This is a genomic window from Streptomyces sp. NPDC048254 (assembly GCF_043201895.1).
Lineage (GTDB): Bacteria > Actinomycetota > Actinomycetes > Streptomycetales > Streptomycetaceae > Streptomyces.
The window spans coordinates 20678-67216 of record NZ_JBICZJ010000036.1 but is presented as its reverse complement, the minus strand read 5'-3'; the positions used below and the strand labels follow the sequence as shown (position 1 = coordinate 67216).

At 69.1% G+C, this 46539-nt stretch carries 42 protein-coding genes and 3 pseudogenes; 32 read left to right on the top strand and 13 right to left on the bottom strand.

The window, feature by feature from the left end:
- Nucleotides 1-88 precede the first annotated feature (88 nt).
- The 13 genes and pseudogenes from ACGFZQ_RS50805 to ACGFZQ_RS50745 form a co-directional block, all read left to right on the top strand.
- Nucleotides 89-1090: pseudogene (locus tag ACGFZQ_RS50805) on the top strand (cytochrome P450); the annotation flags it as partial.
- Between the two features lie 25 nt (nt 1091-1115).
- The gene (locus ACGFZQ_RS50800; RefSeq protein ID WP_393846294.1) at nt 1116-1598 is read left to right on the top strand and encodes a LuxR C-terminal-related transcriptional regulator; all 483 of its coding nucleotides are present in this window, start codon (nt 1116-1118) and stop codon (nt 1596-1598) included.
- 83 nt (nt 1599-1681) lie between these two features.
- A complete protein-coding gene (locus ACGFZQ_RS50795; protein WP_393846298.1) occupies nt 1682-2245 on the top strand; it encodes a hypothetical protein in 564 nt (187 codons plus the stop codon).
- Nucleotides 2242-2817: a DUF6624 domain-containing protein gene (locus tag ACGFZQ_RS50790; protein WP_393846293.1), complete on the top strand. Its 576-nt coding sequence runs from the start codon at nt 2242-2244 to the stop codon at nt 2815-2817. Before ACGFZQ_RS50795 ends, ACGFZQ_RS50790 begins: the two co-directional genes overlap by 4 nt.
- A gap of 155 nt (nt 2818-2972) precedes the next feature.
- Nucleotides 2973-3161, top strand: coding sequence for an FxLD family lanthipeptide (locus ACGFZQ_RS50785; protein ID WP_393846292.1), 189 nt, complete (start codon nt 2973-2975; stop codon nt 3159-3161).
- Between the two features lie 81 nt (nt 3162-3242).
- The gene (locus ACGFZQ_RS50780) at nt 3243-5282 is read left to right on the top strand and encodes a lantibiotic dehydratase family protein (RefSeq protein WP_393846291.1); all 2040 of its coding nucleotides are present in this window, start codon (nt 3243-3245) and stop codon (nt 5280-5282) included.
- Nucleotides 5279-5704 (top strand): hypothetical protein, encoded by a 426-nt coding sequence (locus ACGFZQ_RS50775; RefSeq protein ID WP_393846290.1) that lies wholly within the window; start codon nt 5279-5281, stop codon nt 5702-5704. Before ACGFZQ_RS50780 ends, ACGFZQ_RS50775 begins: the two co-directional genes overlap by 4 nt.
- The gene (locus ACGFZQ_RS50770; protein WP_393846297.1) at nt 5592-6347 is read left to right on the top strand and encodes a lanthionine synthetase LanC family protein; all 756 of its coding nucleotides are present in this window, start codon (nt 5592-5594) and stop codon (nt 6345-6347) included. Before ACGFZQ_RS50775 ends, ACGFZQ_RS50770 begins: the two co-directional genes overlap by 113 nt.
- A gap of 39 nt (nt 6348-6386) precedes the next feature.
- On the top strand, nt 6387-8432 hold the full coding sequence (gene fxlM / locus ACGFZQ_RS50765) for a methyltransferase, FxLD system (RefSeq protein WP_393846289.1): 2046 nt from the start codon (nt 6387-6389) through the stop codon (nt 8430-8432).
- A 4-nt stretch (nt 8433-8436) separates the two neighbouring features.
- On the top strand, nt 8437-9582 hold the full coding sequence (locus tag ACGFZQ_RS50760; RefSeq protein ID WP_393846288.1) for a hypothetical protein: 1146 nt from the start codon (nt 8437-8439) through the stop codon (nt 9580-9582).
- 55 nt (nt 9583-9637) lie between these two features.
- Nucleotides 9638-10024, top strand: a complete 387-nt coding sequence (locus ACGFZQ_RS50755; protein ID WP_393846287.1) for an alcohol dehydrogenase catalytic domain-containing protein — start codon at nt 9638-9640, stop codon at nt 10022-10024.
- Nucleotides 10025-10454: 430 nt separating this feature from the next.
- Nucleotides 10455-11636, top strand: a complete 1182-nt coding sequence (locus tag ACGFZQ_RS50750; RefSeq protein WP_393846286.1) for an NUDIX domain-containing protein — start codon at nt 10455-10457, stop codon at nt 11634-11636.
- Between the two features lie 101 nt (nt 11637-11737).
- Nucleotides 11738-12529: a GntR family transcriptional regulator gene (locus ACGFZQ_RS50745; protein WP_393846285.1), complete on the top strand. Its 792-nt coding sequence runs from the start codon at nt 11738-11740 to the stop codon at nt 12527-12529.
- A gap of 184 nt (nt 12530-12713) precedes the next feature.
- Here the strand turns inward: ACGFZQ_RS50745 and ACGFZQ_RS50740 are convergent, their stop codons facing one another.
- From ACGFZQ_RS50740 to ACGFZQ_RS50720, 5 genes are all read right to left on the bottom strand, one after another.
- Nucleotides 12714-15239: a hypothetical protein gene (locus ACGFZQ_RS50740; protein ID WP_393846284.1), complete on the bottom strand. Its 2526-nt coding sequence runs from the start codon at nt 15237-15239 to the stop codon at nt 12714-12716.
- A 9-nt stretch (nt 15240-15248) separates the two neighbouring features.
- On the bottom strand, nt 15249-15587 hold the full coding sequence (locus ACGFZQ_RS50735; RefSeq protein WP_393846283.1) for a helix-turn-helix domain-containing protein: 339 nt from the start codon (nt 15585-15587) through the stop codon (nt 15249-15251).
- 9 nt (nt 15588-15596) lie between these two features.
- Complete coding sequence (locus ACGFZQ_RS50730) at nt 15597-16247, bottom strand: tyrosine-type recombinase/integrase (RefSeq protein ID WP_393846282.1); 651 nt, start codon at nt 16245-16247, stop codon at nt 15597-15599.
- 168 nt (nt 16248-16415) lie between these two features.
- Nucleotides 16416-17909 (bottom strand): group II intron reverse transcriptase/maturase, encoded by a 1494-nt coding sequence (gene ltrA / locus ACGFZQ_RS50725; protein WP_393846281.1) that lies wholly within the window; start codon nt 17907-17909, stop codon nt 16416-16418.
- Between the two features lie 501 nt (nt 17910-18410).
- The gene (locus tag ACGFZQ_RS50720) at nt 18411-18893 is read right to left on the bottom strand and encodes a hypothetical protein (protein WP_393846280.1); all 483 of its coding nucleotides are present in this window, start codon (nt 18891-18893) and stop codon (nt 18411-18413) included.
- A gap of 934 nt (nt 18894-19827) precedes the next feature.
- Here ACGFZQ_RS50720 and ACGFZQ_RS50715 point away from each other — a divergent pair.
- The 6 genes and pseudogenes from ACGFZQ_RS50715 (at nt 19828) to ACGFZQ_RS50690 (ending at nt 25129) form a co-directional block, all read left to right on the top strand.
- Complete coding sequence (locus tag ACGFZQ_RS50715; RefSeq protein WP_393846279.1) at nt 19828-20718, top strand: phosphotransferase; 891 nt, start codon at nt 19828-19830, stop codon at nt 20716-20718.
- Nucleotides 20715-20840 carry a hypothetical protein gene (locus ACGFZQ_RS50710; protein ID WP_384577179.1) on the top strand — a complete coding sequence of 42 codons (126 nt, stop codon included), beginning with the start codon at nt 20715-20717 and terminating at the stop codon, nt 20838-20840. Before ACGFZQ_RS50715 ends, ACGFZQ_RS50710 begins: the two co-directional genes overlap by 4 nt.
- Nucleotides 20837-22817, top strand: a pseudogene (locus tag ACGFZQ_RS50705) (ATP-binding cassette domain-containing protein). Before ACGFZQ_RS50710 ends, ACGFZQ_RS50705 begins: the two are co-directional and overlap by 4 nt.
- Before the next feature lie 81 nt (nt 22818-22898).
- The gene (locus ACGFZQ_RS50700) at nt 22899-23111 is read left to right on the top strand and encodes an NUDIX domain-containing protein (protein ID WP_393846278.1); all 213 of its coding nucleotides are present in this window, start codon (nt 22899-22901) and stop codon (nt 23109-23111) included.
- A 14-nt stretch (nt 23112-23125) separates the two neighbouring features.
- Nucleotides 23126-23815 carry an NUDIX domain-containing protein gene (locus tag ACGFZQ_RS50695; protein WP_393846277.1) on the top strand — a complete coding sequence of 230 codons (690 nt, stop codon included), beginning with the start codon at nt 23126-23128 and terminating at the stop codon, nt 23813-23815.
- A gap of 36 nt (nt 23816-23851) precedes the next feature.
- Entirely contained in the window at nt 23852-25129 is a 1278-nt protein-coding gene (locus tag ACGFZQ_RS50690) for a protein-L-isoaspartate O-methyltransferase (RefSeq protein ID WP_393846276.1), read from the top strand.
- A gap of 332 nt (nt 25130-25461) precedes the next feature.
- Here ACGFZQ_RS50690 and ACGFZQ_RS50685 read toward each other — a convergent pair whose 3' ends face one another.
- Both ACGFZQ_RS50685 and ACGFZQ_RS50680 read right to left on the bottom strand, forming a co-directional pair.
- Entirely contained in the window at nt 25462-25920 is a 459-nt protein-coding gene (locus ACGFZQ_RS50685; RefSeq protein ID WP_393846275.1) for a DUF6228 family protein, read from the bottom strand.
- A 656-nt stretch (nt 25921-26576) separates the two neighbouring features.
- A complete protein-coding gene (locus ACGFZQ_RS50680) occupies nt 26577-27401 on the bottom strand; it encodes a helix-turn-helix transcriptional regulator (protein WP_393846274.1) in 825 nt (274 codons plus the stop codon).
- A gap of 1476 nt (nt 27402-28877) precedes the next feature.
- Here ACGFZQ_RS50680 and ACGFZQ_RS50675 point away from each other — a divergent pair.
- The 6 genes from ACGFZQ_RS50675 (at nt 28878) to ACGFZQ_RS50650 (ending at nt 33339) form a co-directional block, all read left to right on the top strand.
- Nucleotides 28878-29771 carry a helix-turn-helix domain-containing protein gene (locus ACGFZQ_RS50675; protein WP_393846273.1) on the top strand — a complete coding sequence of 298 codons (894 nt, stop codon included), beginning with the start codon at nt 28878-28880 and terminating at the stop codon, nt 29769-29771.
- A gap of 2 nt (nt 29772-29773) precedes the next feature.
- Nucleotides 29774-30463: a hypothetical protein gene (locus tag ACGFZQ_RS50670; protein ID WP_393846272.1), complete on the top strand. Its 690-nt coding sequence runs from the start codon at nt 29774-29776 to the stop codon at nt 30461-30463.
- Between the two features lie 128 nt (nt 30464-30591).
- Complete coding sequence (locus ACGFZQ_RS50665; protein WP_393846271.1) at nt 30592-31233, top strand: WhiB family transcriptional regulator; 642 nt, start codon at nt 30592-30594, stop codon at nt 31231-31233.
- Nucleotides 31230-32828, top strand: a complete 1599-nt coding sequence (locus ACGFZQ_RS50660) for a hypothetical protein (protein WP_393846270.1) — start codon at nt 31230-31232, stop codon at nt 32826-32828. The genes ACGFZQ_RS50665 and ACGFZQ_RS50660 overlap by 4 nt, the downstream gene beginning before the upstream one ends.
- Nucleotides 32825-33016: a hypothetical protein gene (locus ACGFZQ_RS50655; RefSeq protein WP_393846269.1), complete on the top strand. Its 192-nt coding sequence runs from the start codon at nt 32825-32827 to the stop codon at nt 33014-33016. Before ACGFZQ_RS50660 ends, ACGFZQ_RS50655 begins: the two co-directional genes overlap by 4 nt.
- Nucleotides 33017-33102: 86 nt before the next feature.
- Nucleotides 33103-33339, top strand: a complete 237-nt coding sequence (locus tag ACGFZQ_RS50650; RefSeq protein WP_393846268.1) for a hypothetical protein — start codon at nt 33103-33105, stop codon at nt 33337-33339.
- Between the two features lie 137 nt (nt 33340-33476).
- On the opposite strand, the gene ltrA (ACGFZQ_RS50645) is transcribed toward ACGFZQ_RS50650, so the two are convergent.
- Nucleotides 33477-35279 (bottom strand): group II intron reverse transcriptase/maturase, encoded by a 1803-nt coding sequence (gene ltrA, locus ACGFZQ_RS50645; RefSeq protein ID WP_393846267.1) that lies wholly within the window; start codon nt 35277-35279, stop codon nt 33477-33479.
- 726 nt (nt 35280-36005) lie between these two features.
- Between ltrA (ACGFZQ_RS50645) and ACGFZQ_RS50640 the strand changes: the two genes are divergently transcribed.
- The 5 genes from ACGFZQ_RS50640 (at nt 36006) to ACGFZQ_RS50620 (ending at nt 41281) form a co-directional block, all read left to right on the top strand.
- Entirely contained in the window at nt 36006-36491 is a 486-nt protein-coding gene (locus ACGFZQ_RS50640; protein ID WP_393846266.1) for a plasmid mobilization protein, read from the top strand.
- Nucleotides 36488-38218 (top strand): relaxase/mobilization nuclease domain-containing protein, encoded by a 1731-nt coding sequence (locus ACGFZQ_RS50635; RefSeq protein WP_393846265.1) that lies wholly within the window; start codon nt 36488-36490, stop codon nt 38216-38218. Before ACGFZQ_RS50640 ends, ACGFZQ_RS50635 begins: the two co-directional genes overlap by 4 nt.
- A 402-nt stretch (nt 38219-38620) precedes the next feature.
- A complete protein-coding gene (locus tag ACGFZQ_RS50630) occupies nt 38621-39109 on the top strand; it encodes a hypothetical protein (protein WP_393846264.1) in 489 nt (162 codons plus the stop codon).
- A 78-nt stretch (nt 39110-39187) separates the two neighbouring features.
- Nucleotides 39188-39883 (top strand): hypothetical protein, encoded by a 696-nt coding sequence (locus ACGFZQ_RS50625; protein WP_393846263.1) that lies wholly within the window; start codon nt 39188-39190, stop codon nt 39881-39883.
- A 498-nt stretch (nt 39884-40381) separates the two neighbouring features.
- Complete coding sequence (locus ACGFZQ_RS50620) at nt 40382-41281, top strand: hypothetical protein (protein ID WP_393846262.1); 900 nt, start codon at nt 40382-40384, stop codon at nt 41279-41281.
- Between the two features lie 149 nt (nt 41282-41430).
- Here the strand turns inward: ACGFZQ_RS50620 and ACGFZQ_RS50615 are convergent, their stop codons facing one another.
- From ACGFZQ_RS50615 to ACGFZQ_RS50605, 3 genes are all read right to left on the bottom strand, one after another.
- Nucleotides 41431-42252: a DUF317 domain-containing protein gene (locus tag ACGFZQ_RS50615; protein WP_393846261.1), complete on the bottom strand. Its 822-nt coding sequence runs from the start codon at nt 42250-42252 to the stop codon at nt 41431-41433.
- Nucleotides 42253-42267: 15 nt separating this feature from the next.
- Entirely contained in the window at nt 42268-42558 is a 291-nt protein-coding gene (locus tag ACGFZQ_RS50610; RefSeq protein ID WP_393846260.1) for a hypothetical protein, read from the bottom strand.
- A 103-nt stretch (nt 42559-42661) separates the two neighbouring features.
- A complete protein-coding gene (locus ACGFZQ_RS50605) occupies nt 42662-43015 on the bottom strand; it encodes a DUF317 domain-containing protein (RefSeq protein WP_393846259.1) in 354 nt (117 codons plus the stop codon).
- 588 nt (nt 43016-43603) lie between these two features.
- Between ACGFZQ_RS50605 and ACGFZQ_RS50600 the strand changes: the two genes are divergently transcribed.
- The gene (locus ACGFZQ_RS50600; RefSeq protein ID WP_393846258.1) at nt 43604-43900 is read left to right on the top strand and encodes a hypothetical protein; all 297 of its coding nucleotides are present in this window, start codon (nt 43604-43606) and stop codon (nt 43898-43900) included.
- Nucleotides 43901-43937: 37 nt separating this feature from the next.
- Here ACGFZQ_RS50600 and ACGFZQ_RS50595 read toward each other — a convergent pair whose 3' ends face one another.
- Complete coding sequence (locus ACGFZQ_RS50595; protein ID WP_393846257.1) at nt 43938-44315, bottom strand: hypothetical protein; 378 nt, start codon at nt 44313-44315, stop codon at nt 43938-43940.
- Between the two features lie 341 nt (nt 44316-44656).
- Between ACGFZQ_RS50595 and ACGFZQ_RS50590 the strand changes: the two genes are divergently transcribed.
- Complete coding sequence (locus tag ACGFZQ_RS50590) at nt 44657-45469, top strand: class I SAM-dependent methyltransferase (protein ID WP_393846256.1); 813 nt, start codon at nt 44657-44659, stop codon at nt 45467-45469.
- Between the two features lie 366 nt (nt 45470-45835).
- Here the strand turns inward: ACGFZQ_RS50590 and phoU are convergent.
- Nucleotides 45836-46420, bottom strand: a pseudogene (gene phoU, locus ACGFZQ_RS50585) (phosphate signaling complex protein PhoU); the annotation flags it as partial.
- Between the last annotated feature and the right edge of the window lie 119 nt (nt 46421-46539).

Below are 46539 nucleotides of genomic sequence, written 5' to 3'. Positions count from 1 at the left end.
TGCACCTCTTCGTCGGCAGGCACGCTTACCGATCTTGTCGGCGCAAAGCTGCCCAAAGTGCCGCACTCGTAGGCATTTTCAATGACGCCTAACACTGTGGGTCGCGGTGGAGAACATGTTCACCGCCTACGGCGCGAACCACAGCCGCCTGCGCCGCATGGTCGCCCCCGCCCTCTCCGCCCGCCGCACCGCCGCCCTCCAGACGAGCATCGAGACCCTGGTCACCGGCCTGCTCGACGGCCTCGACGCGCTCCCGGCCGGGGACAGCGTCGATCTGCGCGAGCACCTCGCCTACCCGCTGCCGATCGCCGTCATCGGACAGCTCATGGGCGTCCCCACCGACCAGCGCGCCGAGTTCCGCACGGTGGTCGACAACGTGTTCGCCACCCACCTCACCGCCAAGGGACAGGCGGCCAACGCCGCCGCCCTCTACCGCCTGCTGGACGCCCTCATCGCCACCAGGCGGACCACGCCCGGCGAGGACATGACCTCGCTGCTGATCGCCACCCGCGACGAGGAAGGCGACGGTTCCACCCTCAGCGACGCCGAACTGCGCGACACGCTCCTGCTGATGATCAGCGCCGGGTACGAGACCACCGTCAACGTCATCGACCAGGCCCTCGCCACCCTGCTGTCCGACCCGCGCCAGCTCGCCCACGTCCGGGACGGACGGTGCACCTGGCAGGACGTCGTCGAGGAGACCTTGCGGCACGAGCCCGCGGTCAAGCACCTGCCCCTGCGCTACGCCCTCACCGACATCCCGCTCCCCGACGGGCGGACCATCCAATCCGGCGACGCCGTCCTCGCCTCCTACGCCGCCGCCAACCGGCACCCCCGCCTGCACCAGGACGCCGACCAGTTCGACGCCACCCGGATCAGCAAGGAGCACCTCGCCTTCGGGCACGGCGTCCACTTCTGCCTCGGTGCCCCGCTGGCCCGCCTTGAAGTCGCCACCGTCCTGCGCCTGTTCTTCGAGCGCTTCCCCGACGCCCAGCTCGCCACCCGGCGCGAGGACCTACAGCGTCTGCCGAGCCTCATCAGCAACGGACACACCAGCGTCCCCGTCCTGCTGCGCCCCACGACCGACTGACCGGCCCTCAACGAGGAACCCTGCCATGACCGCCCTCGCCCCAACACAGCCCCTCACCCCGTCCGAACGGCGCATCGCCCAGCACGTGATCAAGGGCTTGGACGCCCGCGAGATCGCAGCCGCCACCCAGCTCAAGCCGAACACCGTCCATTCCACGCTGCGCGCCGTGCGCTGGAAGCTGGCCTGTCCCGAACGCTGCTCCCTCGCCGTCGTCGCCCACCGCCTCCTCGGCTCCGGGCAGATCACCGCCCCCACACCGCCGCGGCCCGCTCCGGATCTCAGCCCCGAGCAGATCAGCCTGCTCAAGGCCGCCGCCGAGCACACCCTGCCCCGCGACATCGCCCTCGCCGCCGACCTCGCCCCGGCCGACCTGCGCGCCGCCCTCGACCAACTCCTCGCTGCCACAAGGGCACAGGACACCACCGCACTGGTGGTGCTGGCGCACAGCTGGGAGTTGCTGCCGGCCGAGCAAGCCGCCCACGCGACGCGAAGCGGGGCAAGCCAGTGACCCGGCCCACAACCCCCACAGCCAGCGAGGATCGCTCCGCCCCCGTCCCGTTCACGCCGACACCGCCGACCGCCATCTACGAGATGCGCATGCTGCGCACCGCAGCCGAGCGCGAGGAAGCCGCCGCCCTCGTCCAGGACCGCCAGCGCTGGCTCAGCCTGCACGGCCTGCCCGTACCCGCCCGCGCCGACATCCCGGCACTCTTCCGCAACGCGCAGACCGTGTCCGCCGGGCTGTTCGAGGACGGGAGGCTGCTGGCCTGCATGATCCCCGAGCGCGACCCCGACCTCGGATGGGGCCAGAGTCCGTGCCTCTTCCTCCAAAGCGTCCACACCCTGCCCGGCCAGTCCGACGACATAACCCGCCTGATCACCCTGTGGGCGTCCGACTTCGCCGCCCGAGTCGACCTCCACGTCGTACGGGCCGAGACCCTGGCCCGCCACGCCCTCGAAGCCGAGCCCCTCGCTGCCCTTCTGCGTCGGCTCACGGACACCGGCTGGGACGTGTGCGGATCCGGCCCCGGACGCGACGGCGATCGAGTCGCCCGCCTCGAACTCCCCGCCGAGCACCGCCCCGGGCTCCGCGCACTGATCAGCTGCCAGGTCCACGCGCCTCAGCCGGCCCCGGATGATCGGAGCAACGCGTGACAACCGACGAACCGCAGCGGCCCGACCTCGCCCGCGAGCTGATCGCCCGCGCCACGGAATCGGCCGCGCACCGGGCCAAGCGCGTGCGCGACCAGCTCGACGCCGTCCAACTCGGACAGGGCCGGCACACCGACCACGCCAACACCAAGGTGCTGCGCCGCATCCTGGCCGACCACGACTGGCCCGGGCACCGCCTCGTCGGCCCCGACGCGGCCCGTGCCGCGTGGAGCATCGCCCTGCACAGCGACGACGAACCCGACTTCCAGCGCGCCGCCACCACCCTGCTGGGACGTGCGGTCCAGGCCGGCGACGCGCTGGTCCACCACTGGGCGCACCTTCACGACCGCGCGCTCATCACCAGCGGGCGCGACCAGGAGTACGGCACCCAGCTCCTGCTGCGCGCCGACGGCATCGAACTGTGCCCGCTGCGCGCGCCGGAGTCAGTCGACACACGCAGGGCCACCGTGGGTCTGCCGCCGATCGCTGTCGCTCTGAAGGCGGTGCGCCGCCGGTACACGCCTGACGGCTCTGCCGATGAAACCCCGACCGTCGTCCTCGCGGGGTCCGCGTAAAGAAGCGCAGCCCGCAGCAGCCTGACGGCACGACACCCCCTTCCGGACGCGCGACCCTCAGGCGCCTTCGCCGCCCATCGCCGTCCGGCAGCAGACCCCGGGGCCCGACCGGGCCTCGGCATCCCGCACCATCCCATCACTCCTAGGAGGCATGCATGACCGCCATCCAGGCCGAGAGGCCGACCGCCCCCGTGCAGTCGGACCTGGCAACCACCGACGAGACCGACCCGTTCGGGCTCGACATCGCCTTCATCGAGGGCACGCCGGCGACCGAGACGGTCCTGATGTGCAGCACGGGTGACAACTGCGGCAGCTCCTGCCCGAGCGCCTGCACCACCTCGTAAGCCGGATCACCCGGCAATGCGGGCCGGGCGGGGCTCTCCCTGTCCGGCCCGCCCGCCACGCAGAAGATGAGGAGAGCCCTGATGACACGGCACCGGCCCAGCCTGTACGAAGCGGCGGGGCAGGCCATGCTGCGCGCCGCGGTCCACACGACCGAACCCGCCATGCCGCCCTGGCCGGCGAACACGGCGCCCGTGGATGAGTGGCGCGCGTGGCTGAGCACGGTGTGGTCCGACACCGACTTCCACCACACCGTGTCGCAGGCGAGCCTTCACCTTGCGCACCAGGTACAGGCCATCATCGACGGCCGCACACCGAAGGTGCGCCGAATGCGGCGGGCGGCGCTGTCCACCGCCCGCTACGCGATCCGCTACGCCCGCCGCTCCACCCCTTATGGCCTGTTCGTCGGCGTCGCCCCGCTCGGCTTCGCCCAGACCACGACCGTTCGCATCGGCGACGAGCACCAGGCCGTGACCCGCCCCGAGCCGGTCAGGCTCGATGAGGTGCTCAGCGCCTGGGAGAGCGACGCTGCGCGCATGGCCGACGCCGAGGTCTGCGTCAACACCCTGATCTATCAGCGCGACCAGCACATCCACGTGCCCTCCGAGGGCGACGCCGAGTTCCGTCTCGCTCTGAGCCCCGCACTGCGTCTCGTACTCGGCCTGGCCCGATCCCCGATCGGGTACCGCCAGTTGTCGGACAAGCTGGCCGCGGAGTTCCCCGCCGTGAGCGGCACCGCGCGCGACCGGCTGCTCGATGAACTGCTGCGGGTGCGGTTGTTGCGCTCCTCGCTGCGCGCGCCCGCCACCGTCGCCGACCCCACCGACGTCTTGCCGCCCGCGGCGCGCGCTCAGGCAGCCGGCCTGCGGACCGCGTGCGACCTGCGGCTGGACGCCGACGTGCGGCTGCCCGAGCAGGTGCTGACCGAAGTGGAGACCGCCGCGACCGTCCTGGCCCGCCTGGTCACCCATCCGACCGGGACACCGACCTGGCGGCGGTGGATCGAGCAGTTCTCCGAGCGCTACGGCGAGAACACCGCGGTGCCGGTGGACGTGGCCACCGATCCCGACCGGGGCGTGGGCTTCCCTGCAGGGTTCGTCACGGCGAGCGAACCGCCCCGGCCGATGTCCCGGCGTGACCGCCTGCTGCTGGAGCTGGCCGGAACCGCCGCCGCCGAAGGCAGCCGCACCGTCGCGGTGGCCGGGGCGATGATCGAGGAACTGGAAGCAGCAGCCGGCGACAAGCCCCACGGCCTGGCGCCTCACCTCGAACTGGCAGCACAGGTCCACGCCACCTCTGTTCCGGCCCTGGACCGGGGCGACTTCCGGCTGCGCGTGCTCACTGTCTCCCGCTCGGCCGGATCGATGACCGGTCGGTTCTGGCACCTGTTCCCCGGCGCCGAGGAGGCGTACGCGAGCCTGCCCACCGTCGATCCGGAGGCGGAACTCGCGCAGCTCTCCTTCCACGCCGGACGTGTGCCGGCCGACCTGCTCACCCGCGCGCCCCAGGCCCTGCCCCGGATCGTCAGCGTCGGCGAATTCCGCCGCCCCGAACCGCACGTCCTCTTCCCCCGCGACCTGTCGGTCGCCGTCGCCGACGGCCGCCCCCAGCTGGTGGAGTCCGCGACGGGCAAGCCGCTGGAGCTGCTGGCCCCCACCGCCATCAACTTCCTGTGGAACAACTACACCCCGCCGATCGCCCGCTTCCTCGGCGAGATCAGCCGGGCCGCGTCCCCGCAGGTGACCTGGTTCGACTGGGGCGCTGCCTGGACCCTGCCCTTCACCCCGGCCCTCACCTACCGGCGCACCATCCTCACCACCGCCCGGTGGAAGATCCGCAGCCGCACGCTGCCCGCGCGCACCGCCCCACTCCAGCAGTGGGCGGACCAACTCCACGCCTGGCGTGCCCGGTTCCGGGTGCCGGAGCGAGTCCTGCTCGCCGAGGACGACCAGCAGCTGCCCCTCGACCTCACCCGGGACGTCGACCTGGACCTCCTGCGCGCGCACCTGGACGCCAGCCCTTTCGGCATCGCCACCCTGCACGACGCGCCCCCGCCGGACGCCGACGGGTGGATCGGCGGCCGGGCCCACAGCATCGTCGTCCCCCTGGCCAGGCGCTCATGACCACGACGACCGTGCCCCGTACGCAGGACCTGTCCGAGGGCGCCCTGGGGATGGCCCTGCTCGACATCGAGCGCCGGGACCTGTCCACCGCCCGCCGCCACCTCGCCCAGGCCACCGGCCGAGGGGTGAGCACCGGCAGCAACGCCAGCCTCTTCCACGGCGCACCCGCCCTGGAGCTCGTCCTGGCCCGCGCCCACGGGGCCGGCGACGAGGTCCGCGCGGCCGTCGACCGCGTCGTGGACGCCCGGCTCGCCGCCGCCCACCGCCGTCAGGCGGCCGGCGCTGCCCCACCTCGCCGAATGGGACCTCATCCGCGGCCTGACCGGACTCGCCGCCCTGCTGCTGTCCCGCCGCCCGATCGCGCCCCGGCTGCCCGACGTGCTCGCCTGCCTCGTCGCGCTCGCCCACCCCGCCCGTGGTGAAGGCCGGATGCTGCCCGGGTGGTGGTCGGCGGTCGGCCCGGACGGGAAGGAGATGGCCGGCGGGCACGGCAACAACGGCATGGCCCACGGCATCGCGGGGCCCGTGGCCGTGCTCTCCCTCGCCCTGCGCGCCGGAGTCAGCGTCCCCAGCCAGGAGGAAGCCGTCGGCGCGTTCGCCACCTGGCTCGACCGGCACGGCGCCCACTACTGGTCCACCGCAGCACACCTGGACGCCGACCAGCCACCCGAGGCGGAACCGGCCCGCCAGTCCTGGTGCTACGGCCAGCCCGGCATCGCCCGCGCCCAGCAGCTCGCCGCGCTCGCCCTCGGCGACCCCGCAGGGCGCCAAGCGGCCGAGGACACCGTCGAGACCATCCTGACCGACCCGCTGCGGCTCGCCCGCATCACCGACTCGACTCTCTGCCACGGGTGGGCCGGGCTGCTGGCCCTCACCCGCGCGGTCGCCGCCGACAGCCCCGCACCCGCACGCTTCACCCCGATCATCCAGGACCTTCACCGACGGCTGGCCGCCGACTGGGAGCACCTGCCCAAACCCGGATTCATGGAAGGCCGCGCAGGAGCCCAACTCGCCCTGAACGCCACCGACACCACCGGCTGGACCCGCGTCCTCCTGCTCGCCTGACCTTCTTCTCCCCGCCGCCTCGCAAGGAGTTTTCTGCCCATGGCCTTCGACGACGAGAACCTGCCGATCCCTCCGGACATGTCCTGGTGGCACGCATCCGTGTCCTTCCCCGACCCGCACACGGACGCTGCCCGGGCCCTGGCGACCGCGCTGGCCGGGCGCCGCTTCCACTTCCTGCGCAAGGACGTCGGCGTGCGCCTTCGCACCGAACAGCCCGCCACCGGCCTGCTGGACCAGCTCGTCGTCGACCGCGTGATCACCGGCTGGACGGGCGGGATCTACGAGCCGGAGACCCATGCCTTCGGCGGCTCCGAGGGCATGGAGGTCGCGCACGACGTGTTCTGCGCCGACAGCCCGGCCGCGCTCGCCGAGACCGGCGCCCCCGGCGCCCGCGAGCGCAGCGTGATGCTGCTGTCCGCCATGATCCGCGAGGCCGGGCTGGACCCGTTCGAAGCCGGAGACGTGTACGCCCAGTGGGCCGCCCTGCGGCCCCCCGTCACCCCGCCCCAGGGGCCCGCGCTGGAGCAAGCCGTCGCCGCGATGCGGCGGCTGATGAACGCGGACGCCGCCCGGCGCCCCGACGCGGAGGCAGGCTGGGGCGAGCGCGTCGCCGCGTTCGAGGACGCCGGCCGCCGCCTGCGTCGGCTCACCGCCGACGGCCGGCTGATACGCGGAATCCGGGGCGTCATCGCCCATCACGCGATCTTCGCGTTCAACCGCGCCGGGGTGCCTGCAGACGCGCAGGCCGCCACCGCGTGGCTCGGCCGTCACGTCGCCTTCTCCGCCGGAGAAGGAGCGGACGTGTCTACCCGCAAGTCCGTCCTGGCGGACCCTAGCCTCCCTCGAATGGAGACCACCGTGACACCCGTAACCGACCCCAACCAGCTGCGCGAAGCCCTCGCCCAGCGGCTCGTCGACAGCGGCCACCTGCGCAGCCAGGCGGCCATCGACGCCTTCCGCACCACCGACCGGCACGCCTTCCTGCCCGGCGTCGACCTGGAGAGCGCGTACAAGGAGGACGCCGTCCCGATCAAGCACGACGAGCACGGAGAGATGATCTCCTGTATCTCCGCGCCGTCCATCGTCGCCACTCAGCTCGAACAGCTCGGCGCCCAGCCCGGCCACAAGGTCCTGGAAGCCGGCGCCGCCACCGGCTACAACGCCGCGCTCCTCGGCAAGATCGTCTCCCCTGGCGGACAGGTGTGGACCCTCGACGTGGACCAGGACCTCGTCGCTGGCGCGAACAAGAACCTCGACGAGGTCGGCGTCGACAACGCCACCGCGGTCATGGCCGACGGCGCAGCCGGGCTGCCCGAGCACGCCCCCTACGACCGGATCATCTTCACCGTCGGCGCCGGCGACGTCCCCGTGAAAATCCTCAACCAGCTCGCCCCCAACGGACGACTCGTGCTGCCGATGCGCATCCGCGGCAGCGTCTCCCGCTCCTTCGCTTTCGAACGCGACGGCGACACGTGGAAGACCGTCTCCTGCGAGATGGCCACCTTCGTCCCCCTGCGCAAGGGCGTCTGCGACGACGTGTACACCCTCTTGCCCATGGCCGGGGAAGGCAACGTGCGTCTGGAGACCTTCAGCGAGCAGGACGTCGACCGCGACGCCCTGCGCTCCGTCCTCGACCAGCAGCAGACCAAGCTCTACACCGGGGTGAAGTTCCGGCAGGGCTCGGCGTGGGAGTGGCTCTACCTGTACTTGGCCGCCGTCCTGCCCAACGGCCTCTCCCGCCTGCCGGGCCAGCGCCCCGGGTTCACCCCCCACTTCGGCTGGGGCTCCATGGCCGCTCTCGACGGCGGTTCGCTCGCGTACCTGACCATCCGCGAGGGTGAGGATGAGAAGGGCCGGTACTGGGAGGTCGGCGTGATCGGCCACGGCGAGGGCGGCGCCGACCTCGCCGAACGCGTCGTGAGTGAGATCCGCGCCTGGGACGCGACCGGCGGCAACGACGCCCCCGAGCCGGGCTTCCGGATGGCCGTCGCCGACTCCCGCGACCAGCTGACGGCGGACGACCCGCGCTTCATCATCGACAAGCCCTACAGCCGACTGGTCGTCGACTGGGCGCGCAAGAGCTGAGCCGATGATCCCCGCGATAGCCAGCCGCATCCCCCTGGTCCGCCGCACCAAGGCGCCCGCGCTCCCCTTGGAAGAGCGCATCAACCACCTCACCGGGCTGACCGTCGCGCCCGCAGGCGCGAGCCACCACGACCTGGTGGCCCGCGCCTGCGGGGTCCTCAACTACGCCGCGCTCATCGCCTCCGACGTCGGCCTGTCCGACCTGGCCGAGGATCTGTGCTGGCGCCAGCACCAGGTCTTCGCCGACGCCGGACGCCTCAGCGGCCGGGCCGCCGTCATGTCGCTGATGCCCCTGGTCAACCTCTCCCGGCTGCAGACCCGCGCCGGCCACGGCTCACTCGCCTACAGCTTGTTGCTCTGCCTCAACGACGCTGCCCGACACCGGAACAAGACCGACATCGACGGCCGCACCATCGACCTGGCTGCTCTGACCGGCACGGACGAGGACCACCGCACGGTGCGCCAGGAGCTGTACGTCACCCTGCTCGTGGACGGTGCCCGCGCCCTCGCCCGCACCGGCCGGTGGACTGAGGCGGCCGACGCCATGGCCCAGCACCGCGGCATCGGCAACCGCCTCCTTGACGGCCGCCAGATCAAGATCATGGCTCTCATGGAGCAGGGGCTGGAGGAGCAGGCCCGCGACCTGATCGACACCACCCAGCCCATGGCCCCCTGGGAGACCGCCGTCGGCCAGCTCCTGCGCGTCCACTGCCGCCCCGCCGAGGCACGGCTGCCGAGGGCTGACCTCAACCAGGCCCAGCGCGCAGCCGCCTCGCTCCTGGCCGATCCCGAGCCCTCGACCGCCGTGTTCCAGACCCGGGCGGGCCTGGCCGCTTTGGAACTCAACGCCAACGGGCCGCAGTCGAGCGCGCTCCTCGAAGCTCTCGCCGAAGTGGCCCGTCTCGATGCCTACGCCGCGCGTGAAGTGCTGGACGACCCGTCTGCCCGAGCCATCCTCAGCGCCAAGCGGGCATCTTCGCTCGGCTCGGTGGTCGGGGCCGCAGGTCTCGGTGCCGGCACCCTGCCCGCGGATCACCAGCGGTCTCTGTCGGAGTCTGTCGCCCTCGGCGAAGCCGAGCTGAAGCGACTTCTGCACGACGACAAGGCGGCACCAGGCAGTCCCCTGGCGGAAGTACCGCAAACCACATGAGTGATCGAACACAGCATCACAGCCCGCCCTACCTGACCACAGAAGGAGAGGGCTCGTGACCATCACCTGCCAGGCCACCGTCCTGTGGGCCCGGCCCTGGTGCGCACCGCCGCCGCCGGGATCTGCGGCACCGGCCTCCACTTCGCCGTCGGCGCCTTCTCCTACCCCGCCCCCCACCGTCCTCGGACACAAGGCCAGCAGCACCGTCGCAGCCGTCGGTGGGGGCGTCACCACCGAGGCACCCGGGGACCGGGTCTCTACTGCACCGACCCGTCGGCCAAGCAGCGCCAGCAACAGCGGATGCGGCTGGGCGACGAACCGATCCGCCAGTACCTGGGCGTCTCGGCCTTCGCCGACCTCATGGTCGTTGACACGCACGCGCTCATCCCCCTGCCCGACGGCATCTCCTTCGAAGCCGGAGCACTGCTCTCGTGCTGTCTGACGACCGGGCTGGCCACCGTCTTCAACGCCAACCGTCCCACTCCGGGCTCCACCGTCGCCGCCATCCCGACCCCGCTGCACCGACAGCCGTCCAGGACCAGCCAAAGGAGCTCTCGTGACAATCAACAGTGACACGCTGTGCGTGACGTCCTGGAACAAAGAGCACAACGCCCGCGGCGACGGCGGCCTGTCGAACCGCATCCTGGCCGCCTACAAGCCGCACATCGTGTTCCGACAGGAGCTGACCGGCGCCTGGGAGCACGGTAGGCGCGACCTCTTCGCGGAGACGAAGGCTCTCGGCGGGCTGTTCCCTGTCATGGCCGAGCCGAGCGAGGGTCGCAGCCGCAATCCGACCGGGGTGACGGTCGATCCCCGCCTCTTCCAGATCGAAGCCCACACCGAACACGACCTTCCCTGGAAGCGGACCTTCCATGTGCGGGTCCGCCTACGGGGCTGCCAGGCTGATCGAGCTGGCATCGGGTCATCTGTGCCACTTCGATCCCTCCCTGCGTGCCACGGAGGCCCGCAGGCTCACCACACTCGCCGACCACGGCCGCACCGCCCTGATCGGCATGGACGCCAACAGCTACCCTCACCGCACGGCGGACGAGACCACCGAACTCCTCGACTGGGCCAAGGTCGAAGACCCGGTTCACTTCCAGCAGCGCACCATCGAGCGGGACGGCAAACGAGTCTCCGACACCCAGCCGAGCGAGATCCTCACCGGCGGCCCGCAAGCGGTCTTCACCGACCTCGCCCACTACATGGGCACCGTGCTGCAGCAGAAGGACGCCCTGGCCGCCACTATCGGTAACCCGGGCTATCAGAAGCTGCGCAATGGCTATCCGCCAGCGAGGCCACGGGTATCACCGCAAGGCGCGATCGTCTGCAGCCGCTCGGGCAAGGAAGCAACACTGCCGACACGTGCCCCCAATCCAGAATGGCACGAGGCCAGACCGTCCGACGTGCGCGCGGCTCCCTGGGCTCTGCGACGGCGGGCGCACGCGCGTGACTGCGGGTTCCCGCTCGAAATCCCCGGCAGATCCGTCGCGCGGGCATTCGACCAAGAACTATCCGACCGCGAAGACCCATGCACGAGAAGGGACATGCCGATGGCTCACGTCGACACTGACTGCACCCATCCTGGGGAGCGACGTCTCGGGGCTCTGCTCCTGATTCGCGACGCTGCTGGCCACGTCCTCCTGGTCAAGCCCAGCTACAAGGACGGCTGGCAGCTCCCCGGCGGCGGCGCTTTACCTAACGAGATGCCGCACCTGGCAGCTCGCCGTGAAGGCGTCGAGGAGACAGGGCTGACCGGCCTCCGCCCGGGGGACCTGCTCATCACGGACTACGTACCGGCAAACCCGGCTCTGGGCGCAGTGGAAGGCATCAATCTTGTCTTCGACGGTGGCATCGTCCCCGGCGACACCGTCATCGTGCTTCCCGCCGCGCGGCCGGGGACCGAACCCGAACTGGTCGACTGGGCTTTCGTCTCACCGCAACAGCTCGGCGAATTCTGCAAGCCTTACCAGAAGCGGCGCATCCAAGAGGCACTGGCTGCCCTCGCCGACCCCAGTCGCCGTGGTTATCGCGTCGAAGGCCAGATGGTCTGATTCCTCCACATCGGAAAGAAGCCCACGATCAGATGCATTCGAATGGTCCGTCCCGTCCCGCAAGGCCGAATCCTGACGCCCTTTTGAAGGCAGGAGCCCGAGTGGTTCACGCCTCCGTGACTCACCGTGTCAAACAGGGAGAGTGGCCGCCGGGCCATGTCTTCACATGGCCGCAGGTTTCGGAAGAATTTGGCGTTCGGATCAGGGCTGTGGGATACGCGATGCAACTCCTGAGGTACGAAAAGGTGGTCGAGGCCCGACCGCATATCGGCACACGCGTCGTCCTCCTCACTGGGGAAAGCTGGAGCCCGCCCGGCGAGGAACGACGGAGTCATGCCCACTTCATCGAGAAGGCCGTCAGAGGACGTCTCGCGGATGACGTATACAGGCCCGGGAGCCTTTTCCCGTCACTAAGCTGCCTGGCCGAGGAGTTCGGTGTTTCCGTGGCCACCGTAAGATCGGGTCTGCGCGCGCTTAAGGAAGCGAACATCCTTGAAGCCGTGGGCAACACAGGGACCTTCGTCACGGACCGGGTCCGGCAGCTCAACCTGGATGCCCTACTGGAATGCTCTCCGGCCAGCCGCGAACGCGGTGAGCCAATCTCGGCCTGCGGGGAAAGCAAATCTCTGCACGCTTGGTCCAAGGACCCCCGATGCGTCGTCACTTTCGACGTACTGAAAACAAGGGTCATCATTTACGGGTGGGATCTGAAGAGGGCCCTTGAATCACCTAAGTCCGAAGGCGCGAAAAAGTATGCGGCGTTCGGCGAAGAGAAGACGCTCAAAGAGTGGACTGAAGACTCTCGCTGCCAGGTGAGCATCAAAACGCTCCGCGAGCGCATAAGAACAGGCTGGGCTACGCAAACTGCGATACAAAGCCCTCTGCTTTTATAGCTGCTTCTGCCGTGCGCGAGTGTCTTGCTCCTGCAGATGTTTGGATCCATCGAATGAGAAAGATGGAATATCCGTGACTGGCAAAAAGTTACGCGTAGCTCGATCGAGTGGCGATATCGGCAACCCAGGCTATCAGGAAGTACGAAATGCCTGCCTGCTGGTGTCATCCCGTGTCCATGATGTTTCAACGCTTGCGTGTGCGGCGGGTGAGGTCGGCGGCGTATTCGGCGCCGAAGCCGGTGGCTTCGCGGTGCCATGCGTCCGCGGTGTTCTGGTGGAAGCCGAGCAGGCGGCTGAGGACGACGGGCGGGAGTTCGGAGGCGAGGTCCATGAGGGTGGCGGTGCGGGCCACGCGTGGGCGGATGCCGATGGCGCTGAGTCGGTGGCCGGGTTGCTGCGAGGTGAGTGGCCGGCCGGGGTAACCGCCGGGAAAGAGCCACTTCGATTCCTTGGTGGTCGCGGCGGCAGCCTGGCCGCGACGGCGGCGTACAAGGCGTCGGACCAGGTCGTCGAGTGGGCTGGGCAGGTCGATGGGGGTACGACCGAGACGGAGTGTGACCTTGGTTCCGTCGTCAGTGACGTGCTCGGTGGTCAGCTGGGTGATGCGGCTGGTGGGCTGGGCGAAGAGCAGCAGAAGCAGTCCTGCTGCGCGCAGGACTACGTCGACTTCGTCGTTGTGCAGGAGGCGTCGGACCAGGGCCCATCGCTGGTCCTGGGCGATGACCTGGACCGTGAAGTCGCTGGTCCGGGTGGGTGCGTTGAGCTGCTGGGTATGGCCGTTGCGGTTGGTCCATCCGATGAAGGTGGCGACGGCTGTCATCTGTGCCGGGTTCTGGTCGGTCCAGGCGTCGAAGTGGTCCTGCGTGCAGTCGGCCAGGGTGGTGCCGTTGTCGTGGAGCCATTGGACGTAGCGCATGACGCAGCGGATTTCATGACGGACGGCGTCGGCCTGGTGGCTGGAGATGTGCCGGCCATCCGGCTGGCGTCGCAGTCGCCGCAGGTGATGCCACGTGGCGAAGCTGCGTACGATCTTGCGTTCGCCGGCTGCGTCGATGCGGGCCAGGTTCCTGGGCAACCACAGCTCCAGCCCGGCGAGGTGCTCGTCGCGTTCGGGCAGCACGGCGCCCGCGACGAGGACGGCACGCAGGTGATGCACCGATGGGCTGGCCGGCAGACGGTCGAGAGCGTCATGGGTGACGGGCCCCGTCATGTCGACGAGGTGGTGCAGGAGCCTGCGGCGGGCCGGCCATTTGTAGATCCAGCGCAGCAGGGTGTGCGGCGGGGTCCGCAGGAGGGCGTGAAGGACTGGCTCCAGTTCTGCCCGGACGATTCCACTCGGGCCGCCGAGCAGTTTCGTAAGACCGTGGCGGGCGGCGCAGGCAGCACACATGCCGCGGTGGTGGTGGGGCGCCACAGTCCCACACCGGGTGCAGGCTCTGCGGGCGGTGGGGTGTTTGGGCCAGCAAGTCTGGCACAGTGGACGGCCGTCCGGGGCCCGGCCGTAGAGGCGGTAGGTCTTGCCGCAGGTGGCGCAGGGCTGGCGTTGTTCACCGCAGTGACCGCAGAGCGCGTCTCCGCCGTCGGTGCGGAAGCGGACCTTGCGCTCGGCGCCGCACCGCGCGCAGATGTCCCGGCCTTTGGACGCGATGTAACAGATGGGGCACCTAGCTTTGCCGCTGACGGTGAACCGGCAGGGGCCGACGGTGCCGCACGCCTCGCACGTGGTGATCGGCCACTGCCGGCAATTCGCGCACAGCCAGCCCTCGATGCCGTGCTCCAGGCGGGTCTTCATCCGCCTGGCTCCGCAGCGGGCGCACGGTATGCGGTTGAAGGGCTCGGCCTGACGGCATCCTCCGCACAGGGGCTGTCCGTCGAAGGTCCGGTCGTCCACCGGCCTGTTGCGCTCGCAGCGCGAGCAGATCTCGGTGTGGACGGCTCGCCAGCACTTTCGGCAGCAGCGCAGTCGGTCGCGGACCATGGTGAGCGCAACGAGACGGTCACAGAACGGGCAGGGCGGTACCACCAGGCCGGCAGCACCGTGCTGCTGCAGCGCCTTGATCAGCGCGGTTGTCCTCGGCGGGCCTTTGGCACCGTCGCCGGTCAGCAGAGCGGGGACGTCTTCCAGCGCCCACAGCAGACGTCGCTGACCGTTTCCCGTGCGCTCGGCCTGGCGTACAGCTGCGGCGACCACTGCGTGCGGCATGGAGTCCGGCAGGGACGCGGCCAGGGCGCCGGTGAGAGCGACCAGGGGGTCACCGTCACCATCGGGATGCTCGGTGCAGCGTGGCCGGCCTTCCCGGTCACGGCTCGCGATCTGCTGACGGCCGCAGACCGCGCAGGGGTTGGCCGCGTTGGTGCGGCGTGTGTTGCAGGAGACGCAGATCCGCTGTCTGCCGTCCAGCCCCGGCAACGGGAGCTGCCGGTGGCACGAGGCGCACTGAGGCAGTTCCAGCTGTGTGGCGCCTTCCTGGCGCAGGGCGCGGATGAGGTGTTCGACGCTGCGGGGTCCCTCGGGGCGACCGGAGGTGAGCAGACCGGGATCGAGGTACAGCGTCTTGGCCAGTTCCCGGCGCGCGGGGCGCTGCCTCACGGTCGCCAGGAGCACCCGTTCCACGACCGCGGCCGACAGCTCCGGCTCAACCGCCGTCACCGCCTCGATGATGACCGCCTCGGGATCAACAGCGAACCGGGGCAGCAACTGCTCAGCCATACCAGCGTCCTACTCCGGGACGATGCGTGCCCGCCGGGGCCTGAAGCTCCCGACTCCCGGCTCCGTTCCATCGCCGTCGCCGGCCGCGGCGGTCTTGCGTCCGCGGGCCGCAGCCTCGGCCACGGGCTCGATGAGCTCCTCCATCGTGCAGCCGAGGATGTCCAGCAGAGCCATGAGCGTCTTCAGACTGAGCCGTTCAGGTCGCTCGACCACCAGACGGTAGGTCTGGCTCGGCGACAGGTCAATGCCCCGCTGTGCGAGGAGAGGCCGAAGATCCGTGGTGGAGAACATGCCCCGGGTGGCCATCACCTCCCGCAGATGCCAGCGGTAGGCCAGCTTCGCCGTCACGCTCACTCCCTACTGTCCGCTGTCCAGAGCACGGTCCAAGACCTTGCGCATCATCGTGTTCATGAAGTCCCCGCTGACACCGGTGTAGATGGCGGTCGTCGACGGGTAACGGTGCCCGACCTGGCGCTGTACGAATGCCGGGTCGGCGCCGTCCTCGATCTGGTGCGTGACGTGGCTGTGTCGCAGGCAGTGCGGCACCAACTCCTCGTCCAGCCCGAGCGCATCACGGTAACTGGCGAAGCGGTCCTCGATCTCCCGCGCCTGCAGCCTGCCGCCCCGCTCGGTCAGCCACAGCGACGGCCTCTCACCCGTGGCCGCGTAGCGGGGACGGATGTTCACCAGGTAGTCCTCGACCGCCTCCACCGCCCACGGCATCACGCTCAGCACCGTCCGGCGCCGCGGAGGAGATCCCTTCGTCCGCTTGCCGAAGCGGACGTGCAACGATCCGAACCGTCCCAGCTCAGGCGCTTTGGCGTTGCGGTAGAAGTCCGTGACCTCAAGCTTCGCCGCCTCCGAACACCGCAGTCCCCAGCCGTAGATCACCTTGAACACCGTGGCGTCCCGATAGGCCGCCAGCGCGCCCTTGCGGCCAAGCCGAATGGCGCGGTCGACCTGGGCATCGGCATGGTCGAGGAAGACCTGGATCTCCTCGCGGGTCATCGGCCGACGCTCTGGCTCGCCCTCGTAATCGACCAGGTGAGCAGCGGTAGTGAGGTCGGCCCAGGGCGCGGTATCGGTGTCGCCACCGGCCCGTCTCCCTGGGCCGCCTTCCCGCACCCGACGTGCGCGTCTCCGTGCATCGGGCGCTCCCCATGCCTTGCCCACTGGTCAGCCCTCGGTGACGGGGGCTGCCGGTCTCAGGGGCCACGGGGTGGGGATCTTGTTGCCGCGATAGCGGTAACGGACCACCGAGACGCTGGATGCGCCGGTGAACACCACCCCGTTATGGGCGAACCGCCAGCCGCGATCGCAGAAGCGACGGCGCAGCTCGTTCATTCCCAACCCACGGCGTCCCTGCCTGTACTTATGGCGGATCCATCGCATGATCCGTCCCCAGGCCAGGGAGTCGATCGCGTTAAACGCGCTCTTCGACGCCGCATGCCGGAAATAGTTCGCCCACCCGCGCAGTTGCCGGTTGAGGCTGCCGAGCAGCTCATCCAGCTCCATATGGCGGGTCGACCTGTATGTCTTCGCCTTCACCTTGTTCTTGACCGATTGCACGGCCTTCCTGGACGGCATGGTGTAGACGAAGTGCTTCTGCGTTCCCCGCTTCCGCTTCCTGCGGATGTGAAAGCCGAGGAAATCAAAGCCCTCATCTATATGGACCACCCGGGTCTTCTCCGGCGACAGCCGCAGCCCCATCGGGGCCAGCACGGCCGCCACCTCCTCCCGCAGAGCCTCGGCATGATGGCGTTCACCAGCCACCATGAGCACGAAGTCGTCCGCGAAACGGACGAGCTTCCACAGCCCCTGGCCGTTGCGTCTGCGCTTGGTGCGCTGCCACTGGCTTCCCATCTCCTGCTGCCACTGCCGGTCGAAATGCTCGTCCAGCTCCGACAGGGCGATATTCGCCAGCAACGGCGAGAGAATCCCGCCTTGAGGGGTGCCCGTCAGCGTCTCCTCCCGATCGCCCGAAGCCGTCATGACCCCGGACTTCAGGAACGCCTTGACCAGAGCACACACCCGCTTGTCGTTGATCCTCACACGGAGCCGGTCCATCAAACCCGTATGCGAAATTTCATCGAAACAGGCTTCGATGTCGGCCTCCAGCGTCCATTGGTAATTCCTCGGTTTGGACGCCCAGTAATGGATCTCGGCAATAGCGTCGTGCGCACGCCGGTTGGGGCGAAACCCGTACGAGCACGGCATGAAGTCCGTCTCGAAGATGGGTTCGAGCACCGCTTTCAGGGTCGCCTGGACCACGCGGTCGGCAACGGTGGGGATGCCCAACTTTCTGAGCTTCCCACCGGTCCCCTTCGGGATCATCACCTGCCGCACCTCCACCGGCCGGAAATGGCCCGACTTCAGCGCGTCGCGAATATGGCCCAGGAACTCCTCCACCCCGACCCAGGTCTCAATCCGGGCCACGGTGGCCCGGTCGATCCCCGGGGTCCGCGCCCCGGCGTTGGAGGCGACGCGTTCCCACGCGTGGACCAGAAATGCCGGGTCGTAGACGAGGTTGTACAGGTCACTGAAACGGCGAGAGGCATCCACCCCCGCCCAGTGGTGCAGTTTGGTCTGCATCCTCCGTACCGCGAGTGCCGCCGAATCAGAATCCGGCCACACCACGGCGCCGGTGTTCACCGGCGCTTCTTCGGACATTGCTTTCCCTCCCTGACTGACTTGCTGCCGCCCTTCCCCATGCGGCCGGCCCTACCGGCCTCGGAGTACTACGGCGGCTCCGCCCCGCCCGCGCCTTCGGTCGGCATCGCACCTATCCCCGCGCCCGTCCCTCTGGCTGAGAGGGGGCCGGGGAACGTACACGGACGGTTCCCACGTTCACTGCTGTCCGGTCGACGAGTTAGGCACCCGGCTCTGCCCCTGCGGTATCGCCGCGACTACGCCGTAGTCCTTCACCGCGGCCTCCTGCCCCAGACTGAAAAGACCCAGACAGAGAGTTCCCCGCTCCCCAGGGGGAGCGGGTGCGCACCGCCACCCAGCCCATATCCGCCGGATTTGAGCTGGTTCCACGTCAAGAGGCGTAACAACACCGGTTCCTCGCGTATACCTTCTCGTCTCGCTCACCGCGCCCGGCCCATCCGGCAGTGCCAGGCCGACGCGACTTCGTCGAGGCTACTCCCACCCTCACCGGCGATCCCCGGCTCAGGCTGCCTCCAGCTTCAGTCCGCCGCTACGACGGCGAACCGATGGGGTCTCCCACCCCCATCCGGGCAAACAGCGCCTCGTGGCGCACTTCCACTCATGACACACCTGGACCGGATGCGTCCCGAACCGGGCCTCGCACTCTGCCGGCCACTGATAGTGAGGAGACGTGGTGTAGTCGCAGAACAGCCGCAACGCCGTCTGATAGCTGCGGATCGTCGAAGGGGCCCGCTTCAACTCGGTTGTCAGGTACGTCATCCACTCATCGACGTCCGCAGCCGACCACTGCCAGGGGTAGCCGTCGGTGAACTCGCCGAACCGGCGAACCACGTTCATCCGGCCCCGGACCGTCTTGGTCTGAAGGCGCCGACCGCCACGCTGCTGACGAGCCCAGCCCTCCAACATGGCTTCGAAGACCGAGCCTTCGGGATGCAGCAGAGCGACCCCGTCCAGCAGCACCAGCCGGGCGGACGCCTCACTCAAACCCGTTGTAGACACACACGCCTCCTATGTGTCAGGTGCGCGAATCATGCATCAGATGAACGCGTCAGTGCAACGAGCCAGGTCAGCCCCTCAGTCGCCTCGTGGGAGCGTCAGGCACGATGCCGCAGATCAACCGGTATGACGGCCTACTCGTCGTGCATCAGACGCAATTCCCCGCGGTTCAGCAGCCTGCGACGCACGGACCAGGGCCCTCCACAGCGCATCGACTGGGTCCTCGGTACTCCGACTGGAATCGAGCGCTCCTACGCGTCGAGGTCATCGCCACCAAAGACGTACGACGGCTGACCGACCACGCTCTCGTCATCGCCCACTTCAGCCGCCCCGCGGTGCAGCAGATGCTGAGCACCGCCTTATGACAGGGACGAGGCACAGCAAAGAGTCTCGGCAACACCGCACGCTCTGGGCACGGGCGCCCGTGCCGCCGCCCCGTGCACGAACCGCGCTCTCCGCCGACGCCGCCGGAGTCCGACGTCGCGCCCGGCGTCTCGTGGGCCACGGGAGCATCGGTTCGCGGCGATTCGGCCACGGCCGACGCCCCCGCCGGTCCCGCAACGCCGGGGTGTGCGACCTACGTGCCCCGGAATTTCCACGGCACAGACGCGACTCAAACACGCGTGTTCGAAAGCGGTGGCCCACTCGTTGTCCCGGTCATCATCAGTCATCCCCAATCCGGCCTGCTGGCCGCTCTGTTGGTGAAGCGTGCTGGTAACCGCCGTCCGCGTCGGCCACCGGCACGTCCTCTCGTCCGGTCAACCTCAGGAGTCTCAATGAACCCCACCCTCGTCACCACCCATCCTCTCCCTGGACAGCCCGGGGACGTCCGGGCGACTGCTGCTCGATCCCTGGTGACGATGTGCGACAGTGCCTCGGCCGGCATCGCGGATACATCACGCCCGGAACCGAGGTGGGGGGTATGAGCGCCACCACCCCGATTCCACCCGCACTGCGGGAATGGGTCCAGGCCATCGTCGGCCCCGTGTCCGAACGCGACGTCTCCCACAACCGCCCCAACTCCCGTGTGTGGGAACTGACCTATGCCACCGGTCGGGCCTTCGCGAAGCTGTCCCCGAACCCGACGTCCTTCGGACGGGAGACCCGCGCCCTGCGTGAAGTGGCCCCCGGTCTAAAACCGGGCACCGTCCCCTTGCTCAGGGCAGCCGACGCGCACCAGCAGGCGCTCCTCCTCTCACTCGTCCTCGGCCTCCCGGTGAAGTCGCTCTCTCTCGCCTCCGGCGGCGAGCGCACACTGCACCGCCACGCCGGAGGCTGGCTGCGGCGCTTCCACGGCGGCCCGAGCGATCTGTCGGTCCAAGACCGCAAGGACGCCGCCGCGGAGATCGCCCGGGCCGCCGCCGACGCCGACAAGCACCTGGAACGGACCGGGGATCTGATCAGCGCCGGGGAACGGCGGACCGTTCGGTGGCATGCCGCCGAACTCGGCCAGATCGGACCACTGCCAGCCGCATACATCCACGGTGACTTCCAGGAGCGCAACTGGCTGCTGGATGCCGACCGCGCGAGCAACGCGTTCGGGGCCGTGGATCTTGAACGCGCCCGCCCGCATGCCGCGTTCGCCGACGTCGTCCTTCTGACTTGCGGCCCCTGGGTCGGGCGCCCCGACCTGGAGCAGGCGTTCTGGGACGGGTACGGCCGCGGACTTACCAGCGACGAGGAACGAGCTCTGCGCTGCCTGTCCGCGCTGGACGCGGCGAGCGCCATCGCCTGGGGCGTGCCCAACGGAGACCACGAGATCGTCGAGCGCGGGCGGGCGACGCAGGCCCGGCTGGAGGTGCCGACCGCGTGAGCGATCTGTACATGAGCCCGGTAAACGTCATCGTTCTTCTGGTACGCGAGGTCCTGGAGGGATTCACCCCCATGCGGCTTTACATCACCCTCACCGTGCCGGCGAGCGGGGGCACGTCATGACGCAACCGACCGTGCCCGCACAGGGCTTCCGCCCCTCAACCAAGGCCGCTGGAACGACGGTTGCGCCGCCGACGCCTGCGGAGATCAAGTACACCGGGCAGTACTCGGTCAACCCCATGGACGGGGTGTCGTTTAGGGCGTTGTGCGCCCGGATCCCGTCGGTGGTGAAGAGGATCGCGGGCATGTCGTGGGCGGTCGACCGGGTGGCCGTCGTCCTGCTGCTGGTCTGCCAGGTGACGGTCCGCCTGGCGGCGGCCGGACAGCTGACCGCCACGTCGGACGTCATGCGCTCGATCCTCGGGGACGGCACGGTGCAGGAGCGGCTGCACCAGGTGCTGCCCGCGCTGATCTTCGTCGCGGTGATGGCCGCCTTGTCGCGTACCGCGAGTGCGGTCTCGGCCTACGGTGACCGGCGGATCACCCCGAAGCTGACCACGGAGGCCGACACGACTCTGGTCTCCTCGGTGTGTCGGGTGGAGGCCGCAGCCTACAGCGAGGACGGCTTCCACGACCGGCAGGAAGCCGCCGAGATGGGCGTGATCCGCACCCACGTGATGGTCGCCGACACCCAGCAGCTGATGTCCTCGCTGATCCAACTGGTCACGGCGTGCGGGGTCCTGGCGGTGCTGGACTGGCGGCTGCTGCCGTTCCTGCTGCTGGCCGTGCTCCCGGCGGGCGCCGGCTCGGCACTCACCGCGCGCGTGGACTACGAGATCCACTACGCGAACATCGCCAACCGCAACGCCAGGGGGATGATGCGCTGGTGGGCGACGAGCCCGAAGTACGGGGACGAGGTCCGCGCCAACTCGATGGCCGACTACCTGCTGTACTGGTACCGGACCCTGTCGCAGCAGGCGGACGAGCGCTCGCTGGCCGCGGCTCCCCGGATCCTGCGGATCAACCTGGGGGCGGCGGCGTGCGGCGGGCTGTTCCTGGTGGCCACCTGGGCGGCGCTGTACTGGCTGGCGGCCACCGGCCAGATCGCGGTGGCGATCGCCGCGACCGCGGTCTTCGCCGTGCGGACCACCCTGGGCGCACTGACCCAACTGGTGCGCAGCGCCGCCGCGGTCTTCCACACCTGCCTCTACCTCGGCGACATGACCACCTTCCTCGACGAAGCCCAGGAAAAGGGCCCTCATCGCGGCGAGTTGACGGTTGAGGCGCCCATCGACGAGGTCTGCGTGCAGGGGGTGGTGTACCGCTATCCGGGCAAGGACAAGCCGGCCGTCGACGGGGTGTCGCTGACCCTGCGGCGCGGGCAGATCCTGGCGCTGGTCGGAGTCAACGGCTCCGGCAAGACCACCCTGACCCGCCTGCTCGCCGGGATCCTCCTGGCCGACAACGGCACGGGGACCTGGAACGGAACCGACCTTGCCGCAGTGGACCCGGACACCGTGTGGACACTGACCGGTCTGGTCCCGCAAGTCTTCGCGCAGTGGCCGCTCCGGCTGCGGGAGAACGTCAACCTCGGCCAGCCCCTTCCCGGCGGCGACGTGCCGGTGTGGGAGGCGATCGACGCGGTCGGACTGCGCGAGGCGGTCGAGGACCTACCCGATCAACTCGACACCCTGTTGGCGCGGGAGATCTTCAGCGGAGTGGAACTGTCCGGCGGACAGTGGCAGCGGGTGGCGTGCGCCCGGGGTCTGCACCGACTCCCGGAGCTGCTGATCATGGACGAGCCGACCTCCCAGGTCGACCCGGAAGGAGAGCACCGGGCGTTCGAGACGCTCAAAGCCATGGCGGCGGACCGCATCACGATCGTGGTGACGCACCGGCTGGAGAACCGTCACGACCTCCCTAACGAGAGGGATCGGTACGACGTCACACCACGGCCGGGAACCCCCAGAGAACACCAAGATCGCCGACCAGATCCTTGTCCTTGAACACGGCAGGATCGCCGAGCAGGGCACCTACGACGAACTCGCCCCCGGGAACGGTCTGTTCGCGGAGCTTCTGGCTTTGTCCACCAACCGCTGACATCCGGGCGCCGCGCCGCTGCCTGGGTATATGCGGCGCCCGGTCCTTCTCATATCTCGCCTGTCCACATGGAGAACTCGCATGGCCGAGCCGCCCCTGCGCACCAACGTGGTCGCCCTTCTGGTCCACCCCGATGGCCGCTACCTGCTGCATCTACGGGATGCGAACAAACCCATTCCCAGTGCCGGACTGTGGTCGCTGCCCGGTGGGCACCCCGAGCCCGGCGAGATAGCCTTGGTACGGCAGTCGCCCGCGAGCTGCTGGAGGAAGCAGACCTGCGCATCGCCGACCTGAGTGCGTTCGCCGTCGTGGAGGACACCGGACCCGACGGCCGGGTGACCAGCCGGGTCCAGGTCTACGCCGGTACCTGGAGCGGCGACCCTGCTTCGGTACCGCTCGCCGAGGGGATCATGCTGCGCTGGACCGATCCGGGTCAAATCCCCTGGCTGACCACGGACCCGATGACCACCGCCGTCATCGCCCACCACCGCACCACCCTCACCGCCGGCCCGCCCTCGGGCGCCCCGCTCCCCGTCCTGCGCGTCCGCGCCCCGGGCACCAGGACCGTGCCCAACATCGTCGGCGTCCACCTCTATGCCGAGCGCGACGACCACGTCCTGCTCGGCCTGCGCCACCCTGCCTCCGCGTACGCGCCTTCGCACCACCACTTCCTGGCCGGCCACTGCGAACAGGAGTCCGCCATCGCCTGCCTGATCCGCGAAGCCAAAGAGGAAGCTGGCCTCGAAGTCGCTGCCGCCGACGTCGAATTCGTCCACGTCGTCCACCTTCTGGACACGCCGGGCACCGTGCCGCGTATGCAGCTCGTGTTCCGCGCGCGGGCGTGGTCGGGCGAGCCCCGCGTCATGGAGCCGGCCAAGTGCGTCGGCTGGGGCTGGTGGCCCGCCGATGCTCTCCCGGAGCCCACCGTCGCCTACACCCGCGCCGCGATCGACGGCATCCGCCACGGCCGCCTTTACACCGAAATGGGCTGGACCTGACACCCCTGGTCCCTGTCCTGTCTGGAGACGACGCTCATGTCCGAACCCGCACCACCCCCCACCACCACGGCGCCTGACAGCGCACCGTTCCAGGACACCGTCAGCGACGCCGACGCCTCCGCGGCCCGTGCGGCGATGGTGGACTGCCTGATGGAGTCCGGCGATCTGTCGCCCGGCCCGGTGGCCGACGCCCTGCTCTCGCTGCCCCGGCAGCGGCTGATCCCGCAGGCATACGTGCGCCGCAGCGCCCCCGACCAGACGCCACCGCACTGGGACCTGCTCGACTGGTCGGATCCCCGGCACCGGCCGGAGCTGCTGCGGGTGCTGTACAGCGGGGACAGCGTCTCCGTCCAGCACGACGGGGAACCGCTGCTCGGCCGCCGCGCCGGGAGCCGCTCCGGCGGCGCGATGACCGCCATGTCCAGCGTGATGGGAATGACGGCGCGGCTCCTCGGACAGCTGGATCTGCGGCCCGGGCAGCATGTGCTCGATGTCGGCACGGGCGCCGGCGTGACCGCGGCGGTCGCCTGCCGGATCGCCGGCGACGCGGGCGTCCTCACCATCGACCGGGACGCCCACATCGCCGCAGCCGCCGCCATGAACTTGGCGGCGATCGGCCACCGGCCCGTCGTCGTCACGGGCGACGGAGAACTCGGCTGGCCCGAGCAGGCTCCCTACGACCGGGTGTTCGTGTCCTTCGCCGTGCTCCGTGTACCGATGGCGCTCGTCGAGCAGCTCGCGCACCGCGGTGTGGTGCTGGTGACCGTCGGCACCAGCTCGCCGTCATGGCCCGCACTCGCCGTGATCACGAAGACCGGGGCGGGTGTCGTGGAGGCCGAGTTGCGGGCGGAGGAGTTCGGGCACCGTGCCGGATGGGGCTGGGACCGGCTCAGCTTGTCCGCGGCGTTCCGCCGGGAGATGAGCTCCGGGGGCGGCGTGACCAGCCACGGCCACCGGCCGCCTCCGCCCGATGCGGCGCGCGGGATGTGGCTGGCCCTCGACCACCTGTACCCCGGCCTCGTCCGCGCATTCGGCGCCCCCGGCCTGCGGATCGGCTCCCCCGCCTGCGGATCCTGGATCCGAGTCAGTCCCGACGGCCCTGGCACCTCCACGATCACCGCGTCCGGGCCCCGGCCCATCTGGGAGGAAATCCAGCAGACCGCCGCCCGATGGAAGGCGGCGGGTGAACCATCCGCCTACGGGCTGGAGTTCGATGCGGACGGCAGGCAGTGGGCGAGCGCCGGACGCGGTCGCAACCGGCTGTCGTGGCAGCTCACCGACGACCGGCCGGGCACCACGGAGGACGCCCGATGAACCAACCCTGCCACCCCACCTCGGCTCCGGGAAAAGGCTAGGGCTCAGCTGACCGATGTGACCACGAGGTGCACAAGGTCCCTCGTTCTCTCCCACGGGAAGAATCCGGGCGCCTACGTCGGCATAGAAGTCCGCGCCGTAATGCGGTTCGTTGACGGCCAACGCCGTCGCGCGGCAAAACGATCCACAGGCGGCCTGTCCCGTCACCTCGGCATCCGCAGGACAGCAGACGTCAGAACGCCAGATGGCCGGAAAGAGGTTGATGGGGCAGTTTAGCGGTCTGCCGCTGCAAGCACTTGCAGCGGCAGAAGACCTGGGGTGCTGGCGCCCAGTCAGGCGACTCTCTCTGACTTTCCAGAAAACAGGACCTGAAATGCTTCGGAAAATCCGCGCATCTCGTGCTCACCCTTGTGTGATATGACGGTCTCGAAATACCACGCGCTTTCGGACTCGGTCACCTTTCCCCACATCCCCCATGTCAAGACGATGCGCCCGTCCGAACGCTGCGCGGATATCTTCAATTGCCCTTCACTGGACTGCCAAGTGGGAGCTTCGCTCCAGCTGCTTGATCCGTCAGCCAGCGATGAGAGGAATTCCACCAGTCCGTCACCATCCAGCGTCCGGACCCAATCGCTGACGTCCACCCAAGCACCCTTGGCCTGTACGGGTATGTCAAGCGCGGGATCGCCGTCTCCGTACGGCCGCATCGGCGTGGAGAACAGCAGATGGACCCCTTGCCCCGGGTCTCCTATGCGGAGGACTTGCCCCCCGCGCGCATCACGAATGATCATTGCCCCATCCTATTATCTTCCCCCCTTCCCTGAAGGGTGACTCTGGCCACGCAGTTGCTGCGGACGGCGCCAGCCCGTAACAAACACCTTCTTTTCCGTGACGGTGCGCGATGAGATGGTTGCTGTCGTTGTGGCGGAATTATCATCGAAGTCAGGCCGTAAGCTTGTGAGTTGAATGCAGCACTTGAGAGTTGGGGCAGTTCAACAGGCCGCAGCCGCAGGAATCGTCGCCCTCGAATATGAGGGGAGCGGACAGCTCCGCTGGCGCGGAAGAACGGGTGGATGCCGGCCACGGAGGCCGGTCATGCCATGCCGGCCCGGTCTGGATCCACCAGCTACCGAACAGCATCGAGCGGAGGGCCTTGCCTCGGCCGGGGTGTTCACCGCATCGACGACGAACACCTGACCACGCCCAGATCCCAAGGGACCGCCCGCCACGGACTCCTGCGGAAATGCCCTCTCGACGACATCCGGCTGCGTACGCGCAGAAGCGTGGGTAGACCATGGCCCCCGCGCTGCCGCCAGCTGTTGGCGCTCGGAGGGGACCGTCACCACGGGTTGCCCAGCGACCGGCTGACAGAGGCTGGCTAGGGGGGCCGCCCGACACGGATTCCCCGACCAGGCCGCGGATATCCGAGTGCCGGCGGAGGGGTCCGTCAGTCTGCTTGGACCGGCTGCTCGCCCGCCGGCTCCCGGGTTGCTCGCTGGGTCAGGACCGTCATGCGGCAACCAGGAAGGCCGGCTGGTTGCAGAACGTGGGTGACCAATTCGGTCACCTGACCGTCGAAAAGCGGAAGCGTCATCCGCAGTATGTGGCCGTCATAGTGGTCAGCGAAGTCGGCTGCGCCACGGGTCCACAGGTCGCGTACGGCGGGGTTCTGACGGGTGTCGCTGATGAGCTGCTGGAGGTCTGGGTCGTGGGGACGGTCGACGGCCGCGTCGCGGAGCATGCGGACGCACACCTCCGCGTCGGCCTCCCAGTTCAGGTGCTGGTCGCGCGCCTCATCGCTGAGGAGCAGCCAGCGCATGAGGTTGGCCTCGGGGGCGGTCGACCACGGGAACAGGGCGGCCATGGACGTGTTGACCGCCAGGACGTTCCAGTTGGCATCGATGACGTAGGCGGGGAAAGGCTGCTGGTCCAGCAGGAAGCGCAGTTCGTCACTGATGCGCGGTGGCTCGTGGGCTTCCAGCCCGGAGAGGCCCCCGCCGTTGCTGACGAGGAACAGCGCACGTCGCTGGACCCGGTCGAGTCCGAGCAACGTGCCAATGGTGTCGAGTTCGTGGCGGGTGAAGGTCCGGGTGATCATTCCGCCTTCAAGGTCCCGGTACCAGCGCTCGCTCCTATGCAGGGCGTCGGCTACTTCCCTCTGGAGGATCGGGCGGCCGAGCGTGGCACTGGCAGATGCCCGGAAGGCGCGGAGCAGGACACCGACCCCGGTGGATCCTCCTTCACTGCTGCCATTCTTTATGACCCCGCGCATGCCGCTTTCCTCGCAGTTCTCGTCTGCATGGTTCTGATCCTGCCAGATTGTATCCGGACCAAAACACGCGAGCCCCCTGTCAATCAGGCGCTGTTCCCTGCGTCACATGGCAGATTGATGGTGGCGCTGCGCGACCGGCAGAAGATTGCCGGTCACCGATTTTTGACCGACTTGTCCCCAGGGAACGCAGAGGGTCCTCGACAGCCGCATTACTCAGGTCTCGCGAAGTCCGGCCATATATAGGCACGTTGAACAGTGATGGATCATATCGAGCGTTGCCCGAGCAGGCATCTCGTTACTCCGCTGTGATCGTTTGCGTGGATTGACGAACGATCTGGACCAAGCCCAAGATCTGTCCGTCCGCACAACGGACCGCAGGTCACGGGGGTGAGCCACGGGGGATGGTCGTGAACGATGCCCCCGCTGGATCAGCGTGGGCACTCCTGGGCAGAAGTGATTTGGATCGCTCTGGTCAGGCGGTTGAAAAGGCCGTTGTGGCATGCGACACGAGGGAGGGCGCATTGAAGATCATCTGCGAGAACGTCGCGGCGGTCTGCTGCTGCCCGTGTCCCGGTCGGCCGCCTCGGTCGGCAGAGGCACGTACCGACGGTCCCGACGATTTACAGAGAGTCTTTTAGCAGGGTGGATCTTGACGCATGCCCGCATATGTTCGTCACCCCGGCCGGGCACCCAGCCCGGCACCCGCTAGTAAGACGATCGATAGGCGGAGTGTGCGACATAACCGGGTGACGTAGACCCGCATAAACAGCGCCGACGCCCAAGGAGGCTTCAAGTCCCGGGCGCCGGGCACTAAATGGCATTCCGGCCTCTGCAAGGGCGGGAGATTTTAACCGCCTTCACCGCGCCGGACCTTTCCTACGGGCATACCGGCGCGGGCTTCACCAGGAGGAGCGTCTTACATGCCCACCGCCCTACGCAGAGGGTCGGCGCCTCCGGCCGGCGTGGCAGCCGTCCGCCGCTCACCAGACCGCACTCCGCCGGCGTACCGCGCGCGCTCGACTGTGCCACACGATCAATCGGTGACTCTCTGCAACCAGTACAGAGTTTAAGAACCAAGTCTGGATCTTGACGCGGGTCCGTGCGTATGTTCGTCGTCCCCGGGCAGCCCGCCCGCGGCGACGAACGTAAGGAGAGCACGGACCCGGACCGCGAAGGTCCACAAACAGCGACGGCGCCCGAGAGCGGTAACTCACGGACGCCGAACGCTAAGCGGCATGCCCGCCCCGGCAAGGGCGGCGACTGCCCACCATCACCACGCTGAGTCCTTCCGACGGGCGCTTCAGCGTGGCAACACTGCAAAGGGGAGTATCGCATGTCTCCTGCCCTGCGCAAAGGGCCCTTCCGCCTGGCCTGCGCGGCAGCCACCTCCGCCTCGGCGCCTCAGCGCTCCGTGCCGGACCGCACCATCTTGGCCCCGGCGAGCCGCCGGATGCGCCCCCTCGTCGGGAGCGGCCGATGAGCAGCGAAGCCCGTGAGTGGGTGTGGGAGCACAGCTCCAGCCGGGGGGCCGCGCGCCTGGTCCTGCTGTCGATCGCCGACCGGGTGGCCGACGAGCAGTGCATCTCCTGGGCCTCGCTGTCCAGCCTGGCCAAGCGCACCCGTGCCTCGGTCTCCACGGTGCGCGAAGCCGTCGAGCGCCTGCTCCTGGCCGGCGAGCTGGAAGTGCTCGACGACCTCGTCGGCCCGCAGCGCAGCACGGTCTACCGCATGCCTCTCGCCGCCGAAGCGGTCGCCCAGGCCCGGCGCGAGCAGCAGGAGGCGGACGGTGACACGGCGGCAGACGAGCCCGCCGGTCCCGCGAAGTTCCGGCTATCGGCTCTGCGGCGGTACGGAATCGGCCCGCGTGAGGTGCCGGAATCCCCTGCGAGGGTCCGGAAACCGGCAGTACCGGAAACCGGCAGGTCGAGGCGGAAACCGGCACCCCGACGTGCCGGAAACCGGCACAGGGATGTACCGGCTACCGGCACACAGAACCGTAGTGAACCTGATTTGAACCGGAGGTACAGCAGTGGTGGTGCTGCCGTCCTCTCGGCTGCCGAGTGGCAGGTCGACCCCGCCGCCCACACCTGGGCCCGCCAGCAGGGGCACCTCGACCGACTCGGCGAGCAGGGCCTGCAGGCCGCCGACGCGAAGTGGCGTGCCCACCGGGCGGCCCACGCCCCGAAACCGGCGGAAGCCTGGGCTGCCGACTGGCGCTCCTGGGTCGCCCGGGAACACGCCCCCAGCCGCCCGAACCTCTACGCCGTGCCCGGCAGGAACACCGCCGCACCGGGGGGCATGACACGGACGGAGGCCCACACCGCCGCCCTCCTCGCCGCCCTCGACGAGCCGACCGGATCGGAGGGCTGACCGTGGACCGCCGCGAAATCGCCGCCCTGCTGGCCTACATCGGCCGACTCGACCCCCGCACCATCCGCACCGACCAGGGCGAGGCACGCGACCAGCTCGCCCAGTGGCACGAACTGCTCGCCGACGTGCCGACGGCCACCCCGCACGGCTGGGACGTCCTCGTCGCCGCCCGCCAGCACATCCGCACCTCGCCGTACCAGATCCTGCCCGCGGACCTGGCCCGTCCCTGGGAGAGCTACCGGCGCGACCGCCTGGCCCGGCACTCCGACCCGACGCCGTCCGCCGATCCGGACGACCAGGCCGCCTGGACCGCCGAACTGGCCAAAACCCGCCGCGCCGTCGCCGCCGGGCTCGCCGAGCCCGCACAAGCCCGGGCGATCATCAGCGGTCGCGACGGGATCAACCCACGGCTGGAGGCGATGCTGGACGAGGTCGGCTCCTGCATCCCGCCCGCGGCCCGAGCCGCCCTCGCCCCCTACCGGCCCGCCCGGGCAGCACGCGAGGCAGCCATAGCCCAAGGGCAGCCCGACGCCCTGAGCGTGCGCTGCGAGTGGTGCAAGGCCCAGCCCGGCGAGCCCTGCCGCCGCCGGCGGATCGGCCCCGACGACGGAGTGCGCGCAACCGCCCCGCGCGCCGCCCCGCACCCCGGCCGCCTCGACCTCGCCGCCGCCCAGCAGCCCGCCCTGGCCTGAGCGGCGCACCGACCCCCACGTCCCGCACCGGCTGCGGCGCACGCCCGCGCGCCGCAGCCGGCACCCGATGCCTCACCCGCCGAGCACCGTCCCGGTCGGCCGGTGCGGCAGCACATCGGAGACATGCCTTGCGCCACATCACCACCCACGACGCGCCGGCCACCGGCCTGCGGGGCATCGCAGACACCAGCTGGCACACCCGCGGCACCTGCCACGGCATGGACGTCGAAGACGCCGACGCCGTCTTCTTCCCCGGGCCCCGGGACCACGAAGAGATCGCAGAGGCGAAGGAGCTGTGCGGCTGGTGCCCGGTGCGCCGCGAATGCCTCGACTTCGCTCTGGAGAACGTCCTCAAGGAAGGCGTCTGGGGCGGCCTCACCGAAGCCGAGCGGCGCCCCCTGCATGACAACCTGCACCAGCGCCTCGACTACCGGCGCGTGACCGCCTTCTTCCAGGGACGCGACGTCCACCTCACCGAAACCGAGCGGCAGGTCGTCATCGACCACGCCTACGTCCGCGGCTGGCGGCCCGACCGGCTCGCCGCCGCCCTGCAGATCAGCCACAAGCACGCCCGTGACCTGCTCCGGCAGGCCGCCAACAAGGTCCTCGACCGTGACCGCAACTACGGCATGCCCCGCCAGAAGAAGAAGCGGAAGAAGATCTCCAAGGCCAAGGGAACCCCCGCGCCCTCAGCTCCCGGCACGCAGCAGCCGGCAGGCCGCCAGGCAGCGTCGGCCCCGGCGCACGCCCCTCTCGGAAAGGCAGCATGACCCGCCCCGTCCTCGCCTTCGGTGCCACTTCGGACCTCCCTCTCCTCCTGGCCGCCGTCGTGCCCGCCGCCCTCACGCTCGTGCTGATCGCCTGGGCCATCCGGCGCCGGGGAACCCGAACGCAGAAACGTCTCGGCGGTCCGGCGGTCAAAGTCGCCTCGGTCGCCGCGCTGGGCTGCACCGCCTACAGCGCCGACACCTCCTGGCGTTTCGCCGCCGACTACCTCGACATGGCCGGCACCGCCGAGCGGGCCGGGATGTTCGCCGCCGCCGAACTCGCCCTGTTCGCCACCGCGCTGATGGCCCGGCAGAACCTCGCCGCCCAGGGCGCTCCCGGGCTGCCGGGCACGCTGGTCTGGGTGATCACCACGGTGCAGATAATCCCCGCCTACGCCGAGAGCGGCCCCATCGGCGGCACGGTCCGCGCCTTCGTCGGACCGGTCATGGCGGCGATGCTGTGGCACCTCGCGATGGGCATCGAACTGCGGCTGCGCACCCCCGGCGCCACCTCGAACGGCCTGATCGCCGTCCTGGGCCGGGAGGCACGCGAGCGGCTGCTGTCCCGCCTGGGCATCGCCGCGCGCGACCGCGACGCAGCGCAGATCACCCGAGACCGTGCCACCGCCCGCGCGGTCGCCCTCGCGGCTCGTCTCGCCGACCGTACGCCCAAGCAGCAGCAAAACCGCCGCGGCCGACGGCTGACCCGGCGCCTCTCCAAGGCGGTCGGCAGGGCCTCGGTCGGCACCGACCTCCTCCAGCGTGCGCAACTGCTCGACCAGCTCGCCGCCCGTCGGCACGCTATCGCGCTGGCCACGGTCCCGCTCCCCTCTCCGTGGTCCCCGTCGCACCAGCCCACAGCGGCAGCAACGGTCCCCTCACCATCGATGTCGAATGCGCCGGTCCCGGTCCATGGTCTCGACGAGTCAAACTCGGGCCGGGGACCGGGCGGCCTGCGGGGACCGGTCCCCGACATCGCGGACTCGGAGGCATCGGCAGACGCGGCGACCGAAGATGTCGGGACGGGGACCGTCGCGGGGACCGTCGCGGGGACCGAGGCACCAGTAAACGGCTCGGTCCCGGGGACCGGTCCCGCAACTCCGGAGGCCGCGGAGGGGGACGCCGCAGGCGCGGGGACCGGCTGCGGCTTGCGAGAAGCTCCTGTTCAAGGCGCCGATTCGCGTCGGGGACCGAGCGCCGCCGATTCGGGGACCGAGACCACCGGGGACCGGGGACCAACCGACACCGAATCGGGGACCCAGACCACCGGGGACCGGGGACACAAGGTCCCCCTCCGCCGGAAGACGACGCCGAAGGCCCGGACGAAGAACAAGGGGAAACGCGGCCAGCCCCCAACTCCGCAGGCACAGCGGCCGCCCCGTGAACCGGAGCAGTCGGTGGACCAGCTCGTTCAGCAGGTCCGTCCTCACGTCCCCGCCCTGCTCGAACGGGACGGCAACGAGGCGGTCACCCGTGTGCAGCTGCGGGAAATCCTCCGCCGCGAGGGCTTGAAGGGCGGCCGGAACGACCGGCTGAGCCTCGTCCTCCAGCAACTGCGGACCGACGACACCACGACGACCAGGAGCACCGCCCGATGAAGACCTGTCACCAGTTCGACACCGTCCGCGCGGAGTACAAGCGGGAGATCGGCTTCATGGTCGCCCACTCCCAGCGGCACGCGGGCAGGCCGGCAGCGAAGTCCAGCGCGAAGCAGGCTGCCTCGACGAAGCAGCGTATGGCCCGCGCGCTCAACAGCCACGTCAGCCGCTGCCCCGAGTGCGGCTGACCCGGCAAAACACCAGCTCAAGGCCATCATCGCAACCGGTGGCCCGGCTCCGTGCCGGGCCACCGCCCCGCTCCAGGAGACACGCCGTGATACCTCACCCCCCTCGCCCGACCGAGCCCACATACGCCGAGGCCAGCGCCTCGGCCGACGTCCTGGTCCGCCGACGACTCCTGCACGCCGCCGTACTCACACCGACCGGCCAGTGGCTCGTCCAGACCCACCCCGACGGACCCGTCCGCCTCCTTCAAGGGCCGGCCGACGTCCTGGCCCTGGCCGCGACCATCCAGCAGCACACCCGCTCCACGAGGCCCGAAACCCGATGACGAACGCACCCAAGAGCAGCACCACCCCGGAACCTTGTCCCGACTCCAACTCGGTCTCGGGGCGGTCGGGTAGCCGGGGCACATCGCTGTGCCCCGGCCCCCTCAGAACCGGACGTGCGACTTTCACCGCATCCGGCTCAAGCAAGCCACTTGGGCTTCGTGGGACACGAACTTACGGTCCGATCTCCGTCGTTTGCATGATGCTGACGGTGACAATCGGCATGCACAAGGCGGAGGTTGGCTCGTGCGTCTGTACCGCCGTCTCTCCGGTAAACGAGGTGGTGCTTGTTGAGCAGCTTCCTCGACGCCGAGAACCAGGCAATCCACTCACGCACATTGTCCGGCTCATATTCGGCTCCTTCGATCAGCGCCTCACGACACAAAGGACACACGCCCCTCTGTCGCGCCGCCAGGAGAAGACTCGTCTTTCCCATCGGCGGTGGCGCTTTGATGCGGCGACGCGCCCGCCAATAGCCCTTCAGGGCCGGATCGTCCGGAGACGCCGCCCCCTTCACCGGGACATGGCGGGTATATGCAGTCCAGGCGAACTTCTGGAGGTAGGCCCCACTGGCGTGGTCGCCGAACACCCAGTTGTCCCGTCTGGACTTGTTGAATCGACCGAAATAGTGGCGCTTGATCCACAACCCCGAACGGTTCTGGTGGCTGTGTTTCGCCCACTTGTAGAGCAGCGTGAACATGTAGAAGTCCATCGAGCAGAACACTCGGTGCGACGCCACACCCCGGTAGTACGCACTCCAACCCTTCACCACCGGGTTGAAGGCACGGATCACGGCCTTGGCGGGGCCGCCCCGCAGGGCGCGCATGTCCGTCCGTAGCCGTTTCCGGAGTTTGTTGCACGCTGCCTTGCTCGGCCGGATGACCAGCTTGTCCCCGTGCCGCTGCACGGTGAACCCCAGAAAGTCAAACCCCTCATCGAGGTGGACCACTTGAGTCTTGGCCTCGTTGAAACGCAGACCTCTGGGCGCAAGCCAGGCCGCCAAATCCTCCTTGACCCGATATGCCTCCTCCTCGCTGTGGCACAACGCCACCAGATCGTCGGCATAACGGACCAACACGGGTACCCCTGGAGCGGTATGGTCCTCCCGCCCTTTGTGCTTCTCATAGCGGAATCCCGCGGCCTTCTCCATCCCATGCAAAGCAATGTTCAGCAGCAAAGGGCTGACGACGCCGCCCTGGGGAGTTCCCTCCTCGGTCGGCGCCCAACGGCCGTTCTCCATCACGCCGGCCCGCAGCCAGGCACGGACCAGGTCCCTGGCGGGGAACTGCCCGATCATGGCCATCAGGTGGTCGTGACTGATGCGGTCGAAGGCCCCTTCCAGATCCGCATCCAGCGCCCAACGGCGCTTCGCCCTCGGTCCTCGCGTGGAGGCCCGGATGGCGGAGATCGCGTCCTGGCAGCCTCGTCCGGGGCGAAAGCCATACGCTCTCGCCTCGAACTGGGCCTCCCACTCGGGCTCCAGAGCGTTCTTCACGCGGGCCTGGAGCACCCGGTCACGGATGACCGGGATGCCGAGCGGGCGCTGCTTACCGTTCGCCTTGGGGATGTACACGCGCTTGACCGGCTGAACCTTCCACGGAGTGGCCGACCGGTGGCTGTGCGCTGCCAGTTTGGCCCGCGCCGCCGGAGTGAGGGCGCGTTCTCCGTCGATGCCAGCGGTCTTGCGACCACTGCTCTGCTGCGCCACCCGGCGCACGCTCACCAGCGTATTGCTGCGGCTTCGCAACATGAGCTTTTGCAAGTTCCGGACCTTTTTCAGGTCCCCTTCCCGCGATGCCTTGAAGATCCGCTGCCTCAGCCGCCGTACGTTCCTCTCACACGTGGTCCAGTCGATGCTGTGCCACGCCTGTGTGAATGGCCCGTCCTCAGGTCCGTTCACCTCGGACGCGCGGGCAGTCGCATCTGCCACTGTGGTGCTCATGCGCGCCTCCGGCATCTAACTTGTCCCTTGGTTCCAGCGTCTTTGCGTTGGGGCTTCAAAGGCTCACCTGGTCCACGTGGGCGCCCTTTCGGGCCGGGCCACCAGGGCTCGTATCCGGCGGGTTATGGCGGACAGCACGTGGAGAGTCGCTGTCCGGTTTCCCCTGACCTTTCGGCCAACCGGCATTCGCTTCTTGGACCATCCTGTTCCTGCCGGGGAGTTGGGCCTTCCTTACGGTTGGCTTACCGGTCGAACCGGACTCCGACAGGGTTTCCGTGTTCCGCATTCCGAAGATGCGGCTGGGGTGGGCGCTCCCTATACCCCGTGGCCAGCGGTGTCCTACCTCCGATGTTGCTTGCACCGGAGGCCGCCTGTGCCTTGCAGCACCGGGCCATCCCCCGCGAAAACAGACCATCTCGGGGGTCCCATATCGAGGCATCAACCAGGAGTTCACGCACGTTCGCCCGTCCAGCCTTCCCCTTGCCTGTGGCCCTCGATGGCCGAGGTGCCCTTGGGCGTGAACGCTCAGCTTCACACCCCGCCGTCACCGGCGACGCATGTGAGCGCGGGGACAAATCGCGACACTGATTAGGAGGAAATCCCTTGTCTGAACCTCTCCACGAGAATCACCTCACTTCCGAAAATGCGGCCTCACGTCGCACAGCAAGATGGAGGTTCGGACACTCCCCCGAGGGGGCAGCGTCCGAACCCGTCCCCGCCCCTGGGGTGGCGCGGCCCGACTGGCACCAGGGGGCGCCAGTCGGGAAGGCTGCGACCGAGGGCGGATCGCAGCCAAAAGCCGCCCACAAGGGGCGGCCGAAGGGGCGAGCGCGTCCGCGCGACAAGAAGCAACGTCGCGCGCACAGCGTCCGCCTCAACCCGTCCGAACTCGCTCTGATCCAGGCCGGAGCAGACACCACCGGTATGAGCGTGGCGGGGTTCCTCGCCTACGCCGGGCTAGCCATGGCCCGCGACCAGTCCCGTACCGCCGCCGCCATCGCCACCGAACGCGACGTGCTCACCGAACTGTTCACGATGAGGCGTCAGCTCGGCTGGGCTGGCAGCAACCTCAATCAAGCTGCCAAGATCCTCAACTCCGGCGGTGACGTTCCCCATCTGACCCAGGTGATGGCCGACGTCCACCGAGCGGCCGAGGCGGTGCGGAAAGCTGCAGACAACGTGGCCAACCGACAGGCAAACGAGGCGAGTTGATTCCACAGATTCACAAGCAGGGCAGCCACACCCTGGGCCTGCTGTACTACCTCTACGGCAAGGGAACCCATGAGGAACACGTCGATCCGCATCTCGTCGCCTCCTTCGACGGCATGTCACCTGACCCCGGACGCGACAAGGCAGCCACCAAGAAGGATCTCGGGCAGCTGCTCGACCAGCCGCTCCATCTCCTCACCTCGGACCAGCGCCCCGACAAGCACGTGTGGCACTGCTCGGTGCGCGCCGCGCCCGACGATCCGATCCTGACCGACGATCAGTGGGCGGACATCGCGCGTCGCATCGTCGCCGCCACAGGGATCGACCCGGGCGACGGGGCGGGCTGCCGCTGGGCCGCCGTGCGGCACGCCGATGACCACATCCACATCGTTGCCACCCTCGTGCGCGAAGACGGCCGACGCCCCGACCATCACCGATCCGGTAAGCGAGCGCAGGCCGAAGCCCGGCTCATCGAGAAGGAACTTGGACTCCACCAAGTCGCACCCGGTGACGGCACCGCCGCGCAGCGGCCCACCAGCGCCGAACGGCACAAGGCCGCACGACAGGGTCGCGAGCGCACCGCCCGCGAGGAACTGCGCGAAACCGTACGGCGGGCGGTGGCTGGCGCGAGGAGCGACGAGGAGTTCTTCGACCGGCTCGCCGCCTCCGGCCTCCTCATCCGCAAGCGCGCCGCCCCCTCCGGCGACCTGCTCGGATACAAGGTCGCCCTGCCCGACGACCTGAACAAGGACGGCGAGCCCATCTTCTACCCAGGCGCCCGCCTGGCCCCCGACCTTTCCCTGCCCCGCATCCGCGAGCGCTGGTCCGGAGACGCCCCCGCTTCGCGGCAGGAGGATGCAATCCCTACGGGGCCGGGCAGTCCGGCCGCAGCACGCCGCGGGACAGCCTCGGCGGTGTGGCAGGCCCTGCTCGTCGTCGAGCACAGCAACGACGCGGTCGTCGCCGCCCATATCGCCGCGGTCGGCGAGGTCCTGGATGCCCTTGCCAAGACGTCCGCTGCCCACACCCGCCGCGAACTCCGCGACGCTGCAACGGCTTTCGAGCGGGCCTCACGCTCTCACGTCCGCGCCGTGCGCGGGCACGATCAGGCTCTGCGTCAGGCCGCCCGCGACCTCATCCACGGCGGCCCGGCCCTCGGCCGCGGTGAGGACGGCGCCACCACGGCCATGGCGATCGACATGCTGTTCTTCCTCATCACCGCCGCCGCGCACTGGCACGCCCGGAAAGGACACGCCCAGCAGGCCGAGGCCGCCGCCCGGACTGCCGAGCACCTGCGCACCGCCTACCAGGCCGCCGCCGCACAGCCCCTGGGCATCCTCTACCAGCGCGGACGACGCCTGAGTCGGCCGCTGCTCCAGCGGCAGACCGTACTGCTGCGCGAGGCGCTGCCGGAGCTGGCCGAGCAGATCCTCGCCGAACCCGGCTGGTATGCCCTGGCCGCGACCATCGCGGAAGCCGAAGCCGCCGGCCACGACCCGGCCGCCCTCCTGTCCGACGTCGCTGCACGGCGCGAACTCGGCACCGCGGACTCCGTCAGCGACGTGCTCGTGTGGCGGATGCGACGGACCGCCGACCTACCCGCCGACGCCTCCCACCTGCCCGACACCAGCGCCGCACCAAGCCGGTCCGCAGCACGTGGGACGACCACCAAACCCTCCGCGCCCGGAAGACGGCGCAGCAGCGACGAGACGTCGCGTAAACCCCTGTGAGCCCGGCGAGTGCCGCCGCGCGGCCTCAGCGCATCACCGTGAGAAGGGATCACCACCGCTCCCCCGCCCCCCGCCCCCACGCTCCACAGCATGATCGTGCGCCACATCGGACCTCGGCGGCGAACCAAGTCCGATGTGGAGTCTGTAGGCATCGGTTGCCCGCAGGACAGACGGGCATGGCGCAGGTTGGGTGCGTCGAGCCCGTAGGCGTCCCACGAGTTGAGCGCCTGGAGAGAAACGAGGGGGGCGGCCACATCGTGGCACCGCCGTCTCGCCACGGAGCCAACTGCCGTCGCCAACTCGTCATCCGGTCAGCCGAGACGCCTGAATATCCCGGCTGACCTGGGCGAAGACGACTGTGGACTTTGTGAATTGAAACCGCTGGGGGCATGGGGCACGATCATGAAACGCGCAGGACGAGGTACCGAGGTCGAGGAGGACGCGAGGGTGTTTCACCGGATACGCCGCCGGACCAAGGAGCTGAGCGAAGCTCAGAGGGAGTTCGCCGAGCTTCACGCACGGCTGCAGGGCCAAGTCCCGCCCGGCTTCGGAGTGCCGGCGCCTCAGCCGGAGCCCGCCGAGCCGGCCGCCGTCGTGGACGACTTCCTCCCGCCGGAACTGCGCGTGCCGAGCCACGACCAGGTCGAGGGCAAGATGATGCCGTGGAAGCAGCCCCTCGTCCTCGACGGCGAGATGGCCGTCTGCGCCGAGTGCGGCGCGTACCGGGACTGGCTCATCCTCTCCACCCGCGGCCAGATCTGGCTGCGCTGCCGGGCAGGCCACCAGCAGCAGGAGACCCGCATCGACACCGCCTGGTACAACCGGCACTCCGGCCCGGCGGACGCGACGCACGCCACGTTCGAGGACTGCCTGCGCCACCTCGGGCACTGACCACCACTCCTACGACCCCACCGGGCCCGCGGGCCCGCACTGACCACCCGCCGCCTAGCACCAAGGGGTCAGTTCGTCATGCGCGTTCGCGTCGCCACCACCGCCCTCGGCATCACCGCCGCCCTCCTCGCCCTGCCCGCCTGCTCCACCGACACCACCGGGGACCAGCACAAGACCCCCTCCGTCGCCCGGACAGGAAAGCCGTCCAACGGCGTCCGGGAGACGGCCGCCCTCTCCTCGGCCGCGCTCAAGTCCCGCCTGCTCGACCAGAGCGACCTCGGCAGCGGCTACCTGCCCAAGCCGCAGCGTCCGACCCAGCACGACGATGTCACCGTCATCGGCTGCCCGACCCTGAGCGAACTGGGCGGCAACGCGGCGACCGTCGGCACACTCGCCTTCCCGCACGAGGCGAAGGCGGACTTCACCTACGGCGGCAGTTCCTCCGAGATTTCCGAGGAGCTGTACAGCGACAGCGCGAAGAGGCTGTCCGACGGCGTCGACCGGATCTTCGACGCCATGACCGGATGCCCGACCTATCAGGTCGTCGCGGGCGGCACGCCGGTCGACGTGGCCTCGCAAAAACTGTCCGCGCCCCGCGCGCTCGGTGACGAGCAGTGGAGCCAGCTTCTGACGTTCACCGCGGGAGGACAGAGCACGGTGGTCAAACAGACCGCGATCCGCGACGGCAGCCTGCTGGTGGTCGTCTCCGGCTCCCCGGCCCTCGTCGACCGCCACCTCGACAAGGCACTCAGCAAGGCCGCGTCAGCCAGCTGACCTGCCCGCCTGCCCCCGCGCTGCTGCCTCCGACCGCTGCCATGAGGATGCTGTTGGCGAAGTCGGAGCCTGCGTGATCCTCTACCTGCAGCCGGGCGCCGCGGAGGTGCTGCGTCCGGCAGGCCCGGACGCGGCACCTCTCTGGTGTTCAGGTCAGCACGAGGAGGCGGACAGGTGGACCAGATAGAGCAACTCTCGGACCAGCCCGCCGGCCAACGTGGCGGAAGCGGCATAGAACGCCGCCTGCCCGAGGCCCTGGACAAGACAGCGGCGTGCGCGTCGCCGCTTAGGCACGGGGCGGTGCGTACGGTGGGACATGACGGTCTCCGTTCAGGGGATGAGTTGGCTGCCCCCGCACCGCGTGTTCCTGGCAGGGATACGGTGCGGGGTGCAGTTTTTGCTGGCCCCAAGCCTTACGGGGGACGTGCGCTGAATGCAGCTTCCGGGGCTCGAATCTCGATGTAAGTTCGGCGCCATGAACGGGAATCGGATCACCACGTGGTCGAGGGAACCTCGGCCGATCTGGTCGCCGACGCGCACGCCTTGGGCGTGATGAAAGCCAGTCCCAGGATGGTGACCTCCTGGGTCGAGGACGGGATGCTCGCGAACCCCGAACCGCGCAAGACCAGCGCGCACGGCAGCGACCCGCGAGTCTTCCCGCCGGAGCAACGCGAGCTGTTCACCAGACTCCTGGAGGCTCGTGAGCGCTCCCCACTGGGGCGCATCCCGCAACGCTCCCTGATCCGAATCGTGCTGTACCTGTGGCTGATCGACGACACGATCGTTCTCACCCCCCAGGCACGCCGAGCCTGGCGCACCCACGCCCGCGCCACCGGCCAGACAACCGCCGTCCGGCGCAGCGAAAACGTCCGTGCCATCGTCGAGCAACTCGCCCACCCCTCAGCCACCCTCAAGCAGCGGCGCGCCGCCCAGCTCGTCCTGGAGGAAGGTGAGCGGACCGGGCGGATCGACATCAACAGGCTGACCGCGGTCCTCACCGAGCTGTACTCGCCCTGGCCCGTCCAGCCCGGCATGTCAAGGATCGAACGAGCCCTTCCCGGCCCCTTCGGGCCCGTCCCTGTCCAGCACCACATCGCCATGTGGAAGGCCCGCCAGCAGACGATCAGCTTCCTCCGGCGGGAGGAGATCGACGAAACCGAGCTCGACCGGGTGCGCGCCGTCTACCGGCCGATGTGGGCCGACTACCAGGCACGTCGACCCGCTATGGCGACCATTGGCGCCGGCGAGTTCGCGTCCTACTTCGCTGAGCCCGACACCATGGAGGGGCGCGCCATCGAGGCGGTCGATGCGTTCGTGTCGACGCTCGCCGGCGAACTTGGGCACATCGAAGCCGCGTCCCACGCCGCCGAGACGGCACGCCTCAAACTGGCTCGCTGACGGTCCCCGAAGCCAGTCGGCCCATCCCCGCTGAGGAATCATTCCGGGCGTCGAAGATCCAACGGCCACTCCACCCGAGAAGCAGGAAAGCCCGGCACCCCCAAGTGGAGGGTGCCGGACTGCAATCGTCGCGAGATACGAGCGGGAGGCTAGATGGCCGGCGCTCGCAGGAGCCTGTCGCGGGTGGCCTCGGGCAGCACTCGGCGCAAGACCGGTGCGGTCGAGCTGAGGGAGGCGGCGAAGGCGGCCACGAGATCGTGCGGGACGCTGGCCGCGAAGGAGGCCGCCCACAGACACGGTGCGCCGAGCACGGGCTCGGCCCACGCCTGCCATCCGACCGGCCCTGTCTCGTCGGCCTCGGCGGCCAAGACCTGCGGGTCGGCGTCCTGAATGAGGGGCGGGACCTCGCCGAGGCTGATGTGCGAGGTGAACGTCGGATCCGTCGCTGCCGCCTGGGGCTGGTCGATGTCGCGGAACCACCCGTGGGCGGCGACGGCGTCAAGAACCAACTCGGATCCAGCGAGCGGCACGGCAGGCTGGCCGTGGGCATCGAGCGCCACGAGGAAGTCGACCACCGCCTCGCCGGGGACGTCGCGGGTGAAGTACGCCGACCACTGGGCGAGCGGGCTGCTCGCCTCGGCTCGGGCGGAGACCTGCCAGGCGATCGGCAGCTCACCCAGCTGGAACGGCTCGTCCCCCAGGCCCCACTGGGCCCAGCGCAGGGCGTCAGGGCTGATGTGCAGGACGGTGCTGCGCAGGACCTGGCGGTCCTCCGGTGCCTCGTCCGGCTCGTGCCGTCCGCGGACGATCGTCAGGCTCGTCCAGCCCAGGCCGGCGAGCATGTCGGCGACGACGTCGTAGAGGCGCCCATCGTCACCGGCCAGATGCCGGGGGCCCACCCAGAACGCGGGCTGACCGCCGCGCGGGGTGGACGAGTCGGGCGGGAAGTCGGGGTACAGGGGCGCCTCCAAGGGCTCGGTGCGTATCTAGTTGCCGCCGGCGCGGCGGCGGGGGCGGCGCGGGGGTGCCTGGACTGGACCCTGCCACGTCAGCTCGATGGCTACCTCCGGTGGCAGATGGCTGAGCTGGGCGTCCTCGTCCCGCCCTTCGGCGAGGTAGACAATGGTCCGGCCGGTCTCGTCGACCGACTGCAGGACCTGCGCCAAGCGGTGGGCCATCGGGAAGAACGGGTTCATGGCCTGGCGGACCGGAGCATTCGGGTCGCAGCCGGACAGCAGGTCGATGAGATCGCCGACGGTCATCTCCGGGGACGTCACGAACAGCCTCCTGGGGTGCGGGGAAACGGGGCGGTGGAGCGGGCCGCCGTTCGGACGGCCAGCTCGCTCACAGGGCGGGCGCTATCTGACGGTGTCCGCGCTGTCAGAGGCGGCGCGAGGTCTCCAGCACGCGCGCTACGGCGGCGGCGACGATGTCGGCCGGCGTCTCGGTATCGAATGACACGTGGTAGCCGCGGACCTTGGCGGTTCCGCTGACGGCGATCTTCCATCCCTCGCCGTCCGTGCCGGGGCGGCCGAGCGGGAACCAGCCGAGGTAGAACCTGCCGTCCTTGCTGCTGACGTGCACGTCCGCGCGGTCATCGACGACCAGGTGGAAGTCCTCCGCGGAGAACTGGTCCATGACCAGGGTCGGCTGACCGGGACCGAGCTGCCACTCACGCAGCCGCAACGCCTCGACGGTGGTGGAGAAACCGGGGTCCACAGGGGCTACGGTCACAGGCAATCACCTCTCTGACCTGGGGCTTCTTGCAAGGTCGTCTACGGTGACATGCCCTCGCACTCATTGGCCAGTCTTTCCGCGATCTTTCCTGTCTGCCCCCGGCGAACTGCTCTCCTGACTCGCTGTAGGATCTCGATTTTCGTTTCGGAATCTCACGGTCGATGCCGGATCAATTTCGGATCCGACACAGAATTGAGACTCACAGGTCGCGACTATCACTCGTATTTCGGGTTTTAGGCACGCAACTCGACGCACGGCAGTAAGATGCGCGTTTATGGACGCAGGATTGGCCGCCATTGGTGGCGCACTCGCAGGTGCAGCAGCAACGTTTGGAGCTTCATTTCTGTCCACGTGGTCGGCGCGTGCCACGGTGCGCGCCACGGTGCGCGCTGAACATCAGAGAGAACTGCGGACTCCACGGCGCGACGCGTACAAAAGACTTGCGGCCTCATGTATGGAACTGGACGAGCGAGCGAGATGGATATGCGAGACATTAGCGCGTTGCGTTAGAGAGGATGCCTATTGGGATGATACAGCTAACGCAGCGACAGTCTTTCCCATGCACAATGCAATAAGGAAGCCTGCATGGACACGCTATTCCTGGGGCCATCTTCTGTGAATGATGTAGCCCTGGAGCTAATGGAGAGGTCGTACCATATCGTCGTACGTGTGGAAAGTCTGTACAGCCTTATAGATCCTGCACAGGTGCCCGAGCGATTTACTGATATTCGATGCGACATCGAGAGTGAAGAGTTCAGTAGCTACAAAGAGAGGGCGAGCGTCCATCACCACCGCATCAGCGAGGGCTATAGAGAACTCTCGGCCGCGTTAAGGGCCTTCATGGAAGAGTCCCAGAGGTCACTAGAAGTGACGGGGGTCTAGTGACGCAATTCAGAGTGTCCTACCCCGCATGTGGAATTCAGGCGAATGCATAGCGCGGCTGCGAACTCGGGGCATCGGGCAGCCATTGCGGACCACCGACTTCGGTCGCGTTGTACACCGTGACCCCACCCCGGACCCCGGGGACCACGCCGACCAGGGCGCGGACCCGGGCACACAAGTCATGCGCGTCGGCTTCGGTCTCACTCCACGCATGGAAGTCGAGTCGGGGCCGGTCGGACACGACGGTCTGTTGTAGGCCACCGATTCGTTCGACACGCACGAACCGCGCGGGACGAGGCGAGGGGATGCGGGAAACCACGGGTACGGGCTCGCCGGCTGCCGCGAGGGCCGAGCAGGGACAGCTGGTCAGCACGGCCACGGCGTCCGGCATGACGATCACGGGACGGTTGCTCACTCGACCACGAGAGCTGAGGGAATGACACGGGCCTTGAGACAACCGACTGGTGACACGGCGTGAGATGCCTGCAGAACGCCCAGGCCAGATAGGCGGCGGATGGCACGAGTCGCGAAACCCTACACCAATTGTAGGTTCTCAAAAACCGCGCCACATTCTCAGAGCGGACTGCACAGCAAAATTGATCTACGGCGTGAACCTGACGCTGGACAATGAGCCGGGCAGTGTGGCAGCGGCGGTGGGGGCCGGACCGTCGCAGGGCTCCGAAAATCAAAGTGATCACTTCCTTGTCTCCCCTACCCTGCCGGACACCGACAGCCCCTCCTGACGAGGACGGCCCGATGACGAGCAGCCCCGCCGTGCGCCCGGAGATCATCGACTTCTACACCCGGTCCGACGAAGCCGCACGGCTGCAGACCACCGCCACAGGCACCCTGGAGTTCGCGCGCACCCGCGAGTTACTGCGCCGCCACCTCCCACCGGCACCGGCCCGCGTGCTCGATGTCGGCGGTGGTCCCGGTACGCACGCCCGGTGGTTGGCCGACGACGGCTACACGGTGCACGTCGTGGACCCCGTCCCCAAGCACGTCACCCAGGCAGCCGCCATCGACGGAGTGACGGCCGAGCTGGGCGACGCCCGCCGCCTCACCGCAGCGGACAGGACGTACGACGTCGTTCTGCTTCTCGGCCCGCTCTACCACCTCCACGACAAGACCGACCGGATCTCCGCGCTGACGGAGGCGGCCCGCGTGGCCCGGCCTGGCGGACTCATCGCCGCGGCGGCGATCTCCCGGTATTCGCCCCTCCTCGACTACATCGCGACCATCGGTATCACCGAGTCCGCGATCCAGGACGGGGTCCGTGACACCCTGGCCCAGGGCCGCTACGCCGGACAGCGCGGCTTCACCGTCGCCTACTTCCAGACCTCCACCGAGCTGCGTGCGGAGGTCACGGAGGTCGGTCTTACCGATCCCCGCCTCTACGGAATCGAAGGACCCGGCTGGGTGGCGGTCAAGGCCATCGAGAAGTACACCAGCGCCAACCTCATGGGCACTGACATGTACGAAGCGGCCCTCGCCGCGGCCCGCATCGCGGAACCGCACGCAGCCCTCACCGACGCCTCCGCCCACATTCTCACCATCACCGGGCCCTGACCGGTCTAGGGTGTCGCCTCATGACGCTGCTGATCGTGGGTGGGTCCGGGTTGGCCACCGCCTCCCGTTTCAGCCCGCGCAGGTGATGGAAGCCGATAGGGGTCCCGCTTCACGGAACGGCGACAGATGGCTGAGGCGAGCTGTAAGTGCCCGCGTCTGAACCGGGCAGGCCCCGGCGACATCTGCGCCGGCGGTCATCCGGCGGCGCGCCAGTCGTCGGGGAGCGGGCGCAACCAGCCGGGGCGCGCGTAGCCTGTGAAAACGCGGAGGCCACAGGAACAGTGATGTGGTCCGGGCCTCCGCCGGTGAGCCCGGCCAGCCGTGAGCAGGCCGGGTCTACCTGCGTCGCGAGCGCCCCGGGCTCGGTCAGGCGATCGTGGGCCGTTCGGTGAGCAGGTCGTCCGCCTGCTCACCGGTGACGAGGAAGACCACACGTCGGGCTACCGCCACAGCGTGATCGCCGAAGCGTTCGTAATAGCGGCCTATGAGCGTGGCATCCACGGCCGTCTCGACTCCGTGGTGCCACCGGTCGTCCATGAGGTGCTGGAAGATCGCACGGTGCAGTTCGTCCATGCGGTCGTCGTCCCGCTCCATCTGAAGCGCCGCGTCGACGTCGCGGGTCATGAGCACCTCGGCGGTCTGGGCCATCAGACGCTGCGCGAGCTGGCCCATCTCCAGGATCGTGCGCCGCAAGTCGCGCGGAATCGCCCGGTCGGGATAGCGCAGCCGCGCCAGCTTGGCCACATGCTGGGCGAGATCTCCCGACCGTTCGAGATCGGCACTCATACGCAGCGAGGTGACCACGATCCGTAGGTCCGTGGCCACCGGCTGTTGTCGTGCCAACAGCGCGATCGCGCGGTCCTCCAAGTCACGCTGCAGATCATCGATCACCGCATCACCTGAGATCACGTTCTCGGCGACCTGTAGATCGGCATCGAGGAGCGCGGTGGTGGGGGGGGGGGGGGGGGGGGCGGCGGGGGGGGGCGGGCGGGGGGGGGCGGGGGTGGGGGGGGGGGCGCCGGCGGTGGTGTGGTGGGGGAACGCCGGGGCCCCGCCGCGGCGCCCGCGCC

Bases quoted from the DNA above. Each gene is read 5' to 3' on its own strand.
- ACGFZQ_RS50800 (WP_393846294.1), top strand. From the start codon at position 1,116: ATGACCGCCCTCGCCCCAACACAGCCCCTCACCCCGTCCGAACGGCGC.
- ACGFZQ_RS50795 (WP_393846298.1), top strand. From the start codon at position 1,682: ATGCGCATGCTGCGCACCGCAGCCGAGCGCGAGGAAGCCGCCGCCCTC.
- ACGFZQ_RS50785 (WP_393846292.1), top strand. From the start codon at position 2,973: ATGACCGCCATCCAGGCCGAGAGGCCGACCGCCCCCGTGCAGTCGGAC.
- ACGFZQ_RS50780 (WP_393846291.1), top strand. From the start codon at position 3,243: ATGACACGGCACCGGCCCAGCCTGTACGAAGCGGCGGGGCAGGCCATG.
- ACGFZQ_RS50775 (WP_393846290.1), top strand. From the start codon at position 5,279: ATGACCACGACGACCGTGCCCCGTACGCAGGACCTGTCCGAGGGCGCC.
- fxlM (WP_393846289.1), top strand. From the start codon at position 6,387: ATGGCCTTCGACGACGAGAACCTGCCGATCCCTCCGGACATGTCCTGG.
- ACGFZQ_RS50760 (WP_393846288.1), top strand. From the start codon at position 8,437: ATGATCCCCGCGATAGCCAGCCGCATCCCCCTGGTCCGCCGCACCAAG.
- ACGFZQ_RS50750 (WP_393846286.1), top strand. From the start codon at position 10,455: ATGTGCGGGTCCGCCTACGGGGCTGCCAGGCTGATCGAGCTGGCATCG.
- ACGFZQ_RS50740 (WP_393846284.1), bottom strand. From the start codon at position 15,239: ATGGCTGAGCAGTTGCTGCCCCGGTTCGCTGTTGATCCCGAGGCGGTC.
- ACGFZQ_RS50730 (WP_393846282.1), bottom strand. From the start codon at position 16,247: ATGACCCGCGAGGAGATCCAGGTCTTCCTCGACCATGCCGATGCCCAG.
- ltrA (WP_393846281.1), bottom strand. From the start codon at position 17,909: ATGTCCGAAGAAGCGCCGGTGAACACCGGCGCCGTGGTGTGGCCGGAT.
- ACGFZQ_RS50715 (WP_393846279.1), top strand. From the start codon at position 19,828: ATGAGCGCCACCACCCCGATTCCACCCGCACTGCGGGAATGGGTCCAG.
- ACGFZQ_RS50700 (WP_393846278.1), top strand. From the start codon at position 22,899: ATGGCCGAGCCGCCCCTGCGCACCAACGTGGTCGCCCTTCTGGTCCAC.
- ACGFZQ_RS50690 (WP_393846276.1), top strand. From the start codon at position 23,852: ATGTCCGAACCCGCACCACCCCCCACCACCACGGCGCCTGACAGCGCA.
- ACGFZQ_RS50685 (WP_393846275.1), bottom strand. From the start codon at position 25,920: ATGATCATTCGTGATGCGCGCGGGGGGCAAGTCCTCCGCATAGGAGAC.
- ACGFZQ_RS50680 (WP_393846274.1), bottom strand. From the start codon at position 27,401: ATGCGCGGGGTCATAAAGAATGGCAGCAGTGAAGGAGGATCCACCGGG.
- ACGFZQ_RS50675 (WP_393846273.1), top strand. From the start codon at position 28,878: ATGAGCAGCGAAGCCCGTGAGTGGGTGTGGGAGCACAGCTCCAGCCGG.
- ACGFZQ_RS50660 (WP_393846270.1), top strand. From the start codon at position 31,230: ATGACCCGCCCCGTCCTCGCCTTCGGTGCCACTTCGGACCTCCCTCTC.
- ACGFZQ_RS50655 (WP_393846269.1), top strand. From the start codon at position 32,825: ATGAAGACCTGTCACCAGTTCGACACCGTCCGCGCGGAGTACAAGCGG.
- ltrA (WP_393846267.1), bottom strand. From the start codon at position 35,279: ATGAGCACCACAGTGGCAGATGCGACTGCCCGCGCGTCCGAGGTGAAC.
- ACGFZQ_RS50630 (WP_393846264.1), top strand. From the start codon at position 38,621: ATGAAACGCGCAGGACGAGGTACCGAGGTCGAGGAGGACGCGAGGGTG.
- ACGFZQ_RS50625 (WP_393846263.1), top strand. From the start codon at position 39,188: ATGCGCGTTCGCGTCGCCACCACCGCCCTCGGCATCACCGCCGCCCTC.
- ACGFZQ_RS50600 (WP_393846258.1), top strand. From the start codon at position 43,604: ATGGACACGCTATTCCTGGGGCCATCTTCTGTGAATGATGTAGCCCTG.
- ACGFZQ_RS50590 (WP_393846256.1), top strand. From the start codon at position 44,657: ATGACGAGCAGCCCCGCCGTGCGCCCGGAGATCATCGACTTCTACACC.